A 41,381-nucleotide genomic window follows, 5' to 3' on the forward strand; every position below is an offset into this window, starting at 1 on the left:
GCTCGGTCGCGCGCGGCTCGACGCTCGGCCGCAAGCTCCCGAGCGCGTCGACGTCGGCGTGAAACTGCCGGCCCGTCTCCTCGGTGACCTTGCGGATCGCCTCGTTGAGTGGCAGGCCAGGAAAATCCCGCGCAGCGCGGTCGTTGATCTTGTCGTCGACGTCGGTGATGTTGCGGACATATTTGACGTGCGCCTCGCCATAGAGGTGGCGGAGCAGCCGAAACAGCACGTCGAACACGATCACCGGCCGCGCATTGCCGATATGCGCGAAGTCATAGACGGTCGGTCCGCAGACATACATGCGGACGTCTTGAGGGTTCAGCGGCACGAATGTGCGCTTTTCCTTCGTCAGCGTATCGTAAAGACGCAATTCCATATGGATACCCATCGGCTGTTGGCCGGGCGTCCAGTGCTCTCAATGTGTTTTGAGAAAAGACGGCTCCAGCCAGCGAATCGCTAGCTCGTAATCTCGCGGCAAATGGCACAAATGGCGAGGAGACCGTTCATGCGGAACATATGGGCCACAAGCGGGCCTGCCGTCAAGTGAGCCGCGAAAAAGCCGCTTTCTCTGCTCAAAGCGCCCGCGTCCCGCCATCAGGGTTAATCATCCTTAAGCTTTTGAGTTTATTCGTGTGATGGCGGTTCCTCCCAAGCTACGGTGCATGTCATGCGATCTCTCCCGGCACTCCTTTGCTGTGCCTTCATCGTTGCCGCCTCCAGCGCTTCGGCGGAGACCCGCGTCTTCATCATCGCCAACCAGGCAGACGGCTACGGCGTCGATCAGTGCCTGGCCAAGGGTGAACAGTGCGGCGCGCACGCCGCGCGCTCCTATTGCCAGTCCCGCGACTTTGCCCAGGCCTCGTCCTATCGCCGCGTCGATCCCGACGAAATTACCGGATCCGTCCCCAAATCCGGCGCAAACTGCTCCCATGGCCATTGCGACGAATATGTCGCAATCACCTGCCAGCGCTGAATTCGCTCGGAACTGGCTGACTTTAGGCCCGATTTACGTTCCCGAAAACGACGTGACGATGCCCCGAGAAGCGGGTATTGGAGGGCGCGCATCGGCCCCCTGGTTGGGGCCGTGACATCGCTAGAATGGCGGATATGCCGGAATTTTTATCTCTCTCTCGCTCCCGTTCGATCCTTGCCAGCGCAGCGCTGATCAGCGCGCTCGCCCTCGGTACTGACGCTCTCGCACAAGCAGGCCCCCCGGGACCGCCGCCGCCCGCGCAAGCCGCACCCGGAGCGAACCCGATCTGCTCGCGGCTGGAGGGCCAGCTTGCCGCGCTCGACCGCGGCGGAAGCGGCGATCCGGCCAAGGACGACCAGATCCGCCGCTACCAGGATTCGGCGACCCGCCAGCAGGCCGAGCTCGACCGCGTGACGGCGCAGGCCAAGCGCATGGGCTGCGACAGCTCCGGCTTCTTCTCGCTGTTCAACAACCAGTCGGCGCAATGCGGTCCGGTCAACACCCAGATCCAGCAGATGCGGGCCAACCTCGACCAGATCACCTCAAACCTTGAGCGGCTGCGTGCAGGCGGCCCGGGCAGCTACAACCCGGACCGCGACAACCAGCGCCGCTCGGTGCTGGTCTCGCTTGCGCAGAACAATTGCGGCCCGCAATATGCCAACGCCGCGCAGTCGCAAGGCGCCGGCAATTTCCTCAGCAATCTGTTCGGCGGCGGCAACAACCCTAATAATCCTCCGCCCGGCGCGCCGCCCGCAGATCTTGGCCCGCAATCTGTCACGTATCGTACGGTCTGTGTCCGTACCTGCGACGGCGCCTACTTCCCGGTTTCGTTCGCCACCGTCCCGGCGCGCTTCCCCGATGACGAGAAGACCTGCAAGGCGCTGTGCCCGGCGGCGGACGCTGCGCTCTACGCCTATCGCAATCCCGGCGAGGACATGAATGCGGCAGTCTCGGTCAGCGGCCAGCCCTACACCGCGCTACCGAACGCCTTCAAATTCCGCAGCGAGTTCAACCCGTCCTGCTCGTGCAAGGCCGCCGGCCAGAGCTGGGCGGATGCGCTGAAATCGGCCGACGACAAGGCGGCAGTCCAGCAGCAGGGTGACATCATCGTCACCGAGGAGAGCGCCAAGAAGATGCAGCAACGGCAGCTCACCAAGGGGGCGCCGACGAGCAGCAAGAAGGGCGCGACGCCGCCGCCGGAGACGACAGCGACTGCGCCAGCCGCAACAGCGCCGGCGGACACCACGACCACGAACGAGAACAAACCGATCCGCTCGGTCGGGCCGACCTTCCTGCCGCAGCAGCAGAAGTAAGGCTGATCCCTACTGCACCGTCATGCCCCGCGAAGGCGGGCATCCAGTACTCCGCGGCAGAAGTCGTTTCCGACAACGTCCGCCGCGGAGTACTGGATCATCCGCCTGCCGCCTACGCTAAAGCTTCGGCGCGCCTAGACCTCAGCCTCGGCGAAGCCTTGACGTAGCCGGGTCGCGGATGATGACAGCGCTCTAAACGGCGCGACTGCCCGTCCAGCTTGCGCTCGCCCTCACCCCTCGAACGCGTCGATCGAGGCGCGGCTGCCGCGCGAGACGAGCGTCTCGTCCGGCGCGGGCAAGGGCTCGCCTTTGTCGCGGAAGCGGTTGGTGATGGGATAGCGGCGGTCGCGGCCGAAGTTCTTGCGCGTCACCTTCACGCCCGGCGCGGCCTGGCGGCGCTTGTATTCGGCAATGTTGAGGAGGTTATCGATCCGCGTCACCATCGCGCGATCGAAGCCGGCAGCGATGATCTCTTCCAGCGGCTCCTCGCGCTCGACCAGGCGTTCCAGCACCGCGTCGAGCAGATCGTAAGGCGGCAGCGAATCCTGATCTAGCTGGTTCTCGCGCAGCTCCGCCGTCGGTGGGCGCGTGATGATGTCGGGCGGAATGACCTCGCCGGAGGGGCCAAGCGCGCCGTCCGGCTTCCAGGCATTGCGCAGGGCCGCCAGCCGAAATACCTGCGTCTTGTAGATATCCTTGATCGGGTTGAAGCCGCCGTTCATATCGCCATAGAGCGTGGCGTAGCCGACCGACATTTCCGACTTGTTGCCGGTGGTCACCACCATCAGGCCGGTCTTGTTGGAGATCGCCATCAGCAGCGTGCCGCGGGTGCGCGCCTGGAGGTTTTCCTCGGTGATATCAGGCGGCAAATTCTTGAAGATGTCGGAGAGGATGGTCCCAAAACCGTTCACCGCCTCTGCGATGGGCAGCACCTCGTAGCGTATCCCGAGGTGGCCTGCGAGCTCGCCGGCATCCGCGATCGAGCTCGGCGCCGTGAAGCGATAAGGCAGCATCACGCCATGCACCTGATCCGCGCCGAGCGCATCGACGGCGATCGCCGCGCACAGGGCTGAGTCGATGCCGCCGGAAATGCCGAGCAGCACGCCGGGGAAACCGTTCTTGCCGACATAATCGCGCAGGCCCAGCACGCAGGCTGCATAGTCGGCCCTGTCGCCTTCGGGCAGTTGCGCAATCGGACCCGTGCAGCGCCAATCGTCGCCGGTCTTGGTGAAGTGCAGCGTGGTGACGCTCTCCTCGAATGCCGGCAGTTGCGCGGCAAGTGAGAGATCGCCGTTCAGCGCGAACGAAGCGCCGTCGAACACCAGCTCGTCCTGGCCGCAGACCTGATTGAGATACACCAGCGGCAGGCCGCTTTCGGTCACGCGCGCAACCGCGACCGACAAGCGAACGTCGCCCTTGTCGCGGGCATAAGGCGAGCCGTTGGGCACGAGGATGATCTCGGCGCCGGTCTCGGCCAGCGTCTCGACGACGTTTTCGTAGTCCTCCGATTCCTCCAGCCAGATGTCCTCGCAGATCGGTACACCGATCCGCACGCCGCGCACGGTCACGGGACCCGCCGCAGGGCCGCGCGCAAACAGCCGCTTCTCGTCGAACACGCCGTAGTTCGGCAGGTTGGCCTTGAAACGCAGGCCCGCGATACGGCCGCCATCGAGCAGCGCGCAGGCATTGTAGAGCTTGCCGTCCTCGACCCAGGGGGTGCCGACCAGCATGGCGGGGCCGCCATCGGCGGTTTCGCGCGCGAGTTTTTCGATCGCTGCGCGGCAGGCGGCCTGGAAGGCCGGCTTCTGCACCAGGTCCTCCGGCGGATAGCCGGCGATGAACAATTCCGGAAACAGCACGAGATCGGCGCCGTCGGCGATCGCCTGCACGCGCGCGGCACGCGCCTTCGCGGCATTGCCCTCGATGTCGCCCACGGTCGGATTGAGCTGGGCGAGCGTGACCGCGAATTCGTTGAGACGTTCGGTCATGGTCGCCCGTTGTCCAATCCTGTGGCTAAAGCATGATCCGGACCCGAAGGGCCGCGTTAGCGCAAAGTGCGAAGCGGTTTTCCCTCGCGACAAACGCGGAACGCGTTTGCGCGGAGATCATGCGCAGACAACAACCTAAAGCGCGATGACGATCATCCTAATCTCATCGCGCATTAGACGAAACCCAATCGCTCGACGAGCGCAAAGATCCAGAAGGCGCCAGCCATCAGCAGCGCCACGCCGACCGCGGCCGACCCCATGTCCTTGACCCGGCCGATCTGCTTGTCGTGGTCCATGGTGAGGCGGTCGGCGAGCTTCTCGATCGCGGTATTGAGCAGCTCGACCACCAGCACGAACCCGACGGCACAGACCAGCTCGACTGCGCGCATCGCGGTCGCGCCGATGAACCAGGCGAGCGGCAGCGACAGCAGGAGCGCAAAGATCTCCTCGCGGATGGCCTGCTCCGAGCGGAACGCAAAGGCCAGACCGTTACGGGAATTGATCGTGGCCTTCCAAATCCGCAGCAAGGTCTTAGAGCCCCGCTGCGAACGGCATCGGCTTGGCCTTGCCGACGCGTTCCTGCTTGAGCAGCTCCGCGACCAGGAAAGCCATGTCGATCGATTGCTCGGCATTGAGGCGGGGATCGCAGACCGTGTGGTAGCGGTCGTTGAGATCCTCATCCGTGATCGCGCGCGCGCCGCCGAGGCATTCGGTGACGTCCTTGCCGGTCATCTCCAGATGCACGCCGCCGGCATGCGTTCCTTCGGCCGCGTGGATCGCGAAGAACGACTTCACCTCCGACAGGATGCGGTCGAACGGACGCGTCTTGTAGCCGGTGGTCGAGGTGATGGTGTTGCCGTGCATGGGATCGCAGGACCAGACCACCACCCTGCCCTCGCGCTGCACGGCGCGGATCATGTTCGGCAGATGCTCGCCGACCTTGTCGGAGCCGAAGCGGCCGATCAGCGTCAGCCGGCCGGGCTCGTTGTCGGGGTTGAGCACGTCGATCAGCTTGAGCAGTTCGTCGGCCTTCAGCGACGGGCCGCACTTCAGCCCGATCGGGTTCTTGATGCCGCGGAAATATTCGACATGGCCGTGGTCGAGCTGGCGGGTGCGATCGCCGATCCAGATCATGTGGCCCGATGTCGCGTACCAGTCGCCGGTGGTGGAATCGACGCGGGTCATCGCCTGCTCATAGCCGAGCAGCAGCGCCTCGTGGCTGGTGTAGAAATCGGTCGCGCGCAGCTCGGGATGGCTTTCGAGATCGAGGCCGCAGGCGCGCATGAAGTTCAGCGCGTCCGAGATGCGGTCGGCCAGCTCCTTGTAGCGGCGGGACTGCGGAGAATCCTTCAGGAACCCGAGCATCCACTGATGCACGCTGCCGAGATTGGCGAAACCGCCGGTGGCGAACGCGCGGAGCAGGTTCAGCGTCGCCGCCGACTGGCGGTACGCCATCAACTGCCGCTGTGGATCGGGTACACGCGCTTCCTTGGTAAAGGCGATGTCGTTGACGATATCGCCGCGATAGCTCGGCAGCTCGACGCCATCAACCTTCTCCGTCGGCGAGGAGCGCGGTTTTGCGAACTGCCCGGCGATGCGGCCGACCTTCACGACGGGGACGGCGCCCGCATAGGTGAGCACGACCGCCATCTGGAGCAGCACGCGGAAGAAGTCGCGGATGTTGTTGGCGCCGTGCTCGGCAAAGCTCTCGGCGCAGTCGCCGCCCTGGAGCAGGAAGGCGTCGCCGGCTGCGACGCGGGCCAGCGCCTTCTTCAGATTGCGCGCCTCGCCCGCGAACACCAGCGGCGGAAAGCTCGCAAGCTGCGCCTCGACGTCGGCCAACGCCTTGGCGTCGGGATAGTCGGGGACCTGCAGCACGGGCTTGCTGCGCCAGCTCTCGGGTGTCCACCGCTCGGACATCGCAAATCCTCTTTCCTAAAGCGAAAACTGCAACCTGATCTGTGGGTTGCGCGAGCCGCCTTATACACAGGCTTGCACCGCCTCGCCAGTTGTAAATCCATTCCCGCACGCAAGCCCTTGCGGGCAAAGCCGAATTCGCATTTGCTGGCTCTGCGGGAGAAAACTGCGGGATATGCGTTGCCCATGGACGCGGCACTCGACGACGTCTTTATCGACGACATCACTTTCCCGGCCGTCGACGGGTATTCGCTAGGCGGCACCCTGTTCCTGCCGCGTAGCGCCGAGCGTCATGCCGTCCTGATCAATTCTGCCACCGGTGTCCCGCGAAAGATCTATCGCGGCTTTGCCTCCTACCTGGCCAACCGCGGCTCTGCGGTCCTCACCTACGACTATCGCGGCATCGGCGACTCCCGCCTGCCGGCGCTGGTCGGCTATAACCAGCGGAAATCGCTGGTCGGCTTCGAGGCCTCGATGTCCGACTGGGCCGCGCTCGACGTCACGGCGGCGGTCAAATGGATGCGAGAGCGCTATCACACGCTGCCCCTCAGCTATGTCGGCCATTCCTTCGGTGGCCAGGCGCTCGGGCTGATCGCGAACAACAGCGAGATTTCGCGCGCGCTGTTCGTGGCGTCGCAAGCCGCGACGTGGAAACTGATCCCGCCGCCGGAAAACTACCGCGTGTTCGCGTTCATGAACTTCATTGGCGTGCCCGTGGCTCATCTGCTCGGCTACGCGCCAGGCTGGCTCGGCATCGGCGAAGATTTGCCCAAGGGTGTGTTCCTGCAAGGCGCCAAATGGGTGAGCAGCCCGCGCCACCTCTTTGATTCCGGGTTGCCGGCGCTGGCAAACTTCGCAAGTTACAAGGGCGAGCTGCGCGCCCTCACCTTCTCCGACGATCCCTGGGCGACGCGGCCCGCGGTCGAGCTGCTCTGCTCCGGCTTCACCGCGACCAAGGCGGAAGTGCTCACGGTCAAACCGTCCGACGTCGGCATCAAGGGAATAGGCCATTTCGGCTTCTTCCGCCCCGACCACCGCGACACGCTCTGGCGCGGCGGGGCCGAGTGGATCCAGGCAGAGTGATCCCGGCTGCAGCCCTGGAGAAAAATGGCAGCGTTACGGGCGCCCGCCAGCGCCCGTGTCAAAGCGGGCAAACGCGGCGCTCGTCACCGCCCCCAGCAGAGACCAGAAGACCAGGCTCGTGAGCGTGACGGCGACCACGAACTGATGCGACAAGGAGGACGGCACGTTGGTCTCGACGTGCTCGAGCTCCGGTGCGCCGATCAGATGCGGCAACAGGAGCAAGATCACGCCGGCGATGGCCGCCGGCACCGAGCGGCGGAACACGATCAGCGCCAGGCCCGTGGCCGTCGCGAGCACTGCTGCCGTCCACCAGATCTGGCGAGACAGCAGCGGCGCGGCCGGCACGCCCGGCAGTTCCGGCGACAGGCCGAGGCCCGGGGCGATCGTGAACACGGCAAAGCCCGCAAGCCCCCACATCAATCCTTCATGCCAGGAGACAGGCCCGCCCGTCGCGCCGCTGCGGACGGCAAAGAAGCCGGCGAGAAGCAACGCAAAGCCGATCGCCGTCAGCACATTCGCGGCCGCCGTATAGGCGTTCCGCTCAAAACCGTCGCGCGGCTCCCAGGCCTCCGCGCCATGATCGTGGCCGGCGTGGTCGTGGTCGGCGTGATCGTGGCCGGTTGCCGCGTCCTGTGGTGCCGCGGCGGCCTCGTGATGGTGCGTTTCCGCCGCCTTCTCGAAGACTTCCGCCTTCAGGATGAGGGGCACCGTGCCGAACTGCTGCGCGGCCGTGACGATCAGGCCGACGATGAAACCCGAAATGACCGACGAAAAGACGATCGAGCGAAACGTGCTCATGCCACCCCGGTCAGTGGCAGGGAAATGCGTTCGAATGCCGGACATCGTGCGCGGCGTTGTGGACGACGTCGATATGGGAGAAACCGACGACACCGACGATGAAGAGGCCGAGCACCATCGCCATCAGGGCCTGGGTCAGCCGCCCGGCCTGCGCGGCAGCGACCGGGAAGTGCGTGACCTGTGCGTGTGACTGGCTCATGGCTGTGCTCCACCTCTGATTTGACCGCCTTCTAGCAGCTTCCGCGCGATGTCGCGACTGGTTAGATGCAGGTTTCTGCCGGCCGGAATGCGTTTTTGCACGACCTTGGCGCTCGCTGCCGACCTGAATGCATCTTCAAATCGTTCGAAATAGCCGAGGCACTCCGCCGGTGACGGGTCCGCGCCGAGCAGGGTCCGAAACGCGCCGCGGTGCACGGCGCAAATGGCACCGTGGTCCCTGACCGAAAAGATCACGGATGCGATGTCGGCGCGCCAATGGACATCGTCGTTCAAGCCGACATCGCCCGTCCCCGCCCGAACGGATCGAGCAGGCGGACGATTTCGCAGGCGGCAACGAGACCGACCAGCCAGAGCGCGTTGGAAGCGCCGATGCGGGCCACGATGGCGGTCGTGAAAGCCCCTGCCCCACCCAGGAACGGCGTCGCGGCGAACAGCACGAGCTCATAGGCACCGTAGGCGCCGATCAGGGCCGCGGCCAACGCCAGCGGCGCGCGATTTGGCGGCAGCGAACGGATCACGGTAGCGGATGCTGCGGTCGCGGTCAGCGCGGCCGCGCCGATCACAAAGCCCCAGGCGATCGTGCCGGCGTCGACGGGATAGTGGTGCACGCTGAAGCCGATCGTCTGATTGACGAGCCAGGCCCCGGTGACGACGAGCAGCGCCGGACGCAGCGGCAGCACGGCCGCAGCAACGACTGCAAACGCCGCAAACGGCGTGGCGCAGGCGAGCGCGAAGCTTGCAAGTGCGCATGACACGGTCAGCAGCGCGAAACAAAAGATCGCGGCATAGCGCGGCTCGACCGGATCAAGACGGACACGGTCGGTGTGAGGCGGCAGGACGTTGAGGGCCATCGGTGATCTCCTTGCTGGGGATTCTAATCGATTTATCGGGTCAGTGAAGGGCTTCCATCGGATCTTCGGGGTCTGTCGGATCGAGCCCGTCGTAGGCCGCAAGCCATTCGACGAGTATCTGCGATGGCGGCCCGGCTGCCGACAATTGCCGCAGGGCGACCCGGATCGTGGAGCGGGCGAAACGATCGCGTCTGAGCGCCGGCGTGTCCGGGCCCCGTCCGGCCGCGACGGCCTCGTTGACCTCGCGCTTGAGCGCCACAAGCTCTGGCACGCCATGGCGCTCGAGCAAGGCTTGGAAAGCCAAGTGATGGTCCGCCCGGAACGCATGCTTGCGGCCGAGCGGGTCGCGGAGCGCATGCGCCGGATAAAGATGGGTGCAGGGAACCCAGCCATCGGGCAACGGCTCGGTGGCCGAATGGGTGCGGCCATGCGCCAACAACTTCGGCAGAACATGGGTGTGCGGGCCGTCCGGGCTTCTCCCGCTCGGCGGCGGGATCGGCTGAAATACTTCGGCCCGCCCGATCCGGCTGACGAACACGCGGTGCGGATTGGCCGCCAGGATAATCCGCATGACGTCGTTCCCGGGCGCGAACACTGGCGTCCCGGCACGGCTCCGCAGCGCCGCGATCACGTCGGGATCGCCGACCCGGATGCAGGCATCGATCTGCAAGCAGCCAAGGCCAAGATCGAACAGCACGTCCCCGCGATCCCGGCTGCGCAGCGCATCCTCATCCGGACCAATTTCCGTCAGCGTCGTGCGCTCACCCATGGCGCAGGATTCCCGCGGCAGGCAAACCGCCACACGATGGCTCCAGCTTTCGGTCGTCGGCGACTCCGATGCAATCAGACGGAGATTTGGACGAGGCACGATCCGCACTCCGCCCTTGTCCGTGACGACGCCGATCCCCTCACTGGTCTGTTGCAGATCGGCGGGTTCGCCGGCGTCGCGCGTGAACTCGGCAATTGCCCCGAACGTTCCTACGCTCCAGCCGGTCTCGACGTTGCCAAGCTGTCTTGCCAAGACGTTCATGATATCGAAAGCCATCGTCATCGGAACGTTCTCGTCCACTGTCCCTGCTATCTGACGTCGTAACTTGCAATGCGTATGCCGCCGAACACACCGAGACCGGGTGCCAGAAAGCCGGTCGGGTTCTGGTAGTGCCGGTTGAAGAGATTATCGACCCGCGCAAACACCTTGACTTGATCGCTGATCGCATAGTCGCCCCGCAGATTCACGATGGTGTAGCCGGGCGCCACGATCTGCGCCCCCGTGTCCCGCGTGATATCGAGCCAATCGCTGACATGAAGCACGGTTACCGACAGCGTGAGGGGGTCGATCGGCAGCCAGATCGCGGTTGCGCTCCACTTCTCCTTTGGCCTGCGAAGGAGCTGCAATCCCGTGCTCGCATCGACGGTGCGGGTGAAGGTGTCGTCGGCGCGCACGCTCACGCGATCCGTGATCTTCGCGGTGACGAAATTCTCGGTGCCTTCCGTCGTCGCGAGTCCCACGTTCGTATAGGACGTGAAGGTGTCATTGCTCGTGATGAGGTTGGTGATGCCGTTGTGGAAATAGGTCGAGCCGAACCGCACGCAATCGCCAAACAGCGGCTGCTCGAAACCCGCGTCATAGCCTTGGCTCTGCTCTGGTTTCAAATTGGGATTGCCGAAGAAGAAGAAATCCGGGAAATTCTGGTAGAGCTCGCTGAGCGTCGGCGCCTTGAAGCCGGTTCCATAGCTCCCCTTCAGCTTCGTCTCGGTCACCGGAATGATCACGGCTGGCGCGATGCGATAGGTCGCATGCTCGCCGAACTGGTCGTTGAAGTCGTTGCGCATGTTGGCAACGACGAAGACCCGGTCGGCAAATTGCGACTGCAACTCGACGAAGCCGGCCTTGTTGTCGTTCTGGGCGGAGAAGCCGGTCGCATCGATGCGATCGGTCTGCTGCTCGGCGCCGACGATCAGGTTGTTGCCACGCGCGATCTCGGCGACGGCATGCCAGTCGTATTTGATGCGTTCGCCCGTCGTGACGGTCCACAGCGGATCGCCGAGACCAATGTCGGAGCTGCGGTTATTGGCATAATTGACGGCGAAATAGTTCTTGATACGGCCATCGAACAACGACCAGACGGCTTCGTCGCGATTGAAGAGCTGCCGTACCCCATGCGTGCTCAGGGTGGCGTTCGGCGTGCTCGGAAAGCCGCTATCGCCGGTGAACAGCAACGTCGCCTCGGTATAGCGGACGACCGAGTTCACCGACCAGCTGTCGTTGATGTCTAGCCCGAGCTTGGTCGAATAGCTCATGTTGTCGTAGTTGTTGCCGTTCGCCTTCTGACCCGGCGGCAGCAACTGGAGCGGCGTCACGGGAACGTCACCCGCATGAAAATGGGCGACGTTGAACGCGTAGTTGAAATTGTCCTGCGAGCCGCTGAGGCCCACGGTCTGGTTGAAGGTGTTGAACGACCCGGTCTCGATCGAGGCGGTCGCGCGCGGCGGCTCGCGGGTCGTTACCTCTACGTCGCCTTCCCGGGACCGAGATTTCCCAGTGGCATGTGACGAAAGATTCGCCGCTTACAGTTGCGGGGGCAGCCGTGGCGTTGGGGACATCCCGCACCACGTTCCCTTTTGATCTCCGAAAGGAGAACCGTCAGTGACGATGTTAGGGGTTTGTTAAAGTCGGAGTCAATCGGTTCGAGGTGCGGCCGAAGAAGCAGGTGTGGCAATCCACACGCGATTCGGCTCACTCCCTCCGGCGCACTCGCTTAGCGGATGATGGTCGTCAGCGACGAGTAGCGTTTGGTCGGCCTTGCTTCACCCGGCGAGAACTGCGCGAAGGCGTCGCTGACGCGGACCGCGGGCGGCGTATCGCTTGCGAAGCTAAACTCTTTCGGCCGCGGCGCGTAGAAGTCGCGGCTATAATAAGCGTCGTCGAAACGCGTCTCGTTGATGCCGAACAATGCGTCGCAGGCGAACAGGAGCGCATAGACTCCCGCAATCGCGGCGACGATCTCCTTGAGAACAGACATGTTGGTGCCCCACCCTTTCGGGGGAGCATGCGCGAGGGTTCCAAAGGCCGGGTTTAAGACGGCGCGGCATTTGTGGGCAGGGTTGGCCGCGGGTCAGCAAATAACAGACAATTTGAACGAATGCGTTATCGCCGGAATCGGCAGCGCTAACCTCGCGGCGTCACCGCTCGGATTGGGCGATCTTCACAAGGCCGTTTTCGGCAAGAATGTCCTGCCCCTTGTCCGACAACAGGAACAGCGCAAGTCGCGCAGCGTCCGGGTTGTCCGTGAGCAAGGCGAGCCCATAGGTCGCAACGACGTCGATCTCGGGCGGCAACCGCGACACCTTCAATCCCGGAACCTCGCGCAAGGTCTGCTGCTGGCCGCTGCAATAGACGAGCAGCACGTCCGCCTTGTCGGCGAGAAAGACGCTGGCAGCTGCCGTTTGACCTTCGATCGGTTTGATTGCGGCAGGGCCGCCGACCAGCTTCAGCGCCTTCTGGCTGAGCGCAGCTTCGGCGCCGGCTCGGATTTTCTCCGCACGCTTGAACACCGCGAAAGCATAGTCCCCGCCGGGGTCAACGACAGGCGTCGACGTCGCCAGACGTATCTTGGGATCCAGCATCGTCTCCAGCGCGTTCGCCTCAGTCAGACCGATCGCTTCCCGGCTGAACAGGCAGAGATTATTGCGTGCGAACGGGATCACCAGCGTCTGCGGCCGCTGCACAGCGAGCGTACGGGGATGCTCCGTGTTGGCCGAGAGATAAAGGTCCGCTGCCTCGCCTTTCTCAATGCGCTCGCGCAAGCCGCCGGCCGGACCGAAGACGGGTTCGGCGACTTGCGAGGCGTCCAGGCCGGCCGCCTTGATCGCCTGTTTCACCGACACCGTCAGGCTTCCCGCCGCGTAGACACGTGCGGGCTCGGCGCGGACAGCCGAAGCGCTGATCACAAGGAGAAATGCGGAGATGATGGAGAGTGGTCGTCTCATGAAACTTGGGCCTATGCTCTACAGCAATCGTTCGTAAAATCCGCCGTACGAGCCTTTTGGTTCAACAAGATGGATTTCGTGTATCCGGTGTCGCTCTTGGCCAAGCTCATCGGGATCACGCATTCGCTACGTGCAACCGACACTACCTGAGCCGCGTGACGGGCGTTCCACTCGCTGGCTGCATCTCGATCAATTTTGCGGTGCACCCGTTGCAAATGAGAGCGCACTCGTCGGATACGAGACCCAGCTTGATGTTGAGGCCGTTGCCGAGATCCTGCTCGGCGAGGCCGGCGATGATCCCGTTGCAACTCAAGCACCTGCGCGGAGCTTCCACGCTGCGATTCTCCTCAACCGCCGGCACAACGTGACGGGACATGGTCAGATCCTCTTTCATTTCGGCCCTCGGCCTCTCGCTATATTTACTGCCATATATCGCGAGCAGCAAGGCGGACAGGGAGGAACAAAAAGAACGACAGCCACAGCGACGAAATGGCCGCGCTCCGGCGAGATCGCCTACTACTTAGGTCCTAATCTTCCGAGATATACGTACGGATATAACGTTGACGAATGTCTGTGTTGAGCGCAGACTTCCTGATGGTTTCGCCGGGATAGCTGAATCCCCACTCGCTGCTGGAGCCTGCTGCGCTCCTAGCCAACCTGTTGCGCCGTGCTGCCCCGCCGCGATCGGCGCACACGGTCAACCAGGCGCGGGACCGCAGACGACAAGTACAAAAATTCGTCAATCCCACGGAGGAAATGCATGTTCCAGCAAGCGCTCGACCAAATCTCGAAACAACTCCTTATCCGCGAACGCTATGACAATTTCATCGGCGGCAAATGGGTGGCCCCGGTCGAAGGCAAGTATTTCGACAACCCGAGCCCCATCACCGGCAAGAAGCTCTGTGCGGTGCCCCGCTCCACCGCCGCTGACATCGAGCTTGCGCTCGACGCTGCGCACAAGGCCAAGGACGCTTGGGGCAAGACGTCGGTACAAGAGCGATCCCGGCTCCTGAACAAGATCGCCGACAAGCTCGAATCCAATCTTGACTTGCTCGCCCTCGTCGAGACGCTCGACAACGGCAAGCCGATCCGTGAGACGACCCATGCCGACATGCCGCTCGTCGTCGACCACTGGCGCTATTTCGCCAGCGTGGTACGTGCCCAGGAAGGCGGCATCTCCGAAATCGACCACGACACAGTCGCCTATCATTACCACGAGCCGCTCGGCGTCGTCGGCCAGATCATTCCCTGGAACTTCCCGATCCTGATGGCGACCTGGAAGCTGGCGCCAGCGCTGGCCGCGGGCAATTGCGTGGTACTCAAACCAGCCGAACAGACGCCGCTCGGCATCCTCGCCGTAATGGAGCTGATCGCGGACATCCTGCCGCCCGGCGTTGTCAACGTCGTCAACGGTTTCGGCATCGAGGCCGGCAAGCCGCTCGCGCAGAACAAACGGATCGCCAAGATTGCCTTCACGGGCGAGACGACGACGGGGCGCATGATCATGCAGTACGCCTCCGACAACCTCATCCCTGTAACGCTGGAGCTCGGCGGCAAGTCGCCGAACATCTTCTTCGCCGACGTCGCCGAGACCGATGACGACTTCCTGGACAAGGCACTGGAAGGCTTTGCCATGTTCGCGCTCAATCAGGGCGAGGTCTGCACTTGTCCGAGCCGCGTGCTGGTGCAGGAATCGATCTACGACAAGTTCATGGAAAAAGCGGTCGCGCGCACCCAAAAGATCAAGCAGGGCCATCCGCTCGACCCCAGCACCATGATTGGCGCGCAAGCCTCGAACGACCAGCTCGAGAAGATTCTCTCCTATCTCGACATCGGCAAGCAGGAAGGCGCAAAAGTGCTGACTGGCGGCAATCGGGCCAAGCTGGAAGGCGAGCTCGCCGAAGGCTACTACGTCGAGCCGACCATCTTCGCCGGCAACAACAAGATGCGTGTCTTCCAGGAAGAGATTTTTGGGCCGGTCGTATCCGTCACGACGTTCAAGAACGAGGAAGACGCACTCGCAATCGCCAACGACACCCTGTACGGGCTCGGCGCCGGTGTCTGGACCCGCAACGGCAACCGCGCCTACCGGTTTGGCCGCGCGATCCAGGCCGGCCGTGTCTGGACCAATTGCTACCACGCCTATCCCGCGCATGCGGCATTCGGCGGCTACAAGCAGTCCGGCATCGGGCGCGAGACCCACAAGATGATGCTGGATCACTACCAACAGACCAAGAATGTCCTGGTCAGCTACTCGACCAAGGCGCTCGGCTTCTTCTGATCGTTCGCCGCCTGATGGCGCAGGTGCGGCCCAACCGCACCTGCGCCCCTTTTCATGGGATGCACACATCATGGTCAACCGGGTTGAGATCACGCCAAAGGCCGTCGAGATCATCGAACGCCTCAAGGGCCAGCACGGCGCGTTGATGTTTCATCAATCCGGCGGATGCTGCGATGGCTCGGCACCGATGTGCTATCCGGTCGGCGATTTCCGGGTCGGACCGCAGGACGTGCTGCTCGGCAATATCGCCGGATGTGACTTCTACATTGGCGCCGCGCAGTTCGAGTACTGGCAACATACCCAGCTCATCATCGACGTCGTTCCCGGACGCGGATCCGGATTTTCGGTCGAAGCGCCCGAGGGCGTGAGATTTTTGACCCGTAGTCGCGTCTTCACCGACGAAGAGGTCGCCGAACTCGAAGCCGCAGGCCCACCGGCCCGGGCGGCCTGAGCTTCCTTACGGGATGCTCCGGCCGCCGGCACGCAATCCGTCTCCGTCAGACGGCGAGGTTCATCCAGACCGCCTTGGGCTCGGTAAAATTGTCGAGCGCGGCAGTGCCGTGCTCGCGGCCGAGGCCGGAGTCGCGCTCGCCGCCCCAGGGCAGGCGCACGTCGGTGTAGCCATACGTGTTCATCCAGACGGTGCCTGCCCTCGCCTTCCTGGCAAAACGCCGGAGCTTGCCGATGTCGCGGCTCCAGACGCCGGCGGCAAGGCTGTAAGCAGTACCGTTGGCGATCCGCAGCGCGTCGGCCTCGTCCTTGAACTTGATGACGCTGACCACGGGACCGAAGATCTCCTCTTGCGAGATCCGCATCTCGTGCTCGACATTTGCGAACACGGCGGGGCTGATGAAATAGCCGCGGTCACCGACCCGCTCGCCGCCTGTGACGAGTGTTGCGCCCTCCTTCTGTCCGATATCGACATAGTCGAGGATCGACTTCATCTGCTTTTCGGAGATCACGGGGCCGAGCGTCGTCTTGCGATCGAGGGGATCGCCCACACGCAGCGATTTCGCGCGCGCCGCGAGCCGATCCACCACCTCGTCATAAGCGCCCTCCTGCACCAGCACGCGGGAGCCAGCCGAGCAAACCTGGCCCGCGTTGAAGAAGATGCCGGAAGCGGCCGCCTTCGATGCGGCTTCGAGATCAGCGTCGTCGAAGATGACGTTGGCCGACTTGCCGCCGAGTTCGAGGGAGACGCGCTTGAAGTTGCTGGCCGCGCCTTTCATGATTCCGCGCCCCACGCCCGGCGAGCCGGTGAAGGTGACCTTGTCGACATCGGGATGATTGACCAGCGCATCACCGACGACGCGGCCCGGACCGGTGACGACGTTGAAGACGCCCGCCGGCAGGCCGGCTTCGAGGGCGAGCTCGGCAATGCGCAGTGCCGACAGCGAAGTCAGCTCGGCCGGCTTCATCACCACCGTACAGCCACAGGCGAGCGCGGGCGCGAGCTTCCACATGCCGATCATCAGCGGGAAATTCCACGGGACAATCGCCGCGACGACGCCGACCGGCTCGCGCACCGTATAGGTCAAGGCGTCATCACGTACGGGGACCACGTCGCCGGCGATCTTGTCGGCCCAGCCGGCATAGTAGATCAGCGTGTCGACGGCGGCCGGAAAATCCTGGCGCAGCGTTGCCGCGATCGGCTTGCCGGCATCGATCGACTCGAGCTCGACGATCTCGTCGGCGTGCTGCTTCAGTATGTCTGCCCAACGCAACAGGATATGGCCACGCTCGGAGGCGCGCATCGTGCGCCACGGACCTTCGAACGCGCGCCGCGCAGCCGCCACCGCATGCTCGACGTCGGCCTCGTTGCCCTCGGCGATGGTAGCAATGACCTGCCCGGTCGCAGGGTTGAGAGACTTGAAGGTGCGCCCGGAGCTGGCGGGGATGCGGCGGCCGTCGATCAATAGATGCTGTGGCCGGGACATGAACTCGCTGGCCGCCGAGTGCGCAAAGTCATATGCAACAGACATCATATTTCCTCCTGTTCTGGTATGCCAGACTAGGCGCGTATTGGCCGCAGTAAATATGATATCGTGTGCAAGTAGACGCGCCTCATATGAAGCGCACTTCATAAGGAATGCCGATGCTTCAGATCGAGATCGAGGCCGTCTGGCGGTTTCGCCGCGAAGGAAGCCCGCGCACCGCCGTGATCATGCTCGGTGTCCTCAACGAGATCAGGAAGACCGGAAAGATAACGAGCGCGGCCAACGATGCGCATCTCTCCTACCGGCACGTCTGGAATCTGATCGAGCAATGGTCAGAGTTCTTCGGCACGCCTCTCGTCGAGACCCGGCGCGGCAAGGGCACCAAGCTCACGCCGTTCGGCGAACGGTTGGTATGGGCCGGCGAGCGCATGCAAGCGCGGCTCGGACCGCAGCTCGATAACCTCGCGCAGGAGCTTGCAAGCGAGATCAAGCCGTTCCTCGAGCAGCGCCCCTCGGTAATCCGCGTTCACGCCAGCCACGGCTTTGCAGTAGCGAAGCTTCGCGAATTCCTCGACCGCGAGCCCGGCATCGGCGTCGACCTGCGCTATGTCAGCAACCAACATTCGCTGGTCTCGCTGGCGCAGGGCGCCTGCGACCTCTCGGGCCTCCACCTGCCGCACGGCGCCTTGCGGGCGCAGGGCATCAAGGCGGCGCGCGAATGGCTCGATCCCCGTGAGGACCGCATCATCAATTTCGTCACGCGCGAGATGGGGCTGATGGTCGCGCGCGGCAATCCGCTAGGCATCGGATCGATCCAGGATTTGACCGCTCCCAGGGTGCGCTTCGTCAACCGCGACCATGATTCCGGCACGCGCCTGTTGTTCGACCAGTTACTCGCTGCACACGGTATTGACGAGAGCCGCATCAACGGCGCACAGCAGATCGAATTCACTCACGCCGCGGTCGCCGCCTATGTCGCGAGCGGTATGGCGGACGTGAGCTTCGGCGTCGAAGCCGCCGCCCGGCATTTCGGCCTCGATTTCATCCGGATCGTGACCGAGGACTATTTCTTCGTCTGCAAACGCGCATTCCTGGATACCGGGCCGATGCAGCGCATCCTCGAAATCATCCGGGGCGCCGATTTTCGTGCCGCGGTCGCCGCCCTCCCGGGCTACCAGCCGACCGATACTGGCGACGTCACCGGCGTGAAGGCCTTTCTGGAGATGCATGCCGTGCGATGATGCGCACGCCGCATTGACCCGAACCGACTGGACGAGGTCCGGAACGCGTTATATCAGTCGGAATATATCGGATACTGGCCGAGCTCCGCGCAACAGGACTTGCTGAATGTTTCAACGCCGCCGATCTGCCGTCGCGCTCCGTCACGTCGCCTTCGAGGATCTCGGCCTGCTCGCGCCGATCATGGAGCGCGAGGGCTGGAACGTCTCCTTCTGCGACGCGCCGGTCGACGATCTCAGCCATTCCTCGATCAGGGATGCCGATCTCCTAATCGCTCTCGGCGGCCCGATCGGCGTCTATGAGACCGAGAGCTATCCGTTTATCGCGCGGGAGATCGCGCTCATCGAGCACCGCCTCGGCCGGGATCTGCCGACACTCGGCATCTGCCTCGGTGCGCAACTCATGGCGAAGGCACTAGGCGCCCGCGTCTATCCTGGTCACGTCAAGGAGATCGGCTGGGGACCGGTCTCGCTGACCGAGGCAGGCCTCGCCTCCTGCCTGAGACCGCTTGCCGGCACCACGCCGGTCCTGCACTGGCATGGCGACACGTTCGATCTCCCGGTTTCGGCGACGCGGCTTGCCGCCAACGAGAACTACGAAAACCAGGCATTTTCCTGCGACGGCCATGCGCTGGCGCTGCAATTCCACCTCGAGGCCGATCCGCGGCAACTCGAGGAATGGTATGTCGGCCACGCTGTCGAGCTTACGGCGACGAAAATTTCGGTGCCGCAGCTTCGGGCACGGACCGCAGAACTCTCAAGCGGACTTGCGCGCGAGGCTGATCGCGTGTTCTCCGACTGGCTTCGCCAGATCGGGCACCGTGACGCATCGCTGCGCACAGCTGCGCCATAGGAGCCTTCATGCCAAACGAAGCGCCGCGCCATCGGGACGGCAGTGCCGGCGACGCCAATTACGGCGCGATCGGCAAGGGCTATGCGAATTTTCGTCGCCCTGACCCGCGCATCGCCAGTCTGATAGAGGTCGCGCTTGGCGATGCGCGGACCGTTCTCAACGTCGGGGCCGGTGCCGGCTCGTACGAGCCGAAGGACCGCACGGTGACCCCGGTTGAACCCTCACAATCGATGCGCGACCAGCGCCCGGCGCATCTTCCCGCGGCAATCGACGCCGTTGCCGAGAACCTCCCCTTCGATGACGTTTCCTTTGACACCGCGATGTCGACCTTCTCCGTGCATCAATGGAAAGATCTCAATGCGGGCCTGCGCGAGATACGGCGGGTCACACGCGGTCCGGTCATCATCATGACCTGCGAACCGAGCGAACTCGATCGCTTCTGGCTCAACGCCTATTGTCCCGAGGTGATCGCAGTCGAGTCGGTGAGATATCCGCCAGTGCGCGGCATCGCTCAGGCACTCGGGGCCAATACCGAGGTCCTGTCCGTTCCCATTCCGCTGGACTGCACCGATGGCTTCAATGAAGCCTATTACGGCCGGCCGGAGATGCTGCTTGATCCCGCCGCGCGGCTCGCCTGCTCAGCCTGGAGCTTTGTCGACGACGATACAGTGCAGCGCTTCGAGGATGGCCTCGGCAGCGATCTGGTCTCTGGTCGATGGGACTCGCGCTTCGGCCAGCATCGAAAGCTTGCCTCCTTTGTCGGCTCCCTCAAGCTGATCGTCGGACGAATCTGACCCGGCGCGCGGTATGCACAGGTCGCGAACCGGGTAAGCCGGTTCTGGTGCCGTTTTAGCGCAACGTCGACGTCTCGAGCCACATGTCTCATCCCTGTGCCGGCTCGTCGCGCAAGCTGCGCGGATGCGTTCCGGCGCGCTGTGGGATGACGAACAGACAGGCGATGATGAAGATCGCGAGCACCGCCGATGCCAATGGACGGCTCAGCGCCAGCCCACCTTCATTGAGGGGCTTGTCGAGGAAGTCGCCGACCGTCGCGCCGAGCGGACGCGTGAGGATGAAGGCAATCCAGAACAGCGCAACGCGCGATACGCTGGTCCAGAGATACAAGGCAGCAACGACGGCCAGCGCGGCGAGGAAAATCAGCGCTCCGCCGCCATAACCCATATCGCCGGTATCGGCGATCCAGTCGCCGAGCGCCGTGCCCAGGGTCTGCGAGAAGGTGATCGCCGCCCAGTAGAACGCCTCCACTTTCGGTGTGCTGACCGTGTCGACCGAGATCGTCTTTTCGCTTGCGTACCAAATCGCCAGGATGAGAACGAGACAAGCGAGCAGCAGCGCCGATCCGCCGGCATATCCGATGCCCAGCGAGCGATCGGCGAAATCGGCCATCGTGGTGCCGAAGGTCGTCGACGCAACGATGGTCGCCCAATAGAGCGCTGGACGGAAACTCCTCGCCGCGATCTGGATGGCAACGAGCGCAACGAGTACCGCAAGGAACAGGCCCGTGCCGGCCAGATAGCCCCAGTTCAGCGTCATCGTCACGGTGTCGCCGCCGGTCTCGCCGAGCGTCGTCGCAGCAATCTTGATGATCCAAAACCCGAGGGTGACTGCGGGAACCTTGCTGGTGTAGCGCGCTTCGTCACGTTCCATGCGGTGCCGCGCTCCTGGCTCGACGATCGATACACGCTAATCGTCCATCGTGGCAGAAGTTCGCATCGGATCGCTCAACAACTCGTGCGGTCGATGCAAAGCAAACCGCCGAACACCACGCGGCATCTTGCGCGCTGAGCCTGATGGCATCCCCGCTCGTCCCTCGAGGGCGAGACGTCTCCGTTAGACCGCGTCGCCCCTCACCCGCCGCAACGTCTCCGACGGCAGCTCACCGAACTTTTCGCGATACTTTCCGGCGAAATGTCCGAGATCGCTGAAGCCGGCGTCGAGCGCCGCCGTCGTCACCGACCCCCTCCCGTCATCGACGAGCAGCCGCTCGCGCGCGCGTTCGAGCCGGCATGTCAGCATCCAGTCGCGCGGCGAATAGCCGAGATAGCGCTGAAAATTCTCCTGGAGCGAGCGCAGGCTGACGCCGAGCTCGGCCGCGAGCTTCGATATCTCGATCGGCTGATCGGCATGCGCCTTGATGTAGTCGCGCGCGCGACGGACGATGGCCGGGCTGCGGTCGATATGGCTCACGGAGAGCGCCTGCGCGACGCGCGGAAACATCGCGGCCGTCACCAGATTGACCAGCGTCTCCTCGGTCGCAGCCGCCGCAAGCCGCCCCATGCCGATGGCGTTCAGGCTGGTCATCTCGGCCATCGCTGCGTTCAAGTGCCGGGCCAATGCAGCGGCAACCGGCGCGCCGAGGTCGAGACCTTCCCTCAAGTCAGACAGCAGCGTGTCCGTATCCTGCGCGCGGCCGGTCAGCCGCTCGGCGCGTTCGACCGCGGCGTTCCTGGGCACGTAGAACACCAGCACGGAGGCATCCGTGACCTCGAGCTTCGACCGCTCGAATGGCCGGCCGATGCTGGCCTGGCGCATCGGGTAATAGTCCCGCAAATTGTAGCCCCGGCCGCGGCGGAAGCCGCCGGTGACGGGCATCGAGACGTGCAGGGAATCATCGGTGCTGCGCTCGACGCTCAAGCCGGCCAGATCGACCCGCATCAGCTGCGCCGCGCCAAAATGGATCGCCTTGAAATCGATCGTCACGCGCCGCGTCTGCCCGAGCCGCTCGACGCGCGCATCGCCGCCGTACATCGCGTGGGCGAGTTCGTTCGCTGCATCCAGCGTCAGTGTCTTCGAAAATCCCCGCGCGGACAGGTCGTCCAATCGATTGGGCATGGCGCCATCCCAAGACCCCAGACCTCGGCCTCACGCGAGACCGGGACTCATCCCGCGCAAAATACCAAACCGCCGCGCATTCGCCATATCGGCTTAAGTTCCAGGGGGTTATCTATAGTTCATGGGACGGCACCGCCGGAAGGTACGTTAATGCCGCCCCTTTGAGGAAACGCCTCGAATCGCAGCTACCCTTAGCGGCTGCTCAAACACCAAAAAGACTGTCAGTCGTTCGGCCCTGCACGGTCGAATGCATTGAACCATCCGTGAAGCGCCTGCCACGTCACGCGCTTTGCTCAATCCGGCGCGCGGGAGTTCCATCGCCTTCATCCGCGCGCCGGCCCCCATCCGAGGCTTCGAGACAAGGAGGACCGCGGCTCTTGGACGAGGATTGATTTGGGAAACGAAGATGCCCGTCCGCTGGCTGAAGCCGTCGCGAATCCTGGTCATCGAGCGATTTACCGATTTCGACCAGTTCCGTCCCACCGAGGTGCTCGGCGGCGGAACCAGCATTCCGCTCGAACCGCGACACTTCTCGGCGTTCCGCGCCAGCCTGCCGCTCCAGGACAGCCTCATGGTGATGCAGCGCTCCTTCGCGCGGCATCTGGAAGCGGACATCGGCATCGACCGCGGCGTCGGCCTCGTCGTACCGCTCGCCGCGCACTCCGTCGTAAATGGCCGCGAGATCGACAACTCCATGATTGGCCTCGTGCGCGGCAAGGTCCCGATGCGCGCCATCGAGCAGCACGCGAACACCTATCTGATGCTGCGCTTCAACTCCGACATGCGCCATCGCGGTTGGGCCGATTTCAACGCCGGGCTCGAGTTCTACCGGCTTGCCGACGAGCCGCGGCATCGCCTGCGCGCAGCGATCCTCGACATGTTTTGCCTCGCGTCGGGCTGCAACGATCCCGCGCAATTCGAGGCCATCAACCGTCCGATCCAGGAAACGCTGCTGGGCGCGCTCGACGCCGCGTTAGTTCCCGATGCGGCGTTGCGCGCGCGGCCAGGCACGTTCGACAGGCACCGCCGGCTGATCGGGCGGCTCGACAAGCAGGCCATGCTGCTGGGAGGCGTGCCGCTCTACAGCGACGATCTCGCAACGACCCTCAATGTTTCCGTGCGGACGCTCCAGGCCGCCGCTCAGACCGTCCATGGCATGAGCCTGCATCATTATCTGCGGATGAAGCGGCTATGGGCTGCCCGCAAGCAGCTCGTGAGCGGAAGCACAGGTCTCACCGTCAAGGCCGTGGCGCTCGCCAACGGCTTCTGGCACATGGGCGATTTCGCGAAAGGCTACAAATCGGCCTTCGGCGAGACGCCCTCGGAGACGCGGGCGCGGGCGCGCCATCTGTGAGATGGCGACGCCGGCTCAATGGCCGGCGGCCTTCGCGCGATCGGCCGCCTTGCGATGCGCGGCTTCGCCCAGGCGATCGACCCAGGCGATCCCGATCGCCGAGACGATGAAGGTGAGGTGGATGATGACCTGCCACATCACGCCGCTCTCGGTGAAATTGCTGCGCGCGGTGCCGAGATTGCCGGCCTCGATGAAGGTCCTGAGCAGCGAGATCGAGGAGATGCCGACGATCGCCATCGCAAGCTTGATCTTGAGCACGCTGGCGTTGACGTGGCTCAGCCATTCCGGCTCGTCGGGATGGCCGCGCAGGTTGAGGCGCGAGACGAAGGTCTCGTAGCCGCCGACGATCACCATCACGAGCAGGTTGGAGATCATGACGACGTCGATCAGCCCGAGCACGGTCAGCATGATCTGCTGCTCGTTGACGTCGAACCAGTGCGCGGCCAGATGCCAGAGCTCCTTGAGGAACAAGAGCACGTAGACGGCCTGCGCGACGATGAGGCCGACATAGAGTGGCACTTGCAGCCAGCGCGAGCCGAAGATCAGCCGTGGGAACAGGCCGAGCCGGGGCGAGGCCGCGCGGCTCAAAGGTGCTTGGGATTCGGACGTCATGGATCACTCCGGATTGCAGGCGAGGTCAGAAAGGCTGGGATCAGAGGCTGGCGATGACCGGCGCGAGCTCGAGCGAGCCGCGCCAGATCATCTCAAAGGCGACGTAGACGATGATGGCGAGACCGACATAGGCGATCCAGCGCTGCTTCTGGAGCACGCGGCCGAGCAGATCGGCGGCAATGCCCATCAGCGCGACCGACAGCATCAGGCCGAAGGCCAGGATGAACGGATGCTCGCGTGCCGCGCCTGCGACAGCCAGCACGTTGTCGAGCGACATCGAGACGTCGGCGGCGACGATCTGGAGCGCCGCCTGCCGGAACGTCTTGCGCGGCGCCTGTGCTTGCGCCTTGCTACCTACCCCGGCGTGACTGAGCGCAAGCTCGCCGGCGTGGGAGGCCTGCTCGCGCAATTCACGCCACATCTTCCAGCAGACCCACAGCAGCAGCACGCCGCCGGCCAGCAGGAGGCCAAGCACCTGGAGAAGCTGGGTCGCAACACCGGCGAAGACGATGCGCAGCACCGTCGCGGCCGCGATGCCGACGATGATGGCGCGGCGGCGCTGGCCGGCAGGCAAACCCGCCGCGGCAAGGCCGATGACGACGGCATTGTCACCGGCGAGCACGAGGTCGATCAAGACGACCTGAATCAGCGCGGTGAGCGCTTCGGGGGTGATGAATTCGCTCATGTCTGATCATTCGGACGCGAGGCGGCATCGAGCCAGTGCGGCTTGCGGCGCTCGATCCAGTCCAGGACTTTCGAGCGCTGCGCGCGCAAGCCCGGCACGTCCTCAGCTAGCAGTGCGAGGCCGAGCGGCAGCATCCAGATGCCGAGCACCGGCAGGAACGACAGCACCCCGCCGATGACGAGCAGCGCGCCGGCCGGCATCCTCACCCAGCGGTTTGAAGGTCGCGGCAGATAGGTGATAGCGCCGCTCACGCGTGGCGGCAGCCGACCGATGAGCGCGTCAAGGCGCGGATCGCCACCGGCGGCCTCGCCGGTGGCGCGCTCGCGCGATCTCGCGTGATCGTCGGCGCCTGCGCTCATGCTCACGCTCCGGATGCGAGGCGGCCTTCGCCGCGCGCTGCAACAGGCTTGGATCGTGGCAGCACAAGTGTCAGCAGGCGGAGCAGCTTGATCGCCTGCACCTCATGCGGATGGACGTCCTCGTCCGCAGCGGCGACGCGCTCGGAGATGTCGACGAGATGCGCGGCCAGCGGCAGGTCCGAGACTGGGCGCAGCGTGTCGATGACGACATTGGCGAAATCAGGCTGCTCCAGCCGCTCGGCGAGCTCGTCGAACATCGCGGCCAGCCGCGCTTCGGAGATGTGCGGGGCGAGCCCGCGCTCCCGGATGAAACGGGTCACCTCCTCGCGTTCGACTGCAGCGACACGGCGGTCGGCGACGGCGACCAGCGCGCCGGCAATCACGAGCGCGGCGGCGGCCTGCTCTTGCAGGCTGGACGGTTCGGTGATCTCGCCCTGGATGGGGCTCAAAGGTTCTGCGTCAGGCATCATAGCTCCTCAAGCATACGGTTGTGACCGCGCACGGGGAGCGATGAGGATGGCTGGTCGATGAGAGCAGGTGCGCTGGGCCCAACGATCGTCCAATCCAAACGCATTCGCGCGCGGGACAGGTCATCCGACATCACGAGGTTGGCCGAGGGGATCGGCGGCCTCGTCAGAGGGGCCCGGATTCTGTTGAAGGGAGACATAAAGTTCGCCCCGGCCAAATCAAGCCGGCCGAGCTGCGACCAGCGGCCGCGGGAGCGCGGCGTGCCGTTCATAAAATCGCCATAAGGGATATCCCGCCCGTTTGCCTTGTTCGGCGGCCTGCCCGGTGGCAATCTTGCGAACCGAGACCGAAGAGAGCCAGTCATGTCGCGCGCGGGCGCAAAATCGCTTCCCCAATTGAGCGTCCGGATCGATCTGGATGCCGAGGACCGGATCGGGCCCGGCAAGATCCAGCTCCTGGAGAACATCAGGGAGCACGGCTCGATCTCGGCCGCTGGGCGCGCCATGGACATGTCCTACAAGCGCGCCTGGGATCTCGTGGACGAGATCAACCGCATCTGTGGGCATGCAGCGGTCGAGCCCCAGACCGGCGGCAAGAACGGCGGCGGGGCGATGCTGACCCCGTTCGGCACCGCGCTCGTCGCGCGCTACCGCAAGATCGAGCGCGACGCCGCGCGCGCCGTGCGCAAGGAGCTGATGGCGCTGAAGACGGACATCAAGCGCTCGCGCAAGGCATGATCGATCCGACCGCACATGGATAACCCTCTCATCATCCGCCCGGCCCTTCCCGCCGATCTCCCGCAACTCCTCGCGCTTTATCCGCATCTTGATCCGGCCGACCGCATCCCCTCGCTCGATGTCGCCGAGCGTCGCCTCGAGGAGCTGCAGCGCTATCACGGAAGCGCGATATTCATCGGGATCGCCGAAGACGCCATCGTCGCGTCCTGCACGCTGATCGTCGTTCCCAACCTGACGCGCGGTGGCCAGCCCTATGGGTTGATCGAGAACGTCGTCACCCATGCAGCGTCCAGAGGACGTGGCTACGGCAAGCAACTGTTGCACGCGGCCGTCGCCGCCGCATGGCAGGTCGATTGCTACAAGGTCATGCTGATGACGGGCTCAACGAAGCCTTCGACCCTGGCATTCTACGCGTCGGCCGGTTTCGAGCAGAACAAGACCGGTTTCCAGATCCGGCGGCTTCCGCCGAGGGCGGAGGCCGTCGACTGACCTCGGACTGAGGACGTGCACTCACGAAGGCGTAGATGTCCACCTCCGCCGGAAAAGCGGGCGGTCTAGCCACCCCGTCTCACACTATCGAGAAATTCTTCGCGTTCGCCAGGCGCGTAACCCTGGGAAGCTCCCGGATACGGTTCGTCGTAGTCAGTGTACGGTGCCGCCCGGTAGTGAATCGGCGGGCCAGCTGGAACGTAGGCAAAACCCGAAGCGGGGTCTGAGGCGATCGTGCCCTGATTGGGACGAACAATCGCCTGCCGCGGGTGCACGTGGCGCACCGTAGCCGCGTTCGCAGAGACACACAGGGTGATCAAAACGCTCAAGGCCAAAATGGAACGCATCGCTTCTCTCCAATCGACCGCTGCGGCCAGTTAGGTAAGGCTCAGGTCGCGCCGTCCCAACAATTGGTAGCTTCACGAATAGTCACATCGGCGGCATCACGGGCGCCGGGTGCCTGCTTCATCATGGCGAGGCCATCCCATGACCACCAGCCCAGGCGCCTCGTCAAAGTCCGGACACGGGGCCGGGCGAACCAGGTTTGCTCATCCTGAGTCTTCGCATTTCGACCCATTGCGGACCTTGGGCCCAGCGCTACTGTGCGAGGAAGCAAGGGAGTCGACGATGGATGCCATGTGTCAATGCGGACAGCTCTCCGTGAATTTACCGGGCCCGAGCTTGTCGGTTGTCGCTTGCCATTGCAGCGACTGTCAGCGGCGAAGCGGGTCGCCGTTCGGCGTATTAGCCTACTATTCAAATGATAGCGTCAAGATAGCAGGCGAGGCGACTCGCTATGAGAGGCCGACTGCAACGGGTGGCACGTTCGAGACCTTCTTCTGTCCAACCTGCGGGTCTACCGTTTATGCCCGCGCCGGAAAGCATCCCACCTTGATTGGGATCGCTGTCGGGGCGATATGCGATCCAACATACCCGGCTCCCGTTCGGTCAGTTTGGGAGGAAGGCAAGCACGATTGGGTTGTGATCCCTGAGCCCGCTCAACACTTTCCACGAGGACGGTCGTAATGGCAGGAGATGGCCCATAGCGAATGGCCCCGGCGTGCATTGCATCGGGGCCATTTGCTTGATCATGCTTAAACCCTGGATGTCGGCTCTTGGAGGCCGAGATAGGACTTGGCGACCCGGCCACCTCTGAGCTTCATTTTGCTTCTCGAGCCATCCGCTATTTTGCGGCCTGCTTGCTCGGGTCATCGGCCGGATTAGCGTAGGTGATAGCGAACGGCCCGGGCCCGGCGATCTGTACCACGGTATCTTCCGTCGTCCAGGCATAGTGGTTCATGCCTGCTGGCATTTCGGCAAAAGCTCCAGCCTTAAGGGACTGGCCCTTGTCCATATCGAGCTTGTCGCCGAGACCGACACGGAAGTCACCGGAGATCACCGTCACGAATTCGTCGGTGGGATGGTGATGTGCCGGGACTTTGTAGTTTGCAGGCATCTTTAACCGCATCGTAAACGGCCCCTCCTTGCTCGGGTCACCAGCCACGACCGCGAGTTGCGCACCGGGCGGGATGGTCGGAGGAGCGGGACCCCACTTGATGTCTTCAACATTGACCGGAGGCTTCATTTGCATCTCGGCGGCCTGCAATGCCGCCTTCGGCAGGATTTGTGCTGCTGCTAGGACAGCAAGGCCAGAAGCAACAGCAAATGGTACGATTGATTGCCGCATTTCCTTTCCCTCCTTGGCTTACTTGTCTCTTCACTCACCACAAGCTCGGGGCATAACGCCCCTCGCAAGCTTTCAGATACGGGCCTTCCTGTGTTCGACGGCTTCAAGATGATGCGGAAATATCGGTATAGTTGCCTTTCTGTCTTGCAAACATTCTACAATGCCCGCCCTTCACCGTCACCCAATAACCATTGTAGCCGGTGGAAGGTGGTGAAGCAGTTCTGGTCGCTGACCAACGTACCACTCAACGCGAGCTAGCTCTCGAGCTGCAGCGCCGTTGCCATGGATCACTCTCGATCGGATTTCCTGTACGCAGGCTTATGCTGCCGACCTCGACATCGCCGCAGTAGATCAGACAGCCTTCCTGTCGGGCGTTTCGGTCTCGGCGGCGGGTGAGATGGGGCATGCTCGGATCAAAGCACCGAGAGGGCCGCACCAAATTGTCAATGTATTGGGATGAGATCGGCGGTCGACTGCCGGGCGTCGTAGGTGCGCGGATAAGGTCGGTTGTTAGTGGTAGATCGATCCGGAGATCGGCTGAAGCGGACGCCGGCCTTGTGGCAGCGCCTACGCCACACCGCATACCGACGTGATAGCTTGTCGCAGGGATCATGACACATAGGCCACGCCAAAATGCCCAAACCGCTGCTTTCAGACCCCGCCTCTCGCGCGACCTGCGATAGCACAGGCAGCGCGCCGCGAGACGGCTGGGCCGATCTCGTCCCCGAACTCGGCGTTTCGAGCATTCAAAACAGCTTATCGTTCTGGCGAGAGCTACTTGGTTTCGAAGTCGCCTATGACCGCCCAGCTGCTCGATTTGCATATCTCGTTAGGGGACGTTTGCAAGTTATGCTCTGCGAATTGAACGGGCGTTGGGAGACGGCCGAGATGCGGCGCCCGTTTGGACGAGGCATCAATCTTCAGATCGTCGTCGATCGTATCGAGCCTATCCTGAACGCTCTACGCGATGCTGAATGGCCACTCTATGAGCAACCGAACGAAGCTTGGTATCGGGTCGGTGACCAAGAGTGCGGTCAGCGCGAATTTCTCGTTCAGGATCCGGATGGTTACCTGATCCGCTTCGCCGAACGCCTGGGGATGCGCGCATCTTCGTGAGGATACACCCTAGTTCGGCCGCACCGCGATCTCAGGCGCCGGCTGGATCAGGGCCTCGCCGAGCAGGCTCTGCTCGGCTTTCGGGATCGAGAAGCGCACCTTGAAGCCGTCCTCCGTCTCGAGCGTGACGATGCGCTGGGTCGCATCCGTCGATTGCTCGACCACCCAGGCCGCCAGCGGATAGGCATAGCGCAGGCTCTGGTCGCCATAGCGCGCCTTCAGCGCGGTTTCGAGCAGGCCGGGCAGCGTCATGATAAGCGCGCCGACCTGGTTGAGCGAGACGCGCACCTCGGCAGGCCTGCCCGCGACATCCTCGAACCGCAACGCGATCGCGCCGCCATCGGGCGCCACCTCGCAGGTCGTGAGCGACTTGACGCTGATTTCCATTGCACGCTCCGACACCGGCCCTTCGCTATATCCTTCACGATATATCGATATCTGGCGCCGCGTCCAGCCGCCTTTTTTTGGAACCGCTCGAAACGCGTGCCATGGCTCACCGGCCGAAATCGTGATATATGTATGGATATAGCGAGGCCCGAACGGCCCGTTTTCACAGGGAGCGAAAAAGCCAATGAGCGACTACAATCTTCTCATCGACGGCAAGATGGTGCCCGGCGACCTGACCATGCCCGTGCTCAATCCCGCGACCGAAGAGGTGCTGGCGCAGTGTCCGCGCGCCTCGAAGGGCCAGCTCGACGCGGCCGTGGCCGCGGCGAAAGCCGCCTACCCGGCCTGGGCCGCCACGCCGATCGAGGAGCGGCGCAAGCTCGTGATCAAGATGGCCGATGTCATCGAGGCCAATTCCGGCGAGCTCGCGCGCATCCTGACCTCCGAACAGGGTAAGCCGCTGACCGACGCCACTGGTGAAGTCCTCGGCACGGCGGCGTTTTTCCGCTATCTCGGCTCGCTCGAATTACCGATGCGCGTGATCGAGAATTCCGGTGACCGCAAGGTCGAGGCGTATCGCCGGCCGCTCGGCGTCGTCGGCGCGATCATCCCCTGGAACTATCCGCTCCTGATCCTCAGCTTCAAGCTGCCGTCGGCGCTGCTCGCCGGCAACACGCTGGTCGTCAAGCCCGCGCCGACCACACCGCTGGCGACGCTGCGCTTTGCCGAGCTGATCAAGGACGTACTGCCGAGGGGCGTGCTCAACGTCATCACCGATGCCAACGATCTCGGCGGTGAAATGACCAAGCATCCGGATATCCGCAAGATCTCGTTCACCGGCTCCTCTGCCACCGGCCAGAAGGTGATGGCGAGTGCGGCCCAGACCCTCAAGCGCATCACTCTCGAGCTCGGCGGCAACGATGCCGGCATCGTGCTCGACGACGTCGATCCGAAGAAGGTCGCGCCGGGCATTTTCGAGGGCGCCTTCCAGAACTCCGGCCAGGTCTGCCTCGCAATCAAGCGGCTCTACGTGCACGAATCCGTCTATGACGAGCTCTGCAACGAGCTGGTTGCGATCGCGAAAAACACTGTCGTGGACGACGGCTCCAAGCAGGGCACCAAGCTCGGTCCGCTGCAGAACAAGATGCAGTACGAGAAGGTCAAGGTGTTCCTCGATGATGCACACAAGAACGGCAAGGTTGTCGCAGGCGGAGCTGCGATGGACCGCCCCGGCTACTTCATCGAGCCGACCATCGTGCGCGACATCCAGGAGGGCTCGAAGCTGGTCGACGAGGAGCAGTTCGGTCCCGTGCTTCCGCTGATCAAATATTCCGACAAGGATGACGTGATCCGCCGCGCCAACGCCACCACCTACGGGCTCGGCGCCTCGGTGTGATCATCCGACATCAAGCGTGCCCACGAGGTCGCAAGCCAGCTCGAGTCCGGTACGGTGTGGATCAACAAGCACCTCGACATGGCCCCGCACATCCCGTTCGGCGGCGCCAAGCAGTCGGGCATCGGCACCGAATTCGCCGAGGAGGGCCTTGCCGAATTCACCCAGCTCCAGATCATCAACGGGCCGCCTGCGGCCTGACGCGAAAATCCGGGGCCCGGCGCAACGCCGCGGCCCCGGCTCATTCTCAGTCAAGCGGAGGCGGGCGATGTTCGATGCACAATGCGATCTTGCCGCCCTGGTCTATGCGCCGCATCAGGACCCCGACACCGTCTTGCGTGGCTTCGCGGCCGATCTGAGTGCCCGCGGCGTCCGCGTCGTAGGCATGGTGCAGGCAGGCCAGTGCGCCGACTCCAGCCTTTCGGCGGTGCTGCTTCACAACGGCGAGAAACTCTTGCTGGCGCAGGACTTCGATCCCGCCGCGAGCGGTTGCCGGCTCGATCCCACGCGACTCCAGAACGCCGCCGAGCGGATCGCCGAGGCGTTGGAACATGGCGCCGACCTCGTCGTCGTCAACCGCTTCGGCAAACGGGAGCGCGACGGCAAGGGGCTGGCCCATCTGATCAAGCGGGCACTCGATGCCGATATCCCCGTGGTGATCGCGGTTTCCGACGACCACTTTACCGACTGGATCAGGTTCGCCGGTGGCATGAGCGTCAAGCTCCGCTACGACCGCCACGCGCTTGATGCGTGGTGGCGCGGTGTATCGGCGCGAGATGCGTATCCGAACCAGGCAGAGCACCTGACGGTTTGCGAAATCGTAAAGTGAACCGTCTGTACTTTGCCGTTCTTAAGGACTGTGGCGAGCTCAGCGCTCGCTTCGCACGCTGTGTCCTGCCGTAAGCGCTGACCAGCCGCCTGCCCCCGAACTCAGCGAAATTATCGTTGATCTGAAGAGCAACGTGCTTGGCAGCGGGTCGCCGAGCGACGTATGTCATATATTGACCGATGTGAGGTACGCATGGCCGCTAGCGAGAAGATACTCTTGTTTTCTTATGGTACGTTGCAGCTTGAGAGCGTGCAGCTATCATCCTTTGGTCGGCTGCTTGCCGGACGTCGCGATGCTATGCCGGGATTTAGAAAAGACCTCATCGAAATAACGGATCCGGACGTTCTCGCAAAGAGTGGTGAGCGATTTCATCCTATCGTCGTTCCGACAAACGATCCGAACGATGCAGTAGACGGCACGGTATTTGAAATCACCGGCGATGAATTGCGAGCGGCGGACCAGTATGAGGTCGCCGACTACAAGCGCGTCGAAGTCATTTTGCGTTCTGGCCTCAGCGCGTGGGTTTACATCAAGGCTTAGCTGTTGCACAGACTAGCTGCCCTTCAACGGAGCAGCGTACTGCATCGTGAATAGAACAATCCTGAAACAACCGATCGCGGTCTTCGATGCCGGGATCGGCAGCTACGCCATCGCGCGCAAGATCGCAGACCGTTTCCCCGGTCAGGATGTGCTCTACTTCGCGGACCGCGCCAACTTCCCCTACGGCGGCAAGGGCAGAGCCGAACTGCTCTCCGTCATGCGCAGCACGATCGAACGCCTGGAAGATCATGGTCCGGCAGCGATCGTGATCGCCTCCAATGCGCCATCGGTCATGGTCCTCGACGATCTCAAGACCTGGAGCCGGAGCCCTATCGTCGGCGTGTTTCCGCCCGTACAGCGTGCGCTCGGCGCCTCCCTCACGAAGCGGATCGCCGTCTTGGGCGTCGCCTCATTGATCGCGAGCTCGGAAATACGGGCTTACGTCGAGCGCGAGTCCGCAGGACAAGGCCAGGTTGACCTCGTCAGCGCCTCGGATCTCGTCGAGCTGGTCGAGAATGGCGCGTTCCTCACCGACGCTGACAGAACTCTGGCCGCGGTGCAGGCCAAGCTCGACGCGTTGCATCCGGACACCGATGCGGCCACGCTGTCGTCCACGCATCTGCCTTGGCTTTCTCGCTACTTCGAGAAAGCCGGGCCGAACTTGCGCTTTCTCGATCCGGCCGACGATATGGTTGAGGCCGTCGCTCCCTACGTCACCACGGGCTCTGGTGCCTTCCGGACGCTGGTTTCGGAGCGACAGGGTTACGATCTTGCGGATTTCCGGCGCATGCTGGCGCGCCTCGGGCTCGATCTCACCCTTGAGCGTGCTTGACCGTTGCACCGCCCCCATTACGGCCAGTCGGCGAAGTTCAGCGTCGGCTTCGACCGTCCCATCGCGCCACGGGCGCCGGCGCGCCGCCGCCAGGCCCCGGGGGCTTCACCAGCGTGCTTGCTGAAGAAGCGGCTGAAATAGGCGGTGTCCTTGAAGCCGAGCGCAAACGCAATCTGTTTCACGGTCGCGGTGTTCGCCTCCAGTCGTGCCGCCGCTTCCCTGACGACACGCTGCTGGATCAGGGCGCTCGGTGACCGCTTCAGCTCCCGGCTGCACAGAGCATGCAGGCGGTCCGGCGTCATGCCGAGCAAGCTGGCGTAGTCGGCGACCCGGAGTTGCTGATGGTATCGCTCTTCGAGCAGACTGCGGAAGCGGCTCAGGATCTCCGCGCTGCTGCCTTCCTCTTCCGGACCGCTGTCGCCTGCAAAAAGACGCCGGAAGCGCAATGCAATCAGCGTCAGCTCCGCGGATACGATCGACGCGGCGCCGCTGCGCGCCGGTGTCGCGATCTCGGTCGCAATCGCGGCAATCGAGCGCGACACGGTGGTGACGAGGTCGGGATCGACCGGAAGCGCCATGATCCCGTCGGCGCGATCGAGAGCCAGATAGGCCGCCTCGGCCGACGGCGGCAGGTAGCGGTGCCACGCGCCCGATTTCAAACGGAGCAACTCCGCGGCCGTGCCCGCCGCCACGTCGAGATAGTTGGCCGATCCCGCCGGCAGCCAGACGATAGCGGGGCCAGACAATGCGATTCTCTCGCCCTCGCGACGGATGTCCGCGACGCCACTGCCGTGCAGACAGAGCAGATGAATAAAGGGCCGCGCCGCCCGGGAATCGAGCGCCCAGCGTCGCGGCTCATAGTGCGACACGATAACCTCGGCGCCGATCGCAGCAGCCCCACTGGGCGGGGCAACAATTTGAGCACGCTCGGCGTCCGCGACCGCTCGACGCACTTGGCCGGCACGACCAGAAACGTGCAATCTTTCGCCGGATTTGTCCATTGAAGGACAAAAGCCGAAGGTGCTTGCTGGGTCAAGTCCCGGCCACGGCACCTCCAAGAAGCTGCCGAGCAGAAAGACCGGGATGGAGAGGAAACGACGCACTTTCATCCCTGCGAGCGATCGCATGGGAGAAACACGGAGGGAGACTCGGCATGTTCTCAACGAACCGTCGAACGCTGCTGCGCATCACCAGCCTGACCGCGATGGCCGCGGCACTCTGGACCTTGACGTCCGCCGCCGAGGCACAAGACAAGATCCGCATCGGCTACGCAATTTCCAAGACCGGCCCCTATGCCGGCGGCGCGAGTATCACCACACTGCCCAATTACGAATTGTGGGTGAAGGACGTGAACGCGGCCGGCGGCATCAAGCTTGGCGACAAGCGACTGCCCGTCGAGGTCGTCGAATACGACGATCGCTCCAGCTCGGAGGAAGCGGTGAAGGCGATCGAGCGCCTCGCCAACCAGGACAAGGTCGATTTCATTCTGCCGCCATGGGGAACGGGCCTCAATCTCGCGGTCGGCCCGACCCTGAACAGGCTCGGTTACCCTCACCTGGCCGTCACCTCGGTCACCGACAAGGCGCCGGAGCTCGCGAAGCGCTGGTCGAACGCGACCTTCTGGCTCGGCACGTCCGCGCAGATCTCCGAGGCGCTTGCCGAACTGCTGGGCAAGTTGAAGAGTGAAGGCAAGATCGGCGGGAATGTCGCGATGGTCAGCGTCGCCGATCAGTTCGGCATCGAGCTTGCCGCCGCCGGCCGGGAGGCCTTCAAGAAGCACGGCTTCACGCTCGCTTACGACAAGACCTATCCGCTGGGGTCGCAGGATCTCCAGCCGCTGCTGAATGACGCGATTGCCGCCAAGCCCGATGCGTTCATCGCCTTCAGCTATCCACCCGATACCATCGCGCTGACCGAGCAAGCGCAGCTCCTGAAGTTCAACCCCAAGATCTTCTATGTTGGCGTCGGCACCGCCTTTCCGCTTTACAAGGGCAAGTTTGCCGCAAGCAGCGACGGCGTGATGGGGATCGGCGGCTGGAACGCGGACTCGCCACAACTGAAGGACTATCTCACGCGTCACAAGGCGGCCACCGGAAAGGAGCCGGATCGCTGGGCGAGCCCGATCACCTATGCGAGCCTCCAAGTGCTCCAGCAGGCGATCGAAAAGGTCGGCAAGGTGGATCGCGCCGCGGTTGCGGCGGAAATTCGCTCGGGCACGTTCGACACCATCATCGGCAAGGTCAAGTTGAAGGACGGCCTGCTTCAGGAGGTCTGGAGCGTCGGCCAGTGGCAGAACGGCGAGTTCTACGGGCTCGCGCCGACCACCCTGCCCGGTGCACGCACGCCCGTGGTGCCAAAGCCGCAGTGGCAGTAACGGCAACCTGGCGGGCGGGTCTCGTCGTGAGACCAGCCCGCCCCGCCGGCCAGTAGGACACCGCTTCATGCTGTTGTTCGATATCGTCCTGCCGGGCCTCGTGCTTGGGGGCATGTATGCCCTCATCGCACTCGGCCTGACGCTGCAATACGGTGTGGCACGCGTCATGAACCTCTCCTATGGCGAGTCGCTCATCGCGGCCGCCTTCGGTGCGCTGTCTCTCTACACCGGTCTCGGATTGAGCCCGCTGGTTGCGCTGCTGCTCGCCGTTCCCTGCGCAGCGGCGCTGAACTGGCTGCTTTACCGGTTCCTGCTCGAACGTCTCATGCGGCGCGGCAAGGATCGCGGCGCCCAGGAGATCGACAGCATCCTCGCCACCTTCGGCATGCTGTTTGTCATCCAGGGCATCATGCTGGTCGCGTTCGGTGGCCAGTATTACAGCTACAGCTATCTCTCCATCCCCGTGGTCGTGCTCGGCACCACGCTCGCTGTTAACCGGCTCGTCGCGCTGCTGTTCGCGGCCGTGATCAGTACCGCCGTCTATCTGGCGCTGACGCGCACGCGGATCGGCACGGCGGTCCGCGCCATCGCGGTCGATCCCGGTGCGGCGCGGCTGGTCGGCATCGACGTGCCGTCCATGTCGGGCTTCACTTTTGCCTGCGGCGGCGGGCTGGTCGCGATCGGCGGTGTGCTGGTCAGCATGTTCCTCACCTTCAACGCCTCGATGGGCGTTGTCTTCACGATGAAGGCGCTGGTGGTCGTGATCATGGGCGGTGTCGGCAATGTGATGGGCGCGCTGGTGGCCGGGCTGATGCTCGGCGTCGTCGAGACCGCCGTAGCGCGGTTGGTCGATCCCGGCCTGACACTCGCCGCCACCTATGCACTGTTCCTGGCGGTTCTGCTCATCAAGCCCACAGGCCTGTTCGGGAGGGCTGCCGCGTGAGCGCGAAGGCCGCCAGGACACTTGGATCCAGGACACTTGGATGGTGTGCGGCGCTCGCGCTCGCCGCAGCCGTCGCCGCATTGCCGCTCTATGCCAATGGCTATTATCTCGCGCTCGGCATCAGCGTCCTCTACTTCACGATCCTGGCGACCGCTTGGGCGATGTTCTCCGGCCCGACCCGCTACATCTCGCTTGCGACCGTCGCCTTCTTCGGCATCGGCGCCTATACGGCCGCCGTCCTCGGCGAGACCTGGTCCTGGCCCGTCGTGCTGCTGGCCGCTGCCGTGCTCGGTGCGCTGGTCGCCGCGATCACGGGTCTGTCCACGCTGCGTCTATCCGGCATCTACTTCGTGATCTTCTCCTTTGGGCTCGCCGAGCTGATCCGCCAGCTCGTGATCTGGTACGAGGTCAACGTCCACAAATCCGTTGGCCGCTATCTCTTCAGCGCCGTGACCCAGGACGTGCTCTACTGGCAACTGCTCGGTCTCACTGCGCTCGTTTTCCTGACCGGCTTCCTGCTTGGCCGCTCGCGTTATGGCCTGGCGCTGCGCGCAATCGGCGCGGATGAGACGGCAGCCAGCCATTCCGGAATCGACGCCACCCGCATCAAGCTCGCGGTGTTCATCCTGAGCGCCCTCTTCATGTCGGTAACCGGCGCGGTTATGGCGCCGCGCTGGACCTATATCGATCCGTCGATTGCGTTCAATCCGATGATCTCCTTCCAGGTCGTCATCATGGCACTGCTCGGCGGTGCCGGCTCGCTGTTCGGTCCTGTGCTCGGCGTGATCCCGCTGGTGCTGCTATTCGAGGTTCTCACCGCGACGCTGCCGAACCATTTCAGTATCGTGCTCGGCGCGGTCTTCGTGCTCATCGTCATGATGCTGCCAAAGGGTGTGATCGGGCTGGTTGCTCCATGGTCATGGTCGATACCGGAGAACGGCGCCTCTGGCGCTGCCCCTGTCCGCGACGAGCGCGGACCGCTGCTGCGTGTGGACAACGCCAGCAAGTCGTTCGGCGGCCTGCGCGCGGTCGACAAGGTCAGCTTCGAGGTCGCGCGCGGGCAGATCGTCGGCGTCATCGGTCCCAACGGCTCCGGCAAGACGACACTGCTGAATCTCATGTCCGGCGCGCTGGTGCCGGCATCGGGCTCGATCCTGTTCGGCGGCACCATGATCGGCGGACTGAAGCCGTACCGGATCGCCCGACTCGGGCTTGCCCGCACCTTCCAGCTGGTGCGGGTAATGTCGGATTTGACCGTGGCCGAGAACGTCGCGGCGGCTGCCTTGTTCAGCCCGGCGCCGGCAAAAGCGACGAGCCGCGAGGTGCTCGATCTCGTCGGGCTTGCACCGATGCACGACACGCCGGCCGGCGAGCTGACCTATATCGACCAGAAGCGCCTTGAGCTCGCGCGCGCGCTCGCGCTCTCGCCGCAGTTGGTACTGCTCGACGAATGGCTCGCAGGTCTCAACCCGAGCGAGCTCGAGACCGGCATAGCCCTGATCGCGAAGCTCCGCGACCGCGGCATGACCATCATCATGGTCGAGCATGTAATGGACGCGATCCGTGCGCTGTGCAGCCATTGCATCGTGATGAACGCCGGCAGCGTCATCGCGCGCGGCGTTCCCGACGACGTCCTGTCCGACCCCACGGTCGTGACCGCCTATCTGGGAGGCGCCGATGCTTGAGGTCGCCGCCCTCTCGCACTTCTACGGCAAGCATCAGGCCTTGGCGGATGTGAGGCTCGACATCGCCAGTGGCGAGATCGTGGCCATCCTCGGCGCCAATGGCGCGGGAAAATCGACGCTGCTGAAGAGCATCGCCGGCCTCGTCACGCCGACGTCCGGCGCGCGCATCCGCTTCGAGGAAGCAGATCTCGCAAGGCTGCCACCCCATCAGATCGTCGAGCGCGGCATCTCGCTGGTGCCAGAGGGGCGAGGCGTCTTCGGCGAGCTTACGGTTGCGGAGAATCTGCAACTCGGCGCCTATCCGGCCCGCGCTCGTGCCGGTGAGGCGGAGCGGCTTGCAAAAGTGCTGGCGCTGTTTCCGCGCCTGACCGAACGTATGGCCCAGGCCGTGCGGACCATGAGCGGCGGTGAGCAGCAAATGGTCGCGATTGGCCGCGCACTGATGTCGAACCCCGTCCTGCTGCTGCTCGACGAGCCCTCGCTCGGCCTCTCGCCCTTGCTCAGCCGCGAGGTGTTTCGCGCGCTGGCGCAGATCCGCGACAGCGGTGTCAGCGTGCTGCTCGTGGAGCAGAACGCGCGCGCCAGTCTCGACATCGCCGACCGGGTCTATCTGATCGAATCCGGCCGCAACGCGGGCACGGGTTCGGCAAGCGACATGAAGAACAATCCCGACATTCAACGCGCCTATCTCGGCAAGGCGCGCGCGCCGACCACCGCGTCACAGCCATCCCCGTAATAACTAAGGAGCGTCCCATGAACGCAATCGACCTTCTCATCGGCGGCAAGGACCAACAGGCGACCAACCAACGCACCTTCCAGCGGCGTAATCCGATCAGCGACGAGGTCGCGACCATCGTAGCCGCGGCCTCGATCGACGATGCAATGCGCGCCGCAGATGCCGCTGCGGCGGCCTTCCCGGCCTGGTCGCAGCTCGGCCCCTCCGAACGCCGCAAGCGTCTCAGCGCCGCGGCCGACATCCTCGCGCGCCGCGCGACCGAGTTCACGGAGCTGATGGTCGCCGAGACGGGTGCCACTGCCGGCTGGGCCGGCTTCAACGTCCATCTTGCCGAAGGCATGCTGCGCGAGGCGGCTGCGATGACGACGCAGATCTCGGGCGAGATCATCCCGACCGACAAACCCGACAACCTCGCCATGGCGTTCCGTCAGCCGGTCGGTGTCGTGCTCGGGATCGCGCCGTGGAACGCACCTGTCATCCTGGGCGTGCGTTCCGTCGCGATGCCGCTCGCCTGCGGCAACACGGTGGTGCTGAAGGCCTCGGAGATGAGCCCGGGCGTGCATCGGCTGATCGGCAGCTGCCTCACCGAGGCAGGCCTTGGTGACGGCGTCGTCAATGTCGTGACCAATGCGCCGGAGGACGCCCAGGCGGTGGTCGAAGCGCTGATCGCGCATCCGGCGGTACGGCGAGTTAACTTCACCGGCTCGACCCGGGTCGGTCGTCTCATCGCGCTCGCCTGCGCCAAGCATCTGAAGCGCGCGCTGCTCGAGCTCGGGGGCAAGGCCCCGCTCGTCATCCTCGACGATGCCGACCTTGATGCGGCGGTAAACGCAGCTGCGTTCGGAGCATTCATGAACCAGGGCCAGATCTGCATGTCGACCGAACGCATCGTCGTCGACGACAAGGTGGCCGACGCCTTCGTCGCCAAATTTGCAGCGAAGGCGAAGGGCCTGCCCTACGGCGATCCGCGCAAGGGCAATGTCGTGCTGGGCTCACTGGTGAGCGTCGCAGCTTGCGACCGCGTCGGCGGCCTGATCGACGATGCTGTCGCCAAAGGCGCGGTGATCGCGGCTGGCGGCCGCGGCAACGGCACCATCATGCCCGCGACGATCGTGGATCACGTCACGCCGGCGATGCGCATCTATGGCGAGGAAAGCTTCGGCCCCATCGTCACGGTCGTCCGGGTCAACGGCATCGACGAGGCCGTACGCATCGCCAACGACACGGAGTACGGGTTGTCCTCCGCGGTGTTCGGCCGCGACATCGCACGCGCGCTCGACGTTGCCAAGCGGATCGAGGCCGGCATCTGCCACGTCAACGCACCGACCGTGCACGACGAGCCACAGATGCCGTTCGGTGGCACCAAGGCCTCGGGCTATGGCCGCTTCGGCGGAAAGGCTGCTATCGACGAGTTCACGGAGTTGCGCTGGATCACGGTGCAGACCGGGCCGCGGCATTATCCGTTCTGAGGCCGGCCCAACCGGCGCGCCAAACGCCGATGGCGCGCTCCCCTACTCGTCCCTGAGCGCGGCGAGCACCTGTTCGCCGAGCTCAGTCAAGCGGTAGGTCACAAGCGGTCGGCTCGACGGCGGCTTGCGTGCGAGTTCGAGGACGTAACCGCGCACCATCAGCGCTTCGAAGCTTCCATAATAGCCGTGCATGCTGATCTCGCGCTGTCGCTGCGCCCTGAACTCGCGCAGTGCGCGGATCTCGTTACCCGACAGCAGTGACCTGCGAACGCGCTGCACCAGCCCCGCCTTCTGCTGCAGCCAGGCCTCATCGGGCAACACGCGCGACGGCTCGACCATCTCGTCGCAAGGCGCTGTCGCCGGGATCGCTCCCGCTGGCTCCGTTGCCCCTG

General features: G+C 64.0%; 43 protein-coding genes, 3 pseudogenes and 1 riboswitch. Of the genes and pseudogenes, 22 read left to right on the top strand and 24 right to left on the bottom strand.

Translation table 11 applies throughout. The features are described from left to right. Positions 1–376, bottom strand: a pseudogene (locus SO156_RS38530) (cysteine--tRNA ligase); the annotation flags it as partial. Positions 377–667: 291 nt separating this feature from the next. Here SO156_RS38530 and SO156_RS38535 point away from each other — a divergent pair. After that, positions 668–973: a hypothetical protein gene (locus tag SO156_RS38535; protein WP_458143303.1), complete on the top strand. Its 306-nt coding sequence runs from the start codon at positions 668–670 to the stop codon at positions 971–973. Between the two features lie 125 nt (positions 974–1,098). Further along, on the top strand, positions 1,099–2,286 hold the full coding sequence (locus SO156_RS38540; protein ID WP_498538412.1) for a DUF2865 domain-containing protein: 1,188 nt from the start codon (positions 1,099–1,101) through the stop codon (positions 2,284–2,286). A 230-nt stretch (positions 2,287–2,516) separates the two neighbouring features. Here the strand turns inward: SO156_RS38540 and SO156_RS38545 are convergent, their stop codons facing one another. From SO156_RS38545 to SO156_RS38555, 3 genes are all read right to left on the bottom strand, one after another. Further along, on the bottom strand, positions 2,517–4,274 hold the full coding sequence (locus SO156_RS38545) for an NAD+ synthase (protein WP_458143300.1): 1,758 nt from the start codon (positions 4,272–4,274) through the stop codon (positions 2,517–2,519). 173 nt (positions 4,275–4,447) lie between these two features. Continuing rightward, the gene (locus SO156_RS38550) at positions 4,448–4,801 is read right to left on the bottom strand and encodes a diacylglycerol kinase (protein WP_458143299.1); all 354 of its coding nucleotides are present in this window, start codon (positions 4,799–4,801) and stop codon (positions 4,448–4,450) included. A gap of 4 nt (positions 4,802–4,805) precedes the next feature. Continuing rightward, entirely contained in the window at positions 4,806–6,194 is a 1,389-nt protein-coding gene (locus SO156_RS38555) for a class II 3-deoxy-7-phosphoheptulonate synthase (RefSeq protein WP_498538413.1), read from the bottom strand. Positions 6,195–6,377: 183 nt separating this feature from the next. Here SO156_RS38555 and SO156_RS38560 point away from each other — a divergent pair, with 183 nt between their 5' ends. Beyond that, on the top strand, positions 6,378–7,274 hold the full coding sequence (locus tag SO156_RS38560; RefSeq protein ID WP_458143296.1) for an alpha/beta hydrolase family protein: 897 nt from the start codon (positions 6,378–6,380) through the stop codon (positions 7,272–7,274). 33 nt (positions 7,275–7,307) lie between these two features. Here SO156_RS38560 and SO156_RS38565 read toward each other — a convergent pair whose 3' ends face one another. The 9 genes from SO156_RS38565 to SO156_RS38605 form a co-directional block, all read right to left on the bottom strand. After that, complete coding sequence (locus tag SO156_RS38565) at positions 7,308–8,072, bottom strand: CbtA family protein (RefSeq protein ID WP_458143295.1); 765 nt, start codon at positions 8,070–8,072, stop codon at positions 7,308–7,310. 10 nt (positions 8,073–8,082) lie between these two features. Then, positions 8,083–8,271: a CbtB domain-containing protein gene (locus SO156_RS38570; RefSeq protein ID WP_498538414.1), complete on the bottom strand. Its 189-nt coding sequence runs from the start codon at positions 8,269–8,271 to the stop codon at positions 8,083–8,085. Beyond that, positions 8,268–8,564, bottom strand: a complete 297-nt coding sequence (locus tag SO156_RS38575; protein ID WP_498538415.1) for a DUF1488 family protein — start codon at positions 8,562–8,564, stop codon at positions 8,268–8,270. Before SO156_RS38575 ends, SO156_RS38570 begins: the two co-directional genes overlap by 4 nt. Further along, positions 8,561–9,142, bottom strand: a complete 582-nt coding sequence (locus SO156_RS38580) for a hypothetical protein (protein ID WP_458143290.1) — start codon at positions 9,140–9,142, stop codon at positions 8,561–8,563. Before SO156_RS38580 ends, SO156_RS38575 begins: the two co-directional genes overlap by 4 nt. Positions 9,143–9,182: 40 nt before the next feature. Then, on the bottom strand, positions 9,183–10,193 hold the full coding sequence (locus SO156_RS38585; protein WP_498538416.1) for a DUF6925 family protein: 1,011 nt from the start codon (positions 10,191–10,193) through the stop codon (positions 9,183–9,185). Between the two features lie 26 nt (positions 10,194–10,219). After that, entirely contained in the window at positions 10,220–11,614 is a 1,395-nt protein-coding gene (locus SO156_RS38590) for a TonB-dependent receptor plug domain-containing protein (protein ID WP_498538435.1), read from the bottom strand. Then, positions 11,601–11,804: riboswitch (cobalamin riboswitch) on the bottom strand. It overlaps the preceding gene by 14 nt. Positions 11,805–11,901: 97 nt before the next feature. Continuing rightward, entirely contained in the window at positions 11,902–12,165 is a 264-nt protein-coding gene (locus SO156_RS38595; RefSeq protein WP_498538417.1) for a hypothetical protein, read from the bottom strand. A 160-nt stretch (positions 12,166–12,325) separates the two neighbouring features. Continuing rightward, entirely contained in the window at positions 12,326–13,132 is an 807-nt protein-coding gene (locus tag SO156_RS38600) for a substrate-binding domain-containing protein (RefSeq protein WP_498538418.1), read from the bottom strand. A 142-nt stretch (positions 13,133–13,274) separates the two neighbouring features. Continuing rightward, positions 13,275–13,508 carry a hypothetical protein gene (locus tag SO156_RS38605; protein ID WP_458143285.1) on the bottom strand — a complete coding sequence of 78 codons (234 nt, stop codon included), beginning with the start codon at positions 13,506–13,508 and terminating at the stop codon, positions 13,275–13,277. 384 nt (positions 13,509–13,892) lie between these two features. On the opposite strand from SO156_RS38605, the gene adh reads away from it, so the two are divergent. Continuing rightward, positions 13,893–15,413, top strand: coding sequence for an aldehyde dehydrogenase (gene adh / locus SO156_RS38610; RefSeq protein ID WP_458143283.1), 1,521 nt, complete (start codon positions 13,893–13,895; stop codon positions 15,411–15,413). Positions 15,414–15,483: 70 nt separating this feature from the next. Next, positions 15,484–15,864, top strand: a complete 381-nt coding sequence (locus tag SO156_RS38615) for a DUF779 domain-containing protein (RefSeq protein WP_458143565.1) — start codon at positions 15,484–15,486, stop codon at positions 15,862–15,864. Between the two features lie 46 nt (positions 15,865–15,910). Here SO156_RS38615 and SO156_RS38620 read toward each other — a convergent pair whose 3' ends face one another. Further along, on the bottom strand, positions 15,911–17,395 hold the full coding sequence (locus SO156_RS38620; RefSeq protein ID WP_498538436.1) for an aldehyde dehydrogenase family protein: 1,485 nt from the start codon (positions 17,393–17,395) through the stop codon (positions 15,911–15,913). A gap of 113 nt (positions 17,396–17,508) precedes the next feature. Between SO156_RS38620 and SO156_RS38625 the strand changes: the two genes are divergently transcribed. The 3 genes from SO156_RS38625 (at position 17,509) to SO156_RS38635 (ending at position 20,235) form a co-directional block, all read left to right on the top strand. Further along, a complete protein-coding gene (locus tag SO156_RS38625) occupies positions 17,509–18,591 on the top strand; it encodes a substrate-binding domain-containing protein (RefSeq protein ID WP_458143282.1) in 1,083 nt (360 codons plus the stop codon). A gap of 106 nt (positions 18,592–18,697) precedes the next feature. Continuing rightward, on the top strand, positions 18,698–19,441 hold the full coding sequence (locus tag SO156_RS38630) for a glutamine amidotransferase (RefSeq protein WP_458143281.1): 744 nt from the start codon (positions 18,698–18,700) through the stop codon (positions 19,439–19,441). Between the two features lie 8 nt (positions 19,442–19,449). Next, complete coding sequence (locus SO156_RS38635; RefSeq protein ID WP_498538419.1) at positions 19,450–20,235, top strand: class I SAM-dependent methyltransferase; 786 nt, start codon at positions 19,450–19,452, stop codon at positions 20,233–20,235. An 88-nt stretch (positions 20,236–20,323) separates the two neighbouring features. Here the strand turns inward: SO156_RS38635 and SO156_RS38640 are convergent, their stop codons facing one another. Further along, entirely contained in the window at positions 20,324–21,109 is a 786-nt protein-coding gene (locus SO156_RS38640) for a COG4705 family protein (RefSeq protein WP_498538420.1), read from the bottom strand. A gap of 183 nt (positions 21,110–21,292) precedes the next feature. Continuing rightward, a complete protein-coding gene (locus SO156_RS38645; protein WP_498538421.1) occupies positions 21,293–22,294 on the bottom strand; it encodes a helix-turn-helix domain-containing protein in 1,002 nt (333 codons plus the stop codon). A gap of 406 nt (positions 22,295–22,700) precedes the next feature. On the opposite strand from SO156_RS38645, the gene SO156_RS38650 reads away from it, so the two are divergent. Next, positions 22,701–23,648: an AraC family transcriptional regulator gene (locus tag SO156_RS38650; protein WP_498538422.1), complete on the top strand. Its 948-nt coding sequence runs from the start codon at positions 22,701–22,703 to the stop codon at positions 23,646–23,648. Positions 23,649–23,663: 15 nt separating this feature from the next. Here the strand turns inward: SO156_RS38650 and SO156_RS38655 are convergent, their stop codons facing one another. The 4 genes from SO156_RS38655 to SO156_RS38670 are packed head-to-tail and all read right to left on the bottom strand — an operon-like array spanning position 23,664 to position 25,771. Further along, positions 23,664–24,260, bottom strand: coding sequence for a TIGR00645 family protein (locus tag SO156_RS38655; RefSeq protein WP_498538423.1), 597 nt, complete (start codon positions 24,258–24,260; stop codon positions 23,664–23,666). A 40-nt stretch (positions 24,261–24,300) separates the two neighbouring features. Then, complete coding sequence (locus SO156_RS38660) at positions 24,301–24,945, bottom strand: TerC family protein (RefSeq protein WP_498538424.1); 645 nt, start codon at positions 24,943–24,945, stop codon at positions 24,301–24,303. Further along, positions 24,942–25,304, bottom strand: coding sequence for a hypothetical protein (locus SO156_RS38665; RefSeq protein ID WP_498538425.1), 363 nt, complete (start codon positions 25,302–25,304; stop codon positions 24,942–24,944). The genes SO156_RS38660 and SO156_RS38665 overlap by 4 nt, the downstream gene beginning before the upstream one ends. Positions 25,305–25,306: 2 nt before the next feature. After that, positions 25,307–25,771: a TerB family tellurite resistance protein gene (locus SO156_RS38670; protein WP_458143271.1), complete on the bottom strand. Its 465-nt coding sequence runs from the start codon at positions 25,769–25,771 to the stop codon at positions 25,307–25,309. A 363-nt stretch (positions 25,772–26,134) separates the two neighbouring features. On the opposite strand from SO156_RS38670, the gene SO156_RS38675 reads away from it, so the two are divergent. From SO156_RS38675 to SO156_RS38685, 3 genes are all read left to right on the top strand, one after another. Further along, the gene (locus SO156_RS38675) at positions 26,135–26,509 is read left to right on the top strand and encodes a winged helix-turn-helix domain-containing protein (RefSeq protein ID WP_283042192.1); all 375 of its coding nucleotides are present in this window, start codon (positions 26,135–26,137) and stop codon (positions 26,507–26,509) included. A 15-nt stretch (positions 26,510–26,524) separates the two neighbouring features. Further along, the gene (locus SO156_RS38680; protein ID WP_498538426.1) at positions 26,525–26,998 is read left to right on the top strand and encodes a GNAT family N-acetyltransferase; all 474 of its coding nucleotides are present in this window, start codon (positions 26,525–26,527) and stop codon (positions 26,996–26,998) included. A 636-nt stretch (positions 26,999–27,634) separates the two neighbouring features. After that, entirely contained in the window at positions 27,635–28,024 is a 390-nt protein-coding gene (locus tag SO156_RS38685; protein ID WP_498538437.1) for a GFA family protein, read from the top strand. A gap of 157 nt (positions 28,025–28,181) precedes the next feature. Here SO156_RS38685 and SO156_RS38690 read toward each other — a convergent pair whose 3' ends face one another. Continuing rightward, complete coding sequence (locus SO156_RS38690; RefSeq protein WP_458143265.1) at positions 28,182–28,685, bottom strand: cupin domain-containing protein; 504 nt, start codon at positions 28,683–28,685, stop codon at positions 28,182–28,184. Positions 28,686–29,318: 633 nt separating this feature from the next. Between SO156_RS38690 and SO156_RS38695 the strand changes: the two genes are divergently transcribed. After that, a complete protein-coding gene (locus SO156_RS38695) occupies positions 29,319–29,801 on the top strand; it encodes a bleomycin resistance protein (RefSeq protein ID WP_498538427.1) in 483 nt (160 codons plus the stop codon). A 9-nt stretch (positions 29,802–29,810) separates the two neighbouring features. Here SO156_RS38695 and SO156_RS38700 read toward each other — a convergent pair whose 3' ends face one another. Beyond that, positions 29,811–30,188 (bottom strand): hypothetical protein, encoded by a 378-nt coding sequence (locus SO156_RS38700; RefSeq protein WP_458143263.1) that lies wholly within the window; start codon positions 30,186–30,188, stop codon positions 29,811–29,813. Between the two features lie 184 nt (positions 30,189–30,372). On the opposite strand from SO156_RS38700, the pseudogene SO156_RS38705 reads away from it, so the two are divergent. The 4 genes and pseudogenes from SO156_RS38705 to SO156_RS38720 all read left to right on the top strand — a co-directional run bounded on the left by SO156_RS38705 (position 30,373) and on the right by SO156_RS38720 (position 33,782). Further along, positions 30,373–31,782 (top strand): annotated as a pseudogene (locus SO156_RS38705) (aldehyde dehydrogenase family protein). Positions 31,783–31,849: 67 nt separating this feature from the next. Continuing rightward, positions 31,850–32,410: a DUF2478 domain-containing protein gene (locus tag SO156_RS38710; protein WP_498538428.1), complete on the top strand. Its 561-nt coding sequence runs from the start codon at positions 31,850–31,852 to the stop codon at positions 32,408–32,410. A 192-nt stretch (positions 32,411–32,602) separates the two neighbouring features. After that, positions 32,603–32,950 (top strand): gamma-glutamylcyclotransferase family protein, encoded by a 348-nt coding sequence (locus SO156_RS38715; RefSeq protein WP_458143258.1) that lies wholly within the window; start codon positions 32,603–32,605, stop codon positions 32,948–32,950. Between the two features lie 46 nt (positions 32,951–32,996). Continuing rightward, positions 32,997–33,782 carry a glutamate racemase gene (locus SO156_RS38720; RefSeq protein ID WP_498538429.1) on the top strand — a complete coding sequence of 262 codons (786 nt, stop codon included), beginning with the start codon at positions 32,997–32,999 and terminating at the stop codon, positions 33,780–33,782. 17 nt (positions 33,783–33,799) lie between these two features. On the opposite strand, the gene SO156_RS38725 is transcribed toward SO156_RS38720, so the two are convergent. Then, positions 33,800–34,651 carry a helix-turn-helix domain-containing protein gene (locus SO156_RS38725; protein WP_498538430.1) on the bottom strand — a complete coding sequence of 284 codons (852 nt, stop codon included), beginning with the start codon at positions 34,649–34,651 and terminating at the stop codon, positions 33,800–33,802. Positions 34,652–34,935: 284 nt separating this feature from the next. Here SO156_RS38725 and SO156_RS38730 point away from each other — a divergent pair, with 284 nt between their 5' ends. The 5 genes from SO156_RS38730 to SO156_RS38750 all read left to right on the top strand — a co-directional run bounded on the left by SO156_RS38730 (position 34,936) and on the right by SO156_RS38750 (position 40,989). Continuing rightward, positions 34,936–36,156: an amino acid ABC transporter substrate-binding protein gene (locus tag SO156_RS38730; protein WP_498538431.1), complete on the top strand. Its 1,221-nt coding sequence runs from the start codon at positions 34,936–34,938 to the stop codon at positions 36,154–36,156. Between the two features lie 67 nt (positions 36,157–36,223). Then, positions 36,224–37,099, top strand: coding sequence for a branched-chain amino acid ABC transporter permease (locus SO156_RS38735; protein WP_458143254.1), 876 nt, complete (start codon positions 36,224–36,226; stop codon positions 37,097–37,099). Then, positions 37,096–38,784, top strand: coding sequence for a branched-chain amino acid ABC transporter ATP-binding protein/permease (locus SO156_RS38740; protein WP_498538432.1), 1,689 nt, complete (start codon positions 37,096–37,098; stop codon positions 38,782–38,784). The genes SO156_RS38735 and SO156_RS38740 overlap by 4 nt, the downstream gene beginning before the upstream one ends. Then, complete coding sequence (locus SO156_RS38745) at positions 38,777–39,520, top strand: ABC transporter ATP-binding protein (RefSeq protein WP_498538433.1); 744 nt, start codon at positions 38,777–38,779, stop codon at positions 39,518–39,520. The genes SO156_RS38740 and SO156_RS38745 overlap by 8 nt, the downstream gene beginning before the upstream one ends. Positions 39,521–39,537: 17 nt before the next feature. Then, on the top strand, positions 39,538–40,989 hold the full coding sequence (locus SO156_RS38750; RefSeq protein WP_498538434.1) for an aldehyde dehydrogenase: 1,452 nt from the start codon (positions 39,538–39,540) through the stop codon (positions 40,987–40,989). Between the two features lie 42 nt (positions 40,990–41,031). Here SO156_RS38750 and SO156_RS38755 read toward each other — a convergent pair. Then, positions 41,032–41,381: pseudogene (locus SO156_RS38755) on the bottom strand (hypothetical protein); the annotation flags it as partial.

Source organism: Bradyrhizobium sp. UFLA05-125 (assembly GCF_059803515.1).

Bases quoted from the DNA above. Each gene is read 5' to 3' on its own strand.
- SO156_RS38585 (WP_498538416.1), bottom strand. From the start codon at position 10,193: ATGACGATGGCTTTCGATATCATGAACGTCTTGGCAAGACAGCTTGGC.
- SO156_RS38540 (WP_498538412.1), top strand. From the start codon at position 1,099: ATGGCGGATATGCCGGAATTTTTATCTCTCTCTCGCTCCCGTTCGATC.
- SO156_RS38660 (WP_498538424.1), bottom strand. From the start codon at position 24,945: ATGAGCGAATTCATCACCCCCGAAGCGCTCACCGCGCTGATTCAGGTC.
- SO156_RS38635 (WP_498538419.1), top strand. From the start codon at position 19,450: ATGCCAAACGAAGCGCCGCGCCATCGGGACGGCAGTGCCGGCGACGCC.
- SO156_RS38605 (WP_458143285.1), bottom strand. From the start codon at position 13,508: ATGTCCCGTCACGTTGTGCCGGCGGTTGAGGAGAATCGCAGCGTGGAA.
- SO156_RS38695 (WP_498538427.1), top strand. From the start codon at position 29,319: ATGCCCAAACCGCTGCTTTCAGACCCCGCCTCTCGCGCGACCTGCGAT.
- SO156_RS38690 (WP_458143265.1), bottom strand. From the start codon at position 28,685: ATGCGGCAATCAATCGTACCATTTGCTGTTGCTTCTGGCCTTGCTGTC.
- SO156_RS38600 (WP_498538418.1), bottom strand. From the start codon at position 13,132: ATGAGACGACCACTCTCCATCATCTCCGCATTTCTCCTTGTGATCAGC.
- SO156_RS38625 (WP_458143282.1), top strand. From the start codon at position 17,509: ATGCTTCAGATCGAGATCGAGGCCGTCTGGCGGTTTCGCCGCGAAGGA.
- SO156_RS38565 (WP_458143295.1), bottom strand. From the start codon at position 8,072: ATGAGCACGTTTCGCTCGATCGTCTTTTCGTCGGTCATTTCGGGTTTC.
- SO156_RS38735 (WP_458143254.1), top strand. From the start codon at position 36,224: ATGCTGTTGTTCGATATCGTCCTGCCGGGCCTCGTGCTTGGGGGCATG.
- SO156_RS38560 (WP_458143296.1), top strand. From the start codon at position 6,378: ATGGACGCGGCACTCGACGACGTCTTTATCGACGACATCACTTTCCCG.
- SO156_RS38630 (WP_458143281.1), top strand. From the start codon at position 18,698: ATGTTTCAACGCCGCCGATCTGCCGTCGCGCTCCGTCACGTCGCCTTC.
- SO156_RS38665 (WP_498538425.1), bottom strand. From the start codon at position 25,304: ATGAGCGCAGGCGCCGACGATCACGCGAGATCGCGCGAGCGCGCCACC.
- SO156_RS38580 (WP_458143290.1), bottom strand. From the start codon at position 9,142: ATGGCCCTCAACGTCCTGCCGCCTCACACCGACCGTGTCCGTCTTGAT.
- SO156_RS38680 (WP_498538426.1), top strand. From the start codon at position 26,525: ATGGATAACCCTCTCATCATCCGCCCGGCCCTTCCCGCCGATCTCCCG.
- SO156_RS38730 (WP_498538431.1), top strand. From the start codon at position 34,936: ATGTTCTCAACGAACCGTCGAACGCTGCTGCGCATCACCAGCCTGACC.
- SO156_RS38675 (WP_283042192.1), top strand. From the start codon at position 26,135: ATGTCGCGCGCGGGCGCAAAATCGCTTCCCCAATTGAGCGTCCGGATC.
- SO156_RS38670 (WP_458143271.1), bottom strand. From the start codon at position 25,771: ATGCCTGACGCAGAACCTTTGAGCCCCATCCAGGGCGAGATCACCGAA.
- SO156_RS38535 (WP_458143303.1), top strand. From the start codon at position 668: ATGCGATCTCTCCCGGCACTCCTTTGCTGTGCCTTCATCGTTGCCGCC.
- SO156_RS38595 (WP_498538417.1), bottom strand. From the start codon at position 12,165: ATGTCTGTTCTCAAGGAGATCGTCGCCGCGATTGCGGGAGTCTATGCG.
- SO156_RS38650 (WP_498538422.1), top strand. From the start codon at position 22,701: ATGCCCGTCCGCTGGCTGAAGCCGTCGCGAATCCTGGTCATCGAGCGA.
- SO156_RS38555 (WP_498538413.1), bottom strand. From the start codon at position 6,194: ATGTCCGAGCGGTGGACACCCGAGAGCTGGCGCAGCAAGCCCGTGCTG.
- SO156_RS38615 (WP_458143565.1), top strand. From the start codon at position 15,484: ATGGTCAACCGGGTTGAGATCACGCCAAAGGCCGTCGAGATCATCGAA.
- SO156_RS38750 (WP_498538434.1), top strand. From the start codon at position 39,538: ATGAACGCAATCGACCTTCTCATCGGCGGCAAGGACCAACAGGCGACC.
- SO156_RS38745 (WP_498538433.1), top strand. From the start codon at position 38,777: ATGCTTGAGGTCGCCGCCCTCTCGCACTTCTACGGCAAGCATCAGGCC.
- adh (WP_458143283.1), top strand. From the start codon at position 13,893: ATGTTCCAGCAAGCGCTCGACCAAATCTCGAAACAACTCCTTATCCGC.
- SO156_RS38710 (WP_498538428.1), top strand. From the start codon at position 31,850: ATGTTCGATGCACAATGCGATCTTGCCGCCCTGGTCTATGCGCCGCAT.
- SO156_RS38700 (WP_458143263.1), bottom strand. From the start codon at position 30,188: ATGGAAATCAGCGTCAAGTCGCTCACGACCTGCGAGGTGGCGCCCGAT.
- SO156_RS38570 (WP_498538414.1), bottom strand. From the start codon at position 8,271: ATGAGCCAGTCACACGCACAGGTCACGCACTTCCCGGTCGCTGCCGCG.
- SO156_RS38655 (WP_498538423.1), bottom strand. From the start codon at position 24,260: ATGACGTCCGAATCCCAAGCACCTTTGAGCCGCGCGGCCTCGCCCCGG.
- SO156_RS38685 (WP_498538437.1), top strand. From the start codon at position 27,635: ATGTGTCAATGCGGACAGCTCTCCGTGAATTTACCGGGCCCGAGCTTG.
- SO156_RS38715 (WP_458143258.1), top strand. From the start codon at position 32,603: ATGGCCGCTAGCGAGAAGATACTCTTGTTTTCTTATGGTACGTTGCAG.
- SO156_RS38545 (WP_458143300.1), bottom strand. From the start codon at position 4,274: ATGACCGAACGTCTCAACGAATTCGCGGTCACGCTCGCCCAGCTCAAT.
- SO156_RS38640 (WP_498538420.1), bottom strand. From the start codon at position 21,109: ATGGAACGTGACGAAGCGCGCTACACCAGCAAGGTTCCCGCAGTCACC.
- SO156_RS38645 (WP_498538421.1), bottom strand. From the start codon at position 22,294: ATGCCCAATCGATTGGACGACCTGTCCGCGCGGGGATTTTCGAAGACA.
- SO156_RS38620 (WP_498538436.1), bottom strand. From the start codon at position 17,395: ATGTCTGTTGCATATGACTTTGCGCACTCGGCGGCCAGCGAGTTCATG.